Annotated in this window: 52 protein-coding genes and 2 pseudogenes; 17 read left to right on the top strand and 37 right to left on the bottom strand. The window is 63.5% G+C overall.

Going from position 1 to position 54,009, the window contains the following annotated elements:
- The first annotated feature begins 564 nt into the window (after positions 1-564).
- Positions 565-2,190, top strand: a complete 1,626-nt coding sequence (locus AWB65_RS26740; protein ID WP_087670031.1) for an NAD(P)/FAD-dependent oxidoreductase — start codon at positions 565-567, stop codon at positions 2,188-2,190.
- Positions 2,191-2,313: 123 nt separating this feature from the next.
- On the opposite strand, the gene AWB65_RS26735 is transcribed toward AWB65_RS26740, so the two are convergent.
- The 3 genes from AWB65_RS26735 to AWB65_RS26725 all read right to left on the bottom strand — a co-directional run bounded on the left by AWB65_RS26735 (position 2,314) and on the right by AWB65_RS26725 (position 6,393).
- On the bottom strand, positions 2,314-3,855 hold the full coding sequence (locus AWB65_RS26735; RefSeq protein WP_087670030.1) for a D-arabinonate dehydratase: 1,542 nt from the start codon (positions 3,853-3,855) through the stop codon (positions 2,314-2,316).
- Between the two features lie 5 nt (positions 3,856-3,860).
- The gene (locus tag AWB65_RS26730; RefSeq protein ID WP_087670028.1) at positions 3,861-5,150 is read right to left on the bottom strand and encodes an MFS transporter; all 1,290 of its coding nucleotides are present in this window, start codon (positions 5,148-5,150) and stop codon (positions 3,861-3,863) included.
- A 124-nt stretch (positions 5,151-5,274) separates the two neighbouring features.
- Positions 5,275-6,393 carry a mannitol dehydrogenase family protein gene (locus AWB65_RS26725; RefSeq protein WP_087670027.1) on the bottom strand — a complete coding sequence of 373 codons (1,119 nt, stop codon included), beginning with the start codon at positions 6,391-6,393 and terminating at the stop codon, positions 5,275-5,277.
- A 192-nt stretch (positions 6,394-6,585) separates the two neighbouring features.
- Here AWB65_RS26725 and AWB65_RS26720 point away from each other — a divergent pair, with 192 nt between their 5' ends.
- On the top strand, positions 6,586-7,287 hold the full coding sequence (locus AWB65_RS26720; protein WP_087670026.1) for a FadR/GntR family transcriptional regulator: 702 nt from the start codon (positions 6,586-6,588) through the stop codon (positions 7,285-7,287).
- A gap of 86 nt (positions 7,288-7,373) precedes the next feature.
- Here AWB65_RS26720 and AWB65_RS26715 read toward each other — a convergent pair whose 3' ends face one another.
- Both AWB65_RS26715 and AWB65_RS36435 read right to left on the bottom strand, forming a co-directional pair.
- A complete protein-coding gene (locus AWB65_RS26715) occupies positions 7,374-7,694 on the bottom strand; it encodes a hypothetical protein (RefSeq protein ID WP_008344375.1) in 321 nt (106 codons plus the stop codon).
- A gap of 53 nt (positions 7,695-7,747) precedes the next feature.
- On the bottom strand, positions 7,748-7,924 hold the full coding sequence (locus AWB65_RS36435) for a hypothetical protein (RefSeq protein WP_159907794.1): 177 nt from the start codon (positions 7,922-7,924) through the stop codon (positions 7,748-7,750).
- A gap of 169 nt (positions 7,925-8,093) precedes the next feature.
- Between AWB65_RS36435 and AWB65_RS26710 the strand changes: the two genes are divergently transcribed.
- Positions 8,094-8,963, top strand: a complete 870-nt coding sequence (locus AWB65_RS26710; protein WP_087670025.1) for a class I SAM-dependent methyltransferase — start codon at positions 8,094-8,096, stop codon at positions 8,961-8,963.
- 8 nt (positions 8,964-8,971) lie between these two features.
- Here the strand turns inward: AWB65_RS26710 and AWB65_RS26705 are convergent, their stop codons facing one another.
- On the bottom strand, positions 8,972-9,526 hold the full coding sequence (locus tag AWB65_RS26705; protein ID WP_087670024.1) for a DUF1415 domain-containing protein: 555 nt from the start codon (positions 9,524-9,526) through the stop codon (positions 8,972-8,974).
- Complete coding sequence (locus tag AWB65_RS26700) at positions 9,523-10,188, bottom strand: TetR/AcrR family transcriptional regulator (RefSeq protein WP_087670023.1); 666 nt, start codon at positions 10,186-10,188, stop codon at positions 9,523-9,525. Before AWB65_RS26700 ends, AWB65_RS26705 begins: the two co-directional genes overlap by 4 nt.
- Positions 10,189-10,311: 123 nt before the next feature.
- Here AWB65_RS26700 and AWB65_RS26695 point away from each other — a divergent pair, with 123 nt between their 5' ends.
- Both AWB65_RS26695 and AWB65_RS26690 read left to right on the top strand, forming a co-directional pair.
- On the top strand, positions 10,312-11,595 hold the full coding sequence (locus AWB65_RS26695; RefSeq protein WP_087670022.1) for an MFS transporter: 1,284 nt from the start codon (positions 10,312-10,314) through the stop codon (positions 11,593-11,595).
- 127 nt (positions 11,596-11,722) lie between these two features.
- Positions 11,723-12,319: a nitroreductase family protein gene (locus AWB65_RS26690; RefSeq protein WP_087670021.1), complete on the top strand. Its 597-nt coding sequence runs from the start codon at positions 11,723-11,725 to the stop codon at positions 12,317-12,319.
- An 85-nt stretch (positions 12,320-12,404) separates the two neighbouring features.
- Here the strand turns inward: AWB65_RS26690 and AWB65_RS26685 are convergent, their stop codons facing one another.
- Positions 12,405-13,877, bottom strand: coding sequence for an MFS transporter (locus AWB65_RS26685; protein ID WP_087670020.1), 1,473 nt, complete (start codon positions 13,875-13,877; stop codon positions 12,405-12,407).
- A gap of 211 nt (positions 13,878-14,088) precedes the next feature.
- On the opposite strand from AWB65_RS26685, the gene AWB65_RS26680 reads away from it, so the two are divergent.
- Positions 14,089-15,339, top strand: a complete 1,251-nt coding sequence (locus AWB65_RS26680) for an Hsp70 family protein (protein ID WP_087670019.1) — start codon at positions 14,089-14,091, stop codon at positions 15,337-15,339.
- Between the two features lie 67 nt (positions 15,340-15,406).
- On the opposite strand, the gene AWB65_RS26675 is transcribed toward AWB65_RS26680, so the two are convergent.
- Positions 15,407-15,610: a cold-shock protein gene (locus AWB65_RS26675; RefSeq protein ID WP_035936159.1), complete on the bottom strand. Its 204-nt coding sequence runs from the start codon at positions 15,608-15,610 to the stop codon at positions 15,407-15,409.
- A 468-nt stretch (positions 15,611-16,078) separates the two neighbouring features.
- On the opposite strand from AWB65_RS26675, the pseudogene AWB65_RS26670 reads away from it, so the two are divergent.
- Positions 16,079-16,396 (top strand): annotated as a pseudogene (locus AWB65_RS26670) (amino acid:proton symporter); the annotation flags it as partial.
- 150 nt (positions 16,397-16,546) lie between these two features.
- On the opposite strand, the gene AWB65_RS26665 reads toward AWB65_RS26670, so the two are convergent.
- The 7 genes from AWB65_RS26665 to AWB65_RS26635 all read right to left on the bottom strand — a co-directional run bounded on the left by AWB65_RS26665 (position 16,547) and on the right by AWB65_RS26635 (position 22,609).
- Positions 16,547-17,326, bottom strand: coding sequence for a DODA-type extradiol aromatic ring-opening family dioxygenase (locus tag AWB65_RS26665; RefSeq protein WP_087670018.1), 780 nt, complete (start codon positions 17,324-17,326; stop codon positions 16,547-16,549).
- 94 nt (positions 17,327-17,420) lie between these two features.
- Complete coding sequence (locus tag AWB65_RS26660) at positions 17,421-18,020, bottom strand: UbiX family flavin prenyltransferase (RefSeq protein ID WP_087670017.1); 600 nt, start codon at positions 18,018-18,020, stop codon at positions 17,421-17,423.
- Positions 18,021-18,033: 13 nt separating this feature from the next.
- On the bottom strand, positions 18,034-18,348 hold the full coding sequence (grxD, locus tag AWB65_RS26655; RefSeq protein ID WP_087658836.1) for a Grx4 family monothiol glutaredoxin: 315 nt from the start codon (positions 18,346-18,348) through the stop codon (positions 18,034-18,036).
- Between the two features lie 109 nt (positions 18,349-18,457).
- Complete coding sequence (gene prmC, locus AWB65_RS26650; RefSeq protein ID WP_087670016.1) at positions 18,458-19,294, bottom strand: peptide chain release factor N(5)-glutamine methyltransferase; 837 nt, start codon at positions 19,292-19,294, stop codon at positions 18,458-18,460.
- Positions 19,291-20,373, bottom strand: coding sequence for a peptide chain release factor 1 (prfA, locus tag AWB65_RS26645; protein WP_087670015.1), 1,083 nt, complete (start codon positions 20,371-20,373; stop codon positions 19,291-19,293). Before prfA ends, prmC begins: the two co-directional genes overlap by 4 nt.
- A gap of 98 nt (positions 20,374-20,471) precedes the next feature.
- Entirely contained in the window at positions 20,472-21,785 is a 1,314-nt protein-coding gene (hemA, locus tag AWB65_RS26640; protein WP_087670014.1) for a glutamyl-tRNA reductase, read from the bottom strand.
- A gap of 62 nt (positions 21,786-21,847) precedes the next feature.
- The gene (locus tag AWB65_RS26635; protein ID WP_087670013.1) at positions 21,848-22,609 is read right to left on the bottom strand and encodes a response regulator transcription factor; all 762 of its coding nucleotides are present in this window, start codon (positions 22,607-22,609) and stop codon (positions 21,848-21,850) included.
- A gap of 204 nt (positions 22,610-22,813) precedes the next feature.
- On the opposite strand from AWB65_RS26635, the gene AWB65_RS26630 reads away from it, so the two are divergent.
- The 3 genes from AWB65_RS26630 to AWB65_RS26620 all read left to right on the top strand — a co-directional run bounded on the left by AWB65_RS26630 (position 22,814) and on the right by AWB65_RS26620 (position 25,609).
- Complete coding sequence (locus tag AWB65_RS26630) at positions 22,814-23,071, top strand: hypothetical protein (RefSeq protein ID WP_087670012.1); 258 nt, start codon at positions 22,814-22,816, stop codon at positions 23,069-23,071.
- A 78-nt stretch (positions 23,072-23,149) separates the two neighbouring features.
- Complete coding sequence (locus AWB65_RS26625; protein WP_087670011.1) at positions 23,150-24,970, top strand: aminopeptidase P family protein; 1,821 nt, start codon at positions 23,150-23,152, stop codon at positions 24,968-24,970.
- A gap of 15 nt (positions 24,971-24,985) precedes the next feature.
- A complete protein-coding gene (locus tag AWB65_RS26620; protein ID WP_087670010.1) occupies positions 24,986-25,609 on the top strand; it encodes an HAD family hydrolase in 624 nt (207 codons plus the stop codon).
- Between the two features lie 9 nt (positions 25,610-25,618).
- Here the strand turns inward: AWB65_RS26620 and AWB65_RS26615 are convergent, their stop codons facing one another.
- The 9 genes and pseudogenes from AWB65_RS26615 to ychF all read right to left on the bottom strand — a co-directional run bounded on the left by AWB65_RS26615 (position 25,619) and on the right by ychF (position 34,264).
- A complete protein-coding gene (locus AWB65_RS26615; protein ID WP_087670009.1) occupies positions 25,619-26,416 on the bottom strand; it encodes an IclR family transcriptional regulator in 798 nt (265 codons plus the stop codon).
- 54 nt (positions 26,417-26,470) lie between these two features.
- Positions 26,471-27,199: an SDR family NAD(P)-dependent oxidoreductase gene (locus tag AWB65_RS26610; protein WP_087670008.1), complete on the bottom strand. Its 729-nt coding sequence runs from the start codon at positions 27,197-27,199 to the stop codon at positions 26,471-26,473.
- Between the two features lie 16 nt (positions 27,200-27,215).
- A complete protein-coding gene (locus AWB65_RS26605; RefSeq protein WP_087670007.1) occupies positions 27,216-28,517 on the bottom strand; it encodes an MFS transporter in 1,302 nt (433 codons plus the stop codon).
- A 31-nt stretch (positions 28,518-28,548) separates the two neighbouring features.
- Positions 28,549-29,076, bottom strand: a complete 528-nt coding sequence (locus tag AWB65_RS26600; RefSeq protein WP_087670006.1) for a 2,4'-dihydroxyacetophenone dioxygenase family protein — start codon at positions 29,074-29,076, stop codon at positions 28,549-28,551.
- A 100-nt stretch (positions 29,077-29,176) separates the two neighbouring features.
- A complete protein-coding gene (locus tag AWB65_RS26595; protein WP_087670005.1) occupies positions 29,177-30,304 on the bottom strand; it encodes a DUF748 domain-containing protein in 1,128 nt (375 codons plus the stop codon).
- A 141-nt stretch (positions 30,305-30,445) separates the two neighbouring features.
- Positions 30,446-32,113 carry an energy-dependent translational throttle protein EttA gene (ettA, locus tag AWB65_RS26590; RefSeq protein WP_087670004.1) on the bottom strand — a complete coding sequence of 556 codons (1,668 nt, stop codon included), beginning with the start codon at positions 32,111-32,113 and terminating at the stop codon, positions 30,446-30,448.
- Positions 32,114-32,358: 245 nt separating this feature from the next.
- Positions 32,359-32,445 (bottom strand): annotated as a pseudogene (locus AWB65_RS37085) (DUF3761 domain-containing protein); the annotation flags it as partial.
- Between the two features lie 33 nt (positions 32,446-32,478).
- Positions 32,479-32,958 carry a YkgB family protein gene (locus AWB65_RS26580; RefSeq protein ID WP_087670003.1) on the bottom strand — a complete coding sequence of 160 codons (480 nt, stop codon included), beginning with the start codon at positions 32,956-32,958 and terminating at the stop codon, positions 32,479-32,481.
- A 211-nt stretch (positions 32,959-33,169) separates the two neighbouring features.
- On the bottom strand, positions 33,170-34,264 hold the full coding sequence (gene ychF, locus AWB65_RS26575; RefSeq protein WP_087670002.1) for a redox-regulated ATPase YchF: 1,095 nt from the start codon (positions 34,262-34,264) through the stop codon (positions 33,170-33,172).
- Positions 34,265-34,462: 198 nt separating this feature from the next.
- Between ychF and AWB65_RS26570 the strand changes: the two genes are divergently transcribed.
- The 4 genes from AWB65_RS26570 to AWB65_RS26555 all read left to right on the top strand — a co-directional run bounded on the left by AWB65_RS26570 (position 34,463) and on the right by AWB65_RS26555 (position 39,085).
- Complete coding sequence (locus AWB65_RS26570) at positions 34,463-35,635, top strand: UbiH/UbiF family hydroxylase (protein WP_087670001.1); 1,173 nt, start codon at positions 34,463-34,465, stop codon at positions 35,633-35,635.
- A gap of 59 nt (positions 35,636-35,694) precedes the next feature.
- On the top strand, positions 35,695-36,423 hold the full coding sequence (locus tag AWB65_RS26565; protein ID WP_087659445.1) for a DsbC family protein: 729 nt from the start codon (positions 35,695-35,697) through the stop codon (positions 36,421-36,423).
- 122 nt (positions 36,424-36,545) lie between these two features.
- Positions 36,546-38,345, top strand: coding sequence for a M61 family metallopeptidase (locus AWB65_RS26560; RefSeq protein WP_087670000.1), 1,800 nt, complete (start codon positions 36,546-36,548; stop codon positions 38,343-38,345).
- Between the two features lie 143 nt (positions 38,346-38,488).
- Positions 38,489-39,085 (top strand): FMN-dependent NADH-azoreductase, encoded by a 597-nt coding sequence (locus AWB65_RS26555; protein WP_087669999.1) that lies wholly within the window; start codon positions 38,489-38,491, stop codon positions 39,083-39,085.
- A gap of 65 nt (positions 39,086-39,150) precedes the next feature.
- On the opposite strand, the gene AWB65_RS26550 is transcribed toward AWB65_RS26555, so the two are convergent.
- From AWB65_RS26550 to rpe, 8 genes are all read right to left on the bottom strand, one after another.
- On the bottom strand, positions 39,151-39,912 hold the full coding sequence (locus AWB65_RS26550; protein ID WP_087669998.1) for a uracil-DNA glycosylase: 762 nt from the start codon (positions 39,910-39,912) through the stop codon (positions 39,151-39,153).
- Positions 39,909-40,553, bottom strand: coding sequence for a CYTH domain-containing protein (locus AWB65_RS26545; protein WP_087669997.1), 645 nt, complete (start codon positions 40,551-40,553; stop codon positions 39,909-39,911). The genes AWB65_RS26550 and AWB65_RS26545 overlap by 4 nt, the downstream gene beginning before the upstream one ends.
- Positions 40,554-40,571: 18 nt before the next feature.
- Complete coding sequence (gene trpC / locus AWB65_RS26540) at positions 40,572-41,357, bottom strand: indole-3-glycerol phosphate synthase TrpC (protein ID WP_087669996.1); 786 nt, start codon at positions 41,355-41,357, stop codon at positions 40,572-40,574.
- Positions 41,358-41,370: 13 nt separating this feature from the next.
- The gene (gene trpD / locus AWB65_RS26535) at positions 41,371-42,402 is read right to left on the bottom strand and encodes an anthranilate phosphoribosyltransferase (protein WP_087670029.1); all 1,032 of its coding nucleotides are present in this window, start codon (positions 42,400-42,402) and stop codon (positions 41,371-41,373) included.
- A 26-nt stretch (positions 42,403-42,428) separates the two neighbouring features.
- Entirely contained in the window at positions 42,429-43,013 is a 585-nt protein-coding gene (locus AWB65_RS26530; protein ID WP_087669995.1) for an aminodeoxychorismate/anthranilate synthase component II, read from the bottom strand.
- Positions 43,014-43,026: 13 nt separating this feature from the next.
- Positions 43,027-44,523, bottom strand: a complete 1,497-nt coding sequence (gene trpE / locus AWB65_RS26525) for an anthranilate synthase component I (protein ID WP_087669994.1) — start codon at positions 44,521-44,523, stop codon at positions 43,027-43,029.
- Between the two features lie 408 nt (positions 44,524-44,931).
- Positions 44,932-45,669, bottom strand: a complete 738-nt coding sequence (locus AWB65_RS26520; protein ID WP_087669993.1) for a phosphoglycolate phosphatase — start codon at positions 45,667-45,669, stop codon at positions 44,932-44,934.
- Positions 45,666-46,355: a ribulose-phosphate 3-epimerase gene (gene rpe, locus AWB65_RS26515; RefSeq protein WP_087659454.1), complete on the bottom strand. Its 690-nt coding sequence runs from the start codon at positions 46,353-46,355 to the stop codon at positions 45,666-45,668. The genes AWB65_RS26520 and rpe overlap by 4 nt, the downstream gene beginning before the upstream one ends.
- Before the next feature lie 217 nt (positions 46,356-46,572).
- Between rpe and apaG the strand changes: the two genes are divergently transcribed.
- Both apaG and mltA read left to right on the top strand, forming a co-directional pair.
- On the top strand, positions 46,573-46,947 hold the full coding sequence (gene apaG, locus AWB65_RS26510) for a Co2+/Mg2+ efflux facilitator ApaG/CorD (protein WP_087669992.1): 375 nt from the start codon (positions 46,573-46,575) through the stop codon (positions 46,945-46,947).
- 70 nt (positions 46,948-47,017) lie between these two features.
- Complete coding sequence (gene mltA / locus AWB65_RS26505; RefSeq protein ID WP_200821805.1) at positions 47,018-48,265, top strand: murein transglycosylase A; 1,248 nt, start codon at positions 47,018-47,020, stop codon at positions 48,263-48,265.
- A 58-nt stretch (positions 48,266-48,323) separates the two neighbouring features.
- Here the strand turns inward: mltA and paaK are convergent, their stop codons facing one another.
- From paaK to paaN, 4 genes are all read right to left on the bottom strand, one after another.
- Positions 48,324-49,625 (bottom strand): phenylacetate--CoA ligase PaaK, encoded by a 1,302-nt coding sequence (gene paaK / locus AWB65_RS26500; RefSeq protein WP_087669990.1) that lies wholly within the window; start codon positions 49,623-49,625, stop codon positions 48,324-48,326.
- Positions 49,626-49,697: 72 nt separating this feature from the next.
- Positions 49,698-50,084, bottom strand: a complete 387-nt coding sequence (gene paaI, locus AWB65_RS26495; RefSeq protein WP_125474208.1) for a hydroxyphenylacetyl-CoA thioesterase PaaI — start codon at positions 50,082-50,084, stop codon at positions 49,698-49,700.
- Positions 50,085-50,140: 56 nt separating this feature from the next.
- Positions 50,141-50,932 (bottom strand): 2-(1,2-epoxy-1,2-dihydrophenyl)acetyl-CoA isomerase PaaG, encoded by a 792-nt coding sequence (paaG, locus tag AWB65_RS26490; RefSeq protein ID WP_087669989.1) that lies wholly within the window; start codon positions 50,930-50,932, stop codon positions 50,141-50,143.
- Between the two features lie 114 nt (positions 50,933-51,046).
- Entirely contained in the window at positions 51,047-52,756 is a 1,710-nt protein-coding gene (paaN, locus tag AWB65_RS26485; protein WP_087669988.1) for a phenylacetic acid degradation protein PaaN, read from the bottom strand.
- A 140-nt stretch (positions 52,757-52,896) separates the two neighbouring features.
- On the opposite strand from paaN, the gene AWB65_RS26480 reads away from it, so the two are divergent.
- Positions 52,897-53,673 carry an enoyl-CoA hydratase gene (locus AWB65_RS26480; RefSeq protein WP_087669987.1) on the top strand — a complete coding sequence of 259 codons (777 nt, stop codon included), beginning with the start codon at positions 52,897-52,899 and terminating at the stop codon, positions 53,671-53,673.
- Positions 53,674-54,009: the final 336 nt, after the last annotated feature.

Here is a 54,009-nt window from a genome sequence, read left to right as displayed (position 1 = left end):
CCGTGTGAAAGTAGGTAATCGTCAGGCTCCTCATGCCTCAAACAAAAACCCCACCCCAAAAGTGGGGTTTTTGCGTTGCGGCGTACGTCTAAGTCGTGGCTTGGTGCGTCAAGTCGCGCAAGCTCAACTCCGGTCTATCTGCTAAGGCCTGCGATTGGCAGCTATGACGTGGTGTAGCGTCGTGTTACAGGGATGAGCTCTGAGCGACCACGGTCGGCTGTCTAGCGGTCAAGGGATCGTTTGGCAAGCGATCAAACGCGATGACGATGACGCAATCCAGCGCCAACCAGGTGCTCGCCCGAGCACGGAGCCATGGCGGCAGCGCTGCCGTTGACTTGATGACAATGAGACGACAACATCATCTTATTGCAGATGCTTGTCGAGCTTGGCCTGCATCTGCGCGAATGCGGCGGACGCACAACCTCCGAATCTGCTTCGACGGATAATCACGTTTCATTCATTGCGCGGTCACTCGTTCGTCGATCGGATGATTCGCCTTGCGCGAACTCAAACGCATTAAAATCGCAAGCAGGCCTGCCCGACGGCCGCCGCATACAGGTTCTCATGCTACGTCTAAGCGAAGTCAAACTCCCCCTCGATCACGCCGACGCAGACCTCGAGGTCGCCATTCGCGCGCGCCTCGAAAGTCTCGACGTCCCATCAGGTGACCTCATCCGATACACCGTGTTTCGTCGCGCTCACGATGCGCGCAAGCGCTCGGACATCAAACTCACGTACATCGTCGACGTCGAAGTGAAAGACGAAGCATCCGCGATCAAGCGTCTCGACGCCGTTCCGCACTGCAGCGTCACGCCTGACATGGCGTATCACTTCGTCGCGAGGGCGCCTGAGAAATCGGAAATGTCGCGACCGGTCGTGATCGGAATGGGGCCGTGCGGGCTGTTCGCCGGGTTGATTCTCGCGCAGATGGGTTTTCGCCCGATCATCCTCGAACGAGGCAAGGCTGTGCGCGAACGGACCAAGGACACCTGGGGCCTGTGGCGCAAGAACGTGCTGAATCCGGAATCGAATGTGCAATTCGGCGAGGGCGGTGCCGGCACGTTTTCCGACGGCAAGCTCTACAGCCAGATCAAGGATCCGAAGCACTATGGTCGCAAAGTGCTCGACGAATTCGTCAAGGCCGGCGCGCCGGAGGACATTCTCTATCTGAGCCGGCCACACATCGGGACGTTCCGACTGGTGAGCATGGTCGAAAAGATGCGCGCTACCATTCACCAGCTCGGCGGCGAAGTGCGGTTCGAAAGCCGCGTCGAGGATATCGAGATCGACGGCGGCAAAGTGCGCGGGCTCAAGCTCGCGAACGGCGAGACGCTGCGCTGCGAACACGTCGTACTGGCGGTGGGCCATAGTGCGCGCGATACCTTCGAGATGCTGCACGAGCGTGGTGTCTATATGGAAGCGAAGCCGTTTTCGCTCGGATTTCGGATCGAGCATCCGCAAGGCGTGATCGACCGGAGCCGTTTCGGAAAATTCGCCGGGCATAAGCTGCTTGGCGCCGCCGACTACAAGGTCGTCCATCATTGCAGCAACGGGCGCGCCGTCTACAGTTTCTGCATGTGCCCCGGTGGGACCGTCGTCGCGGCGACATCGGAGCCCGGCCGCGTCGTGACCAACGGCATGAGCCAGTACTCGCGCAACGAGCGCAATGCGAACGCGGGGATTGTCGTCGGCATCACCCCTGGGGATTTTCCCGGCGGTCCACTCGCGGGCATCGCGTTCCAGCGCAAGTGGGAAGAGCGAGCGTTCGAACTCGGTGGCGGCGACTATTGCGCTCCCGGACAACTCGTCGGAGATTTCATCGCGGGGCGGGCGTCGACGTCGCTCGGTTCGGTCGAGCCGTCGTACAAACCGGGCGTGCGACCGACCGATCTCAGTACCGCGCTGCCGGAATATGTGATCGAGGCGATCCGTGAAGCGCTGCCTCAACTCGATAAAAAAATTCCGGGGTTTGCGATGCACGATGCGGTGCTGACTGGCGTCGAGACGCGCACGTCGTCGCCGATTCGGGTGCGGCGCAAGGAGGACTATCAGAGCGTCAACGTCGAAGGGCTTTATCCGGCGGGCGAGGGCGCGGGGTACGCCGGCGGGATTTATTCGGCGGCGATCGATGGGATCGAGGTCGCCGAAGCGGTGGCGCTCAAGATGATGGAAACGCACGCGCTGGCTTAAGGCGCGGCGTGCGGACGTCGAGACGCGCACGCCACCGTTCAACCTCGCCGGCACTGAGTAAAAGCGGCGTCCCTCAAAAGGCCGAGCGCCGGCTATTCACCGGCACGCGCGAAATGCAAACACTCACGTCACCACCCCCACCTGCCAGGGTACGAACTCATTCTGTCCGTATCCGTGCAACTCGCTCTTCGACGCCACGCCTGACGCGCAATCCAGCATAATCTGAAAAATCGCTTCTCCGAGCTGATCGATCGAAGCGGTCCCATCGATCACCCCGCCGCAGTTGATGTCGATATCGTCTTCCTGCCTGTCCCAGAGCGCCGTATTCGTCGCGAGTTTCAACGACGGCGACGGTGCGCATCCATAAGCCGACCCGCGCCCCGTCGTAAAACAGATCAAATTCGCGCCGGACGCGACCTGCCCCGTCGCGGACATCGGATCGTAGCCGGGCGAATCCATGAACACGAAGCCCTTCGCATCGATCCGCTGCGCATACTCATACACCTCGACAAGATTCGTCGTCCCGCCTTTCGCGACCGCGCCAAGCGATTTTTCAAGAATCGTCGTGAGTCCGCCGACCTTGTTGCCTGCCGACGGATTGTTGTCCATTGCCGCGCCGTTGCGCGCGCAATAGCCTTCCCACCAAGCGATGCGTGCCAGCAACTTCTCGCCGACTTCACGACTCACCGCGCGTCGCGTCAGCAAATGCTCGGCGCCGTAGACCTCAGGCGTCTCGGAAAGTATTGCCGTGCCGCCATGCCGCACGAGCCGATCGACCGCCGCGCCCAGCGCCGGATTCGCGGAAATGCCGGAATAGCCATCCGAGCCGCCGCATTGCAACCCGACGACGATATGCGACGCCGGCACCGGCTCGCGCTTCACGCGGTTCGCGTCGGCGAGCATTTCCTTCACCAGCGCGATGCCGTGCTCGACCGTCTTCCTCGATCCGCCGCTGTCCTGAATCGTGAAGCTCTTCAGCCGCTCGCCTTCCTTCAGTCCGCTCGATTCGAGCACGCCAGCGATCTGGTTCGTCTCGCAGCCGAGCCCGACGAACAGCACCGAGTGGAAATTCGGATGCACCGCGTAACCGGCCAGCGTGCGCCGCAGGATCGCGAGGCCCTCGCCCTGCATGTCGATGCCGCAGCCGAGCCCGTGCGTCAGGGCAATCACGCCGTCGACGTTCGGATAATCCGCGAGCACTTCCGGATGCACGTCGCGGCGGAAGTAGTCGGCGATGGCGCGCGCGACCGTCGCCGAGCAGTTGACGCTCGTCAACACGCCGATGAAGTTGCGCGTCGCGACACGTCCGTCGTCGCGGCGGATGCCCATGAAGGTCGCGGGCGTCTCCACGAAGTCGGTCGGGTGACGATCAACGCCGAACTCGTGCTCACGTGCGAATTCGGCCATGCCGAGGTTCTGCGTGTGCACATGCTGGCCGCGCGCAATCGCCTCGCGCGCCACGCCGATGATCTGGTTGTAGCGCTTGACCGGCTCGCCCTTCGCGATATCGCGCGTGGCGATCTTGTGGCCGGGCGGAATCAGCCCGGTCACGACGAGATCCTCCGACGCGATGCGCGCGCCGGACATCAGTTGGCGCGTCGCGATCACGACGTCGTCGTTGGGATGCAGCCGAATGACTGCATGATCGGTAGGGAGTGTGGACATGATGTTCATACCGGGGTGGCAGCGCGGCGGTCGGAGGCCGCGGTGGAATCGTCGTCGTCGCGGGTGAGCGGCTCGATCTTGCCGACGATGACAAGATAGCTGAACGCGCCAAGGAAACAGAAGCCGCCCGCGACGCACAGCGGAATCGTGAACGAGCCCTTCGTCATTTCGACCATGAAGCCGGTGAACGTCGTGATGACGATGCCCGCGAGGTTCGATGCGAAATTCTGGATGCCGCCGATCGATGCGACGTGATCGGGCGTCGGCGCGACGTCGCCGGGCAGCGACCAGATGCTGGCCGCCGCGAACGCGAGGCTGCCGTACGCGATGCCGAAGAACGCGAGCATCAGGTGGATGTCGGTCGTGAACGCCGAGAGCGTGATGATCGACGAGAGCAGCATGCCGCCGACCATGCAGGTCTTGCGCGCCGCCGTGAGGCTCCAGCCGCGCTTGTAGAGCGAATCAGATACGACGCCGCCGAGCCAGCCGCCGGGAATCGACATCAGCGCCGGAATCATGCCGAGCGTGCCGAGCGATTTCAGCGAAAAGCCGTGCGTCTGCACGAGGTAGCTCGGGAACCAGGTGATAAAGAAGTAGATCACGAAGTTCAGGCAGAAGAAGCCGAGCATCATGCCCCACAGCGTGCGGTACTTGAAAAGCGAGCCCCACGTGACCTTGGTCTTCGGCGCGGCCCGGACGACCGGCGGTGCGTCGATGGCGCCCGTCAGATCGCCGCGCGACGGATTGCGATAGATCAGGAACCAGCCGAGGATCCAGACGGCGCCCAGCGCGCCGGTGATGATGAACGACGCTTCCCAGCCGAACGAGCTGATGATCAGCGCGACGACCGGAATCGAGAGCGCCGAGCCGACGCGCGAGCCGCTGTCGAAGATGCTGGTCGCGAAGGCGCGCTGCTCCGGCTTGAACCATTGCGCGACGAGTTTCGCGCACGACGGATACGCGCCCGCCTCGCCGATGCCGAGCATCAGGCGGCAGCCGAACATGCCCGCGACACTGGTCGCGGCGGCGGTGAGCGCGGTGAAGAGCGACCACCAGCCGACGGCGAGCGGCAACGCGATCCGCGCGCCGACGCGATCGACGAACCATCCAAACGGCATCTGCATGAGCGCGTAGGTCCAGAAGAAGCCGCTCATCACGAGTCCCATTTCAGCGGGTCCGATCCCCAGCGCCTTTTCGATCTGCGGCGCGGCGACCGCGAGATTCGCGCGGTCAATGTAGTTCACGGCGATTGCCAGAAAGCATAGAAAAATCACCACCCAACGCATCTTGCGCATCGTTTGTCTCCTCCAGAAGCGGCCATGTCTGTCATGTCATGTAATGGACCGGTACCGTGGCACCGGTTCGTCTTTGCTGCCGCGCTCGGCCCGCTTCTGTGGCGGGCCTGTGCGCTTTACTGCGTCAAGCGAGGGCCGCCAGGAGGCGCGGCTGATCGACGCGCACATTCAACTGCTGCGCGAGATCGATCACCGGCCGGAAGCGCCTTTCCTTCTTCTCTTCGTGATTGCGCGCGATGTCGGCGAGACGATGCACGAGGAACGGATTTTCGAAGCGATCGCGTACGTCGGCGAGATAGGCGCGCGCGGTATCGTGCTGGCCGAGCGCATCGAAAACGGGCAACACTTCGTCCTGCCACACGGCTTCTAGCGCATCGCGATAGGACGCGCCGCGCATTGCATCGAGGACGATCATGTCGGGCGCGCCGTTCTGCTTGAGCCACGATTCGACGAGCATCGTGTGGCCCAGGTTGAGCAGCAGCAGCTTGAGGCGCTCGAAGTGGGCGAGATCGTCGGTGACGACGATGTCTTCGTGTTCGCACGGCAGCGTCATGCCCGCGCGGCGCTCGATCGCCCAGAGCGCATACGGCTCGGCGATCGCGCCGACCGGCTGGATCGCCTCGGACACGATGCGATCCACCAGCGAATTGACCCATACGCAGCGCTGCGTGAGATAGTCGATGAATGCGTCGTCGGCGTTCCAGCCGCGTGCCACTTGCGTGACCAGATCGCGCAGCGTGTCGCCGTTATTCGAGATGAGCTCGCACGGCAAGAGCGTGATCGGCGCACCGCCCGCGCGATGGCGCTCGTGCAGCAGCACCGCGAGCTTCGCCGCGAAGCCGCGCGGCGTGCGACGGCCTTCGAGGAGATCGGCGGTATCGTCATCGAAAAGGGCGTAGCCGGTGTCGGCGGTGTTGGAGACGATGGTCTGCACGTCATGCGCGACGCGTTCGCGCAGGAGCGTCCAGTCGTCGTCGGCGTGCAGCGCCTCGGTGATCGCGTCGCACTCGACGGTCCTGTCGATCGTCTCGCCGTGACGGCGTCCGCGAATGCGCACCGGATAGCGGCCGGTCGCCCGCAGTGCGTCGAGGCGCGCGCGGCTTTCGGCGCTCGCCGTCGTCTGCACGACGGTGATCTTGCCGAGCGCCTTCGACGGCTCGCACCGCGCAGTCTCTGCGACGAAGAAGTCGACATGCGCCTGCAGGAAGCGGCTCGTGCCGAATTGCAAGATCGGATTGCTCATCGTGTTGGAGTGATTCGTATCGTTGAGGATCGTTGTTTTGGCCTTACCAGATTGCATGTTAGTGTCTATAAAACTAACTGGTCAAGCCACTTGTAAATGGTCGGCGAAGTACGCGAGCGCGCTTTACCGCCTGTCAACGCTTGCGCTGATTACAATCCACGTTTTCCCCGAGCTTTTGAGAGGAGCCGCGAAGTGAGCGTGAAACCTGTCGAGACGCGCCGTCTCTATCTTCAGATAGCGGACAAGCTGCGCGACCTGATCCAGCAGCAGGGATTCGCGCCGAATGGCCGTCTACCGTCGGAGCGCGAACTGGCGCAGACGCTCGGCGTGTCGCGGCCGTCGGTGCGGGAAGCGTTGGTTGCGCTGGAACTGGAAGGGCGCGTGGAGATCCGCATGGGCTCGGGCGTGTACATCAGCGCGACGCCGGCGGCTGCGGCCGCACCGCAGTCGACAGCGGAACTCGGCGAGAGTCCGCAGGAAATCATGACCGCGCGCCTCGTGATAGAGGGCGCGATCGCGGCGAGCGTGGCGCCATTCGCGAAGCCGAAGGCGCTCAAGGCGCTGCGTACGCTATATGAAACGATGGCACGCGAAGTGGCGAACGGGCAGGTGCCGATGGCCGCCGATCGCGCGTTTCACCTGGCGATCGCGCAACTGTCCGACAACGACGTGTTGGTGAGAACGGTCGCGAATCTCTTCGACGAACGGCATAGTCCGCTGTCGTCGAAACTTCGGGGGCACTTCGAAGGGGAAGATACGTGGGCGGCGGCGCTCGCCGAGCACAGGGAAATTCTTGAAGCGCTGGAAGATCACGACGCCATTCAGGCGCAAGCCGCGATGCAGCGGCACATGAAAGCCTCCTGCGCGCGACTGATGACGCGTCGCAAAGGGTAAAACGGCCCGCTTTTTGCGAAGCGGGCCGCCGGATGCTGTCGCCGTTTCAGCCTGACCGGGCTAGCCAGCCCGGTCAGCGTGCGTGATCAGCCGGGATAGGCCTCGTCGACCTTCAGGCCCGCGAGCTTGAAGATCACACGCAGCGTCTGCGGCGCGATTTCCCGCCGCGAGGCCAGCGTGGTCAATACGAAGTCCATCACCTTGGCGTACTTGAGCATCGTCAGGCACGTCTCGATATCAGTGCTGCCGTCGCGCATCGATTCTGCGAGGCGCAACATTTCCACCGATATTTCGCGGGCCATCTCCAGCTCGAGCTGCTGCTTCTCACTCCACGCGGGCATTGCGGTCAATGCCGCGAGCATTTCCTGAAACTGCTTCTCGGCTTTCTTGTCCGGGATCGCGTCCATCGCCGTCCTCTCATGTTCATGGCGTCGTACGAGTCGCATCGTCGCGCTATGCGTTAGGTGTTACGTAGCAAAAGCCAGTCGCGGGTGACGACATCGACATCGTCGAGCGGCGCGGGCTCGCCACCAGCTTGTCTTTCCTGATCGGTCGTCGGCACGTTGCTGCGTGTGCCGGCGTAGCATCGTCGTTCCCACTGGCCTTGGTCTGTCTGACGATGCACAAAATGTTCCATACTCATTGCCATGCCGTGTCACGGGCTTCGGGAACGAGAGCGTCTGTGCGCTTTTGGGTAAACTTCCCGTTTTGCAACTGAAAGACCAGCGGTTAGCGCACATTCGCGCGAACAAGCTCCGCTTTTTTACGCTTTCATCCTGCGTTCTACCGGTAAGGCACCCAACACGATGGCCAAGAAGTCTTCCGCGTCCCCGGCCGGCAACGCCGACGCTTCCACCAAACACGAAATCCGCCCCGGCCAGTCGATCGAACTGCTGAAGGAACTGCACATCCTGACTCGCGACGGCAAGATGAATCAGGACAGTCGTCGCAAGTTGAAGCAGGTGTACCACCTGTTTCATTTCATCGAGCCGCTCCTCGCGGACGTCCATGCACGCGAAGGTTCGGTGTCACTTGCCGATCACGGAGCAGGCAAGTCTTATCTTGGGTTCATTCTCTACGATTTGTTCTTCAAGACTCTGCGGGATCGGTCACACATCTACGGCATTGAGTTCCGTGAAGAGCTTGTGACAAAATCGAAAGAATTGGCTACTCGACTGGGATTTGACGGAATGTCTTTCCTGAATCTGTCGGTGGCCGAATCGATTACGTCTGATCAGTTGCCCGATTCGATCGATATCGTCACCGCGCTTCACGCCTGCAACACCGCCACCGACGACGCAATCCAGTTCGCCCTGCAGAAGAAAGCGAAGTACATCGTGGTCGTGCCGTGCTGTCAGGCGGAGGTCGCAAGCGTGCTGCGCAAGAACAAAAGCCACTCGCTATCGAAAAATGTGCTCACCGAAATGTGGCGCCATCCGCTGCATACGCGTGAGTTCGGCAGCCAGATCACGAACGTGCTGCGCTGCCTGCAGCTCGAATCGCATGGGTATCAGGTGAGTGTGACGGAGCTCGTCGGCTGGGAGCATTCGATGAAGAATGAACTGATCATCGCCCAGTTCAAGGACCTGCCGCGCGGCAAGCCTGCCGAGCGTCTCTCCGATGTGCTCGAAACGCTCGGTCTCGACGAACTGCGCGAACGTTTCTTCACACACTAAGTGGCCGATCAGGGCTTGGACATCCAGTCATTCCAGCCGTCGTGGCCGAGGCGGCGCAGTGTTTCCATGTTGCGTTCGTAGATGTCGGCGGCGTCGGGGAACGCATCGACGGCGCGCTCGATGCTCGACTCGCGCAGCACGTGGAAGATCGGATAGGGCGCACGATTCGTGTAGTTTTCGATGTCGTCCGGTTCGGTGCCTTCGAACTGGTAAGCCGGATGAAAGCTCGCGATCTGCAATTCGCCCGCGAAACCCATCTGCTTCACGAGTCGCTCGGCGAAGAAGAGGGCGTCGTTGTAGTCGGTGAAGTCGGCGAGGGCGTCGGGCACGATCAATAGCGTCGTATCGATTTGCTCCGGCGATGCGTCCGCGAGCGCCGTGAGTTCTTTCGACAAATCGACGACCACGTCCTCGATCGTCCGCGCCTCGCTCACCACGTAGCGAATCTGATTTTTCACATGTACGCTCTTCGCGAACGGACACAGGTTCAGCCCGATCACCGCGCGCGTCAGCCAGCGCTGGGTCGCTGCGATGATGGCTTCGCGGGTGCTGCGCTCCATCATGGTGCTTCCCTTTCTTTTTGCTCAGCGACGGATGGCGGGCACGCATCGGCGACGAGCAAGGCCGCGACGCGCGACGCCGCGCGCATCGGGCCTGAACCGGGGCCATAGGTCTGACTCGTCGCATAGATGCCATCGACCAAGAGCGCGAGCGCATCGGCGAGTTCGGCGGGGTTCGCGGCGCCCGCCGCCGTCGCGATCTCGACGAGCCGTCGCATCAGATACTGCTTGTTGCGCGCCACCGACTGCCGCGCTGGATGCGCCGGATCGGAAAACTCGCACGCGACGTTCACGAACGGACAGCCGCGATACTCGGGCGCCGACGCGCGCCTGACGAGATCGTCGATGCCCTGTACGAGCTGCTTCGCGGGATCGTCGGGATGCAGCGCGAAACTCGCCTCCACGCGTCGCCGGAACCGCTCGTCCATCCGGTTCAGATAAGCGACGACCAACTCCTCCTTCGACGAAAACTGCCGGTACAGGCTCATTTTATTGACGCCCGCGCGCTCGACGACCGCATCCACGCCGATCGCGCGAATCCCCTCGCGATAGAAGAGATCCTGCGCGGCGTCGAGCAGTTGTTCCTGCGCGGTGGCGCCGTCCGTGCGAACGGTCTTCTTGCCGGCGGTCTTGCCCGCTTCACCCGGTGCGCGTGCCAAAGTCATGTCCTTGAATTTCGAGAGGCGATACTTGACATGTTACCGATCGGTAACTAAGCTCGCAACCTATTGTTACTGTTCAGTAACGTTACATAGTGTCGCAGGGCGACATCCAAAACTGGAGCAGCGATGAATTGGGTAGCGAGACGGTTTCAGGGCCGATTGCATTACGGATGGATCGTGGTCGGCGTCGTGTTCTTCGTGCTGCTCGCGGCGGCCGGCACGCGCGCGACGCCGAGCGTGATGATGCTGCCGCTCGAAAAGCAGTTCGGCTGGAGCCGCGGCACGATCTCGCTCGCGATTTCGGTCAATCTCGCGTTGTACGGATTGGCCGGCCCGTTCGCGGCGGCGGCGATGCAGCGCTTCGGCGTGCGCCCGACGCTGCTTACAGCGCTCGCGACGCTGGCGGCGGGCGTCGGCGTGTCGTCGATGATGACGGCTCCGTGGCAGATGGTGCTCGTGTGGGGCGTGCTGGTCGGCGGGGCGACGGGCGTTGCGGCGCTGACCCTGTCGGCGACGATCGTAAATCGCTGGTTCACGACGCATCGCGGCCTCGCGATGGGCATTCTCACTGCGAGTTCGGCCACGGGCCAGCTCGTGTTTTTGCCGATTCTGGCGGCGATTTCGGAGCGCGTCGGCTGGCAGCCCGTCGTGCTGATCGTGGCCTGCGCGGCTGCGCTCGTGATTCCGCTGGTCGCGTGGCTGTTGCCTGAGCGGCCGGCGAATCTGGCGCTGCGTCCGATCGGCGAGACGGCCGAGCAACCGCCGGCATCGACGCTTCCTCAGCAGAATCCGATCAAGGTGGCGTTCAGCACGCTCAGCATGGCGAGCAAGACGCGCGACTTCTGGCTGCTGTTCTTCAGCTTTTTCATCTGCGGCGCGAGCACGAACGGCTACGTCGGCACGCACCTGATCGCGATGTGCGCCGACTACGGCATGACGCAGGTGCAGGGCGCGTCGCTGCTCGCGGCGATGGGCATCTTCGATCTCTTCGGCACGACGCTCTCGGGCTGGCTGTCGGACCGTTTCAACGCGCGCTACTTGCTCTTCTGGTACTACGGGCTGCGCGGGTTGTCGCTGATCTACCTGCCGTATGCGTTCGGTATCGATTTCTTCGGCTTGCCGCTCTTTGCCGTGTTCTACGGCCTCGACTGGATCGCGACCGTCCCGCCGACCGTGCGCCTCGCCACCGACGTGTACGGCAAGGACTCGGCGCCGATCGTGTTCGGCTGGGTCGTGGCGGGGCATCAACTGGGCGCGGCGTTCGCGGCGCTCGGCGGCGGCATGCTGCGTTCGAGCCTCGGCACCTACACCGTCGCGACGATGATTTCTGGCGGCCTGTGCCTCGTCGCCTCGATTCTCGTGCTGCGGATCAATCGTCCGGCGCAGCGCGTGGGCGTCGCGACGACCTGACCGGTGCTCGGGCAGACGTGGCGCGACGGGCTTCGGCGCGCGGCCGCGACCTTGGTTATCCTTGTCATTTTGCGGCGCTGATCGGCCTTCCGATTGGCGCCGTTTTTCAACGAACAGGGAATCATCCATGACCGAGAAGAAAGCGCCGACTGAAATCGATATCCACGATCTGATCGCCGGCCGATGGAGTCCGCGCGCGTATTCCAACGAGCCCGTGACGCGCGAGCAACTGCATCAGGTGCTGGAAGCGGCGCGCTGGGCGCCGTCGTCGAGTAATTTGCAACCTTGGCGCTTCGTCGCCTTCGACCGGCATCGCCACGAAGCCGAGTTCAAGACCGCATTCGATACGCTCGTGCCGTTCAATCAGGGCTGGAACGCGAACGTGCCCGTGCTGATTTGCGCGACTGCGCAGACGATTGGCCCCAAGGGCGACGTGAACCGCAGCGCGTTGTACGACACGGGCGCGGCGGCGATGGCGCTGGTTTTGCAGGCGCATGCGCTGGGTCTCGCGGCGCACCAGATGGGCGGATTCGATGCTGGTGCGTTCCGCGAAAAGTTCGCGGTGCCGGAAGACGTGCAGGTCATCGCGATGATCGCGCTCGGCCATTACGGCGATGCGAACGCGCTCGAAGACAAGTTGCGGGAGCGGGAAGCGGCGCCGCGCTCGCGGGTCCCGTTGAGCGAGATCGCGTTCGATGGGGCTTGGGGGAAAGGGTTCGAGTGAGAGCGCGCGTCCAGAGACGTCTGCGTCTCTGGACGACCCTCGACGAATCGTTACCCACCTGCACATTTCCGAGACAGAACCCGCCTCATTCCTCCGCCACTGCCGAAAGCGGCCGCGCGACCTCCTCCAGCGACTTGCGCTCGGCCGCGACGCCCCAGATCCCCGCGACAACCGCCGCCGCGATCATCAGCACCGATCCGATCATATAGCCCACGAACACCGCGCTGCGCTCGTGCGTATCGATCAGATGGCCGAAGAGCGTCGGTCCGATGATTCCGCCGAGTGCCGTCCCGAACGCATAGAACACGGCAATCGCGAGCGCGCGGATTTCGAGCGGAAACGTCTCGCTGACGGTCAGATAAGCCGAACTCGCCGCCGCCGACGCAAAGAAGAAAATCACCATCCACGAGAGGGTTTGCGTCGTGACGGTGAGCATTCCGTGCGCGAAGAGATAACCGGAAACGGTCAGCAGCACACCCGAAATCGCATAGGTAAAAGCGATCATGCGGCGCCGGCCGAGCACGTCGAAGAGCTTGCCGAGCACGATCGGACCGAGGAAATTGCCCGCGGCGAACGGAAGCACGTACCAGCCGATGTGATCGCCCGGCACGCCGTAGAAGTCGGTCAGCACGAGCGCATAGGTGAAAAAAATCGCGTTGTAGAAGAAGGCTTGCGCTGTCATCAACGTGAGGCCGACGAGTGAACGCCGCCGATGCGCGTGAAAGAGCGTATGTACGACTTCGCCGAGCTTCGTGTGCTCGCGCGCGTGCAGACGCAGGGGCTTGACGGGCGTATCGGGAATCGTGACGCCGTGCGCGTGGAACTGCGCCTCGATGCCCTCGACGATTTCCCGCGCCTCGTCTGCACGATTGTGCGTGATCAGCCAGCGCGGGCTTTCGGGGACCCACATGCGCATCAGTAGAATCGCGAGCCCGAGCACCGCGCCGATCAGGAAACACGCGCGCCAGCCCCAGTCGGGGGGCAAGAACGAGGGGTGGAGCAACACGATCGATCCCGCCGCACCGATGCCCGCGCCGACCCAGAACGTGCCGTTGATCGCGAGATCGGTCCAGCCGCGCACGCGGGCGGGCGTGAATTCCTGGATCGTCGAGTTGATCGCCGTATATTCCCCGCCGATGCCCGCGCCAGTCAGGAAGCGAAACAGCACGAAGCTCGCGAGATTCCACGAGAACGCGGTCGCCGCCGTCGCCGCGACGTACAGAAAGAGCGTGATGAAGAACAGCTTGCGGCGCCCGAGCCGGTCGGTCAGCCAGCCGAAACCCAGCGCGCCGAGCACCGCGCCCGCGATATACGCGCTGCCCGCGATCCCGACATCGGCGTTGGAAAATCGCAGCACGTGACTCGTTTTGAGTGCGCTCGCCACGGCGCCCGCGAGCGTTACCTCGAGCCCGTCGAGCAACCAGGTGATCCCGAGCGCCAGCACGATCAGCGTGTGAAAGCGGCCCCACGGCAGGCGATCGAGCCGGCCGGGCAGGTCGGTTTCGATGATCGTGGATGGGTCGTGGCTCGAATGATGCTCCGTCGTCGTTTGCGTCATTTGCGTGGGTATCTGGGTATCGCCGCGTATTCTTTCAGGTGAAGATACGGAACCGGCCAGAGGGCCGGCAAGCACAAATTACCGGCGTTCCGAGCAAGTTCTGTTCCGTCATGCAGGAATGCTGCGTGCCGGTTGATGCCTTCCCCGGAACGTGATAAAAACGCGCTCCACTTTTGCTCGCGACCCGGCTTTGGCCGGAGCCGCCACGTCCATGACCTATTGCGCGATCGATTTCGGCACGTCGAATTCCGCCGTCGCACTGCCCGCAGGCGAATCGATCCGGCTGGCGCCGGTCGAAGGCGAGGCGCTGACGCTGCCCACGGCCGTCTTCTTCAACACCGACGAGGATAACCAGTCCTACGGACGCGCGGCGCTGGAGGCGTACATCGACGGCTTCGACGGCCGCCTGATGCGTTCAATGAAGAGCATCCTCGGTTCGCCGCTCGCCGACCAGAGCACCGATCTCGGCGACGGCTCCGCGATCAAGTACACCGACGTCATCACGCTGTTCCTGCAGCATCTGAAACAGAAGGCGCAGGCGCTCGCTCCCGAGCCGATTACGCGCGCGGTGCTCGGCCGCCCGGTCTTCTTCGTCGACGACGACCCGCGCGCCGACAACCTCGCGCAAAAGCAACTCGAAGCGTGCGCGCACGCGATCGGACTGCGGGAGATCCACTTCCAGTACGAGCCGATCGCCGCCGCGTTCGACTACGAAGCGCGGCTGACGCAGGAAGGGCTCGTGCTCGTCGCCGACATCGGCGGCGGTACGTCGGATTTTTCGCTCGTGCGCGTGGGGCCGGAGCGCGCAATGCAGCTCGATCGCAAAAGCGACGTGCTGGCACACTACGGCGTGCACGTCGCGGGGACGGATTTCGACCGTCGCGTCGAACTCGCGACGGTGCTGCGCGAACTCGGCTACCAGTCGATCGACACGGAAGGGCGCGAGGTGCCGAACCGCGTCTACTTCGATCTCGCGACGTGGCACCTGATCAACACGGTGTATGCGCCGAAGCGCACGGGCGAATTGCAACTGATGCGGCATCTGTACACGGATGTGCGGCATCACGAGCGGCTGATGCGCGTCGTCGACCGGCGGCTCGGGCACGCGCTCACTGCGCACGCGGAAGAGGCGAAGATCGACGTGGCCGCTGGCGGCACGACCGAAATCGACATGGAAGAGGTGGAGGAAGCGCTGCGGATTGCGTTCGACGAATCGCAACTGATCGACGCGGGCCGCGACGAGATGCGCCGGATCGTGGAAGCGGCGGGGGAAACGGTGCGCCGCGCGGGCGTCAAAGCGGGCGATGTGGGCGCCGTCTATTTCACGGGCGGATCGACGGGGCTCAAGTTCCTGTCGGACGGGCTGGCGGCGGCGTTTCCGGACGCCCAGGCCGTGTTCGGTGACCGGCTTGCCAGCGTCGCGACAGGCCTTGGAATTTACGCGCGCCGCATGTTTTCGTAACCGAAGCAGATTCAGATAACAAAAAACCCCGCCGAGGCGGGGTTTTTCGTGTGTGAACCCAAGAGGCTTAGGCCGGCTTGATGTTCGCAGCTTGCTTGCCCTTCGGGCCGGTCTTCACTTCGAAGGTAACCTTTTGGTTTTCCTGAAGCGTCTTGAAGCCTTCCACGCGAATTTCCGAGAAATGGGCGAACAGATCTTCGCCGCCGCCGTCCGGCGTGATAAAGCCAAAGCCCTTTGCGTCATTGAACCACTTGACGGTACCGGTTTCCATGTTACTTGTTCCTGAAGAAGTTGAATAAGGCCGAAGCCCGGGTGTGCATGAAAATCAAGGAAGGGGCAATGGGACCAACCGGAGTACCGTGATGGGCGAACTACGAAAGACCAATTCACTCGCCACTTGAAATCCTGCAAGAAGCTTTATACGGCGAAACAATCGGAAGGTCAATAAATCCGACAACTCCGAAGGGACATTTTTGAGATTCGCCAACGCCCGTTCCTCCGAAGCTTGCATTTTTGGTTGCATTCCGCTAGCAACGGTGAATTTTTCGCTGTTTTCTGCCTCCTCACTCCTGCATTCGACGGGTGCAACCGCTAAACTACGCGGCTTTTAGCCGGTTGCACCAAGTGTGTCTGTGTTCGCCGGATGCCCGGCCCGCAAGGCTTCACAGCGATCCGCGCCGCTGCCGGTTTTGGCTTTCGAGATGAAGGGAAGTGAGTGACGAGGTCATTTTGACGGAACATCGGACTAACGGCGCTGCTGCTGCGGGCTTGGTTCGATCATCGGATCGGCGTGGCTTTTCGGCGCATGGCGGGGCGGGGAATTGCCGGGCCTGCGTCGATCGTCGCTAGGGTGATTCGCGCTCATCTACACCGAACTTGGCGCAATCTTTCCGGAATCGGCGGGATGGTGCGTTATGCACGCTATTCGCACGGTGCGCTGGTCGGTTTCATCCGCGCGTGAGCGAACTGAATCGCCATCGTGTCCTTCATTCCGATCGAAGCCGAACGTTCGATTCAGTACATGAGCACGTGGCCGTATCCGTGGGTGCAGGCGCTCATTTTCTACTACTGGGGGGTGCACACCGGGTATCGCCGCGAGCATCTCGACGAACGCGAAAGCCGCGACGATAGTCTGCACAAAGTCGGCGCGTGAGTTTTTTAGACGGTAATAGAGCCCGCCTGAGTGATCGAGGCGGGCTTTTTGTGCCTAGCTGAACACGTAATTCGTCATTGCGAGCGTTTTCTGGAACGTGCCGAGCGACTGGATGCCGAGCGTGAAATCGTCGCTTGCTGCGCCTAGAGCGCTGAAAACCGGCAGCAGATGCTCGTCCGTCGGATGCATCAGCACGGCGTGCGGCGCACGGCGGCGATAGTCGAGCAAAGCGTCGATATCGCGCTCGGCGAGGCGTGCCTCGAACCAGTCTGTGAATTCGGTCACGCGCGGGTCGGCGTCTTCCGGACGCGCGCCGAAATCGGCGGCGCGCAGGTTGTGCGTGATCTGCCCCGATCCGACGATCATCACGCCTTCGTCGCGCAACGCCCGCAGCGCGCGGCCCACGCGATAGTGATGCGCGGCGTCGAGCCGCGGCTGGATCGACAACTGCGCGACCGGCACGTCGGCTTGCGGGAACATCAGAAGCAGCGGCACCCAGGCGCCGTGATCGAGCCCGTGATCGGCCGTCGCGGCAGGAACGCCTTGCTCGGCGAGCAGCTCGGCGGCGCGCTTGCCCAATTCGGGCGCGCCCGGTGCCGGATAACGCAGTTCATAGAGCGCGGGCGGGAAGCCGTAAAAGTCGTGGATCGTTTCAGGCTGCGTAGCGATGCTCGCGACCGGCTGCGCCGTGCCCCAATGCGCCGACAGCATCAGGATGGCACGCGGACGCGGCAATTGATCGGCCAAAGAGGCGAATTCGGCGGACGGCATCGACGGGTCGATGGGCAGCGTCGGGGCGCCGTGGGAGATGAAAACGCTCGGAAGTCGGGACATTGCAGCAAGCCTCAAAGGGGATTGCTCTCACTATAGGCGCGGCCGTTCGGTTAATAAACGGCAGGACGAGCAACGAATTGTGTCGCGGGCGTTGTTAATCGGTCTCGCCGCGCATGCCGCGCCATTCGGCGGCGACGGGCGCGCGAACGCCGAACATGTCGATCACGCGCTCGACCGTGTGATCGACCATCTCGTCGATCGACGCGGGGCGATGATAAAACGCCGGCATCGGCGGAAAAATGATGCCGCCCATTTCGGTGACGGCGGTCATGTTGCGCAGATGCGCCAGGTTGAACGGTGTCTCGCGCACGAGCAGCACCAGCCGGCGGCGTTCTTTCAGCACGACATCGGCGGCGCGCGTGATGAGGTTGTCCGAGAGCCCGTGCGCGATGCTCGCGAGCGTCTTCATCGAACAGGGCGCGACGATCATGCCGTCGGTCGCGAACGAGCCCGACGCGATGCTCGCGCCCACGTCGCGCACGCTGTGGACGACGTCGGCGAGCGCCTGGACGTCGGCTTTGTCGAATTGAAGTTCGTGCTGGATGTTGAGCCAGCCGGCTGTCGAGACGAGCAAATGTGTCTCGACGCCCGGAAGACGGCGAAGCGTCTCGAGCAGACGCACGCCGTAGATGGCGCCCGTTGCCCCGGTGATGGCGACGATCAGCCGTCGCGGCACGGCAGCGGGCGCGTTCACGTCAGTCTGAAAATCAGGCGGCTGCGGCGAACAGTTGCTGCAATTCGCCCGACTGGTACATCTCCATCATGATGTCCGAGCCGCCGATGAACTCGCCGTTCACGTAGAGCTGCGGAATGGTCGGCCAGTTCGAGAATTCCTTGATGCCCTGGCGGACGCCTTCGTCTTCGAGCACGTTGACGGTCGTGATGTTGTCGACGCCGCATGCCTTCAGCACCTGGATTGCACGGCCCGAAAAGCCGCACATCGGGAACTGCGCCGTGCCTTTCATGAAAAGGACGACCTGGTTTTGATCGACGATTTGCTTGATGCGTTCTTGGGTGTCCATGACGTTCCTGCGGGGCGGTTTTGTACTGGGATTGAACGGAATTAGAGTGAAATGATAGCGGATTTCGCTCAAACGAGTTGAAGGCGCAGCGGGGCTTCCGGCGCGCGCTTCAGGCGGTGAAAACGCCGCCGCTGATGCGTTCGATGCCGGCGAGATCGGTCGCCGTGCGTACTTCGGTGAATCCGCGAGCGGTGAGCAGCGCGCGTACTTCGGCGGCCTGGTCGTAGCCGTGTTCGAGCCACAGTGCGCCAGCGGGCACGAGCAGAAACGGCGCGCTCTGGACGATCGCGCGAATGGCCGATAGGCCGTCCGCGGCATCGGTGAGGGCGGCGCGCGGTTCGAAGCGCAAGTCGCCTTGCGTCAGGTGCGGATCGTCGTCGGCGATGTAGGGCGGGTTGCTGACGATGACATCGAAACGTAGCGACTGATCGACGGCCTGCGTCCAGTCGCTTTGCACGAAGGTGAGTGGACCGCCGGAGCGCGCCGGGTGGAGGAGGTTCGCTGCGTTGCGCCCGGCGACTTCCAGCGCCGCTTCTGATCGATCCACCGCCCAGACTTGCGCGTCGTCGCGCGCGTGAGCGATAGCGACCGCAATCGCGCCGCTGCCCGTGCCGAGATCGAGCACGCGAGGGTTTTCGCGACCGTCGAGCGCCCCGAGCGCCGTTTCGACCAGCAGTTCGGTTTCGGGCCGCGGAATCAGCACATCGGGCGTCACGTCGAAATCGAGCCCGAAAAACTCGCGCGATCCGACGATCTGCGCAATCGGAACGCCAGCCGCGCGACGGGCCTCAAGTGCCTGATATCGCTCGACAAAATCCGCATCGAGCGCTTCCTGATCGCGCGTGATCAGCTCCGTGCGCCGCCAGCCGAGCACGTGCGTGAGCAGAATCCGCGTTTCGAGCGCGGGCAGCGGCGACGCGCGTAGCAACTCGGCGACCGTCGTCACTCCGCGTCACCGAGTGCCGCGAGCAATTCCGCCTGATGCTCGCTGACGAGCGCGCCGATCAGCTCGTCGAGATCACCGTCCATGATGGCTTCGAGCTTGTAGAGCGTCAGATTGATCCGATGATCGGACATGCGCCCCTGCGGAAAGTTATAGGTGCGAATCCGCTCCGACCGGTCGCCCGAGCCGATCAAACTCTTGCGCGTCGCGGCTTCCTTCGCGTGCTGCTCGTGCGCCTGCTTGTCCTTGATGCGCGCGGCGAGCACCTTCAGCGCGCGATCCTTGTTCTTGTGCTGCGAGCGGTCGTCCTGGCACTCCACGACGATTCCCGTCGGCAAGTGCGTCACGCGCACGGCGGAATCGGTCTTGTTGATGTGCTGCCCGCCCGCGCCCGATGCGCGAAACGTGTCGATGCGCAGATCAGCCGGATTGATCACGATTTCGCTGAGTTCGTCGGCCTCCGGCATCACCGCGACCGTGCACGCCGAGGTGTGGATGCGCCCCTGCGTTTCGGTTGCCGGGACGCGCTGCACGCGATGCCCGCCCGATTCGAACTTGAGCCGCGAGTACGCGCCCTGGCCGGCGATCCGCACGATCACTTCCTTGTAGCCGCCAAGATCGGACGCGCTTTCCGACATCGTCTCGACCGACCAGCGGTTGCGCTCCGCGTACCTCAGATACATGCGCAGCAGGTCACCGGCGAACAGCGCGGATTCGTCGCCGCCCGTGCCCGCGCGGATTTCGATGAAGATATTGCGCTCGTCGTTGGGGTCTTTCGGCAGCAGCATCGTCTGCAAGTCGCTTTCGATCTTCGCCATGCGCGTGCGCGCCTCGCCGATTTCATCCTCGGCGAAATCGCGCATCGACGGTTCGGTGAGCAGATCCTGCGCGGTGGCTTCGTCGGTGAGCGCCTGACGCCACAGCCCATACTGCTCGACGACCGGACCGATTTCCGCGTGTTCGCGCGAAAGCTTCCGGTATTGATCCATATCGGAGGTCGCGCCTTCGTGGCTCAACAGGCCATTGAGATCGGCCAGCCGTCTTGCAAGCTGGTCGAGCTTGCTTTGCATGCTCGTTTTCATCGGGCGGGTGTGGAGCGGGGCTCCGCAGAATGGTGCTAAAAAAGGAAGCGTCCGCGTTTTCTAATTGCGGAGCAATGGGAAAAGCAAGGAACAGGCCGCTAACGGTCTGAAGAACCTGAGTCGGACGGGTCGGGCAGCGTGCTGCCGTGCTTGTAGAAGCCGCCCATCAGGTCGATGAGCTGGTCGCGATTTTCACGGCTCGCGCGGTTGAGCGCGTGCGTCGGGCCATGAATCAGCTTGTTCGTGAGCGATTGCGAGAGCGCTTCGAGCACCGCCGCCGGGTCGTCGCCGCGCGCGAGCAGCTTGCGCGCGCGTTCGACTTCGGCGCGGCGCAGCGCGTCGGCCTGCGTGTGCATGTGGCGGATCACCGGGACGATGCTGCGCGCGTCGAGCCACTGCATGAAGTTCTGCACGCGCGTCTCGATGATCGCTTCGGCCTGCGCGACCGCCGCCTGACGCGACGCGTTGCCTTCTCGCACGATCGCGCCGAGGTCGTCGACGGTGTAGAGGAACACGTCGTTCAGCTTGCCGACTTCGGGTTCGATGTCGCGCGGCACGGCCAGATCGACCATGAAAATCGGTCGATGGCGACGCGCCCGAACCGCACGCTCGACCGCGCCCAGACCGATGATCGGCAGCGTCGATGCCGTGCACGACACGATGATGTCGAATTCGTGCATGCGCGCGGGCAGTTCGGAGAGCGGGATCGCGCGGCCGTTGAAGCGGCCCGCGAGCTTTTCGCCGCGCTCGGCGGTGCGATTCGCGACGACCAGCTCACGCGGACTTTGCGCGGCGAAGTGCGTGGCGCAGAGTTCGATCATCTCGCCCGCGCCGATGAACAGCACGCGCTGGCCCGATATATTTTCGAAGATGCGCTGCGCGAGGCGCACGGCGGCGGCGGCCATCGAAACGGATTGCGCCCCGATTTCGGTCGTCGTGCGGACTTCCTTCGCGACGGCGAAGGTGCGCTGGAACAACTGGTTGAGATAGGTGCCGAGCGCGCCGGCCTCGGACGCCGTACGCACGGCATCCTTCATTTGTCCGACGATTTGCGTTTCGCCGAGCACCATTGAGTCGAGCCCGGACGCCACGCGAAACGCATGCCGCACGGCTTCCGACTGCGGCAGCGAATACACATGCGGCGCGAGTTCTGAAACCGGGAGATTGTGGTACTTCGAAAGCCAGTGGACGGCGGCCTCGCGGGCGGCCTGGTCGTCGGTGGCGCAGTAGAGCTCCGTGCGATTGCAGGTGGAAAGAATCGCCGCTTCCGGCGAAACCTTCGCGAGCGGCCCCAGCCAAACGTCCTTCAGGGCGCCAAGTGCAGGTTTGATCTGTTCGAGCGGAAACGCCACCCGTTCGCGCAAGGCGACGGGCGCAGTGTGGTGATTGATTCCGATCGTGAGGAGCTGCATGTATTGGGCCTGATCTGATGGCCTTGTAGATAGCCGAATATTATAGCGTTTCCCGGTTTCCTTCATTTATAGACGGCATAAGGCATGAGCGGGGTGGACGGCGCCACGGCCAAAAGCGGTTCGACGGAAGCAAACGCTTCGCTCATCGGCTCGACTCGGTCAAGCTGGTAGCCGTAGGCGTAGAGCGGCGTCAGGCGGTAGCCGTGCTCCGCGCGCAGCCGCAGTTTCGTGCGCAGGCGGCACGCGTGGGTATCAAGCGTGCGCGACTGTATGTCGCTGCCGCGTGTCCAGACGATCTCCAGAATGTGCCCGCGCGAGATCGGCCGGGACAGGTTCGAGAACAGCAGATGCGCGAAGCGGTATTCCTTCGGTGTGAGCATCACGCGTTCGCCGCCGAAACTCACGCTCAGTTCCGATACGTTGAACAGATACTCGCCGAAGCGCTCCGGCACGCTCGGCCGCGCGGTGTGGCGGCGCGTGAGCGCGTCGATGCGGGCGATCAGCTCGGCGCAGCGCACCGGCTTCGTGACGCAGTCGTCGGCGCCGGCGCGCAGGCAATCGACGATATCCGCCTCGCCCGGCTTCGTCGCCATCAGCACGACCGGCATGTGCGGCACCGCCGAGCGCACCCGTGCGACGATATCCGCGTCGCTCAGCTCGCGCAGGCCGGCCGATGAAATCAGCAGGTCGTAGGTTTCGCGTTTCAGCAGCGTCAGGAACGAAAGCGGGGCGCGGAAGAAATGGCAATGGTGACCACCGGCCGACAACGCCGCGCCGATGAAGGCCGCGTGGTGTTCGTCCGGGTCGATAATGGCGATTCGCATGAGTTGGACGCCGCCGCGGGGCTGAGTGGCCGGGAGTCTGGCGCGCCTGTGGCGGCGCGCTTGCCATCACCAACCTGGCCCCCTAAACTCAACCGCTGCGCTTCGAGCGCGTTGCTACCTATAGTTGACGAGAGCGAAAATGCTAGTTGAACGACCTGTGCCAACCCATACGGTTTCTCTGAATTCGGCTGGGACGCGTCGCTGATGGGTTGGGCCGGTCTCGTCGTGCTGGGCGCGGTGATCGGGCTCGCGGGATGGTGGCTGCATCCGCTGCGGCGCTCGCGACATGCCGGACACCTCTTGCTGGCGCTCGGCGCGGGCGTCCTTGCCACCATCGTCGCGCATATGGCCGGCAACGTCGCCGGGCTGTATCACGATGGCGATACGCTCGAATGGCTCTCGTGCTCCCTGTTCGCGCTCGCCGTCGTGGCCGTGACGGTCGGTGTGGCGGCGCGGCGCTGAAATTTCCCCGTCGATGCGCGGTCACGAGCGGCGCATCGAAGCTTTCAAGCCTGAACGGCTCCTACAAGGGTGACCTCCATGAACGATCGACTCGACTCCCCCGGCGCAGCCACTTTCTCCGAACGCATCGCCTTGCTGCGCGGTGCGATGGCGCGCGAAAACCTCGCCGCCGTGCTGATTCCCTCGGCCGACCCGCATCTGTCCGAATATCTGCCGGAGCGCTGGCAGGGGCGGCAGTGGCTGTCGGGCTTCACCGGCTCGGTCGGCACGCTCGTCGTGACGGCGGATTTCGCGGGCGTCTGGGTCGATAGCCGCTACTGGACGCAGGCCGAAGCGCAACTCGCCGGCACCGGCATCGAATTGATGAAGATGATGGGCGGCCAGCAGAGCGCGCCGCACGTCGACTGGCTTGCGCAGAACGTGCCGTCGGGCGCGACAGTGGCCGTCGACGGCACTGTGCTCGGCGTCGCATCGGCGCGTGCGCTCGCCGACGCGCTGACCGCGCGTGGCATCGTCCTGCGCACGGATCTGGATCTGCTCGATGCCGTCTGGCCCGCGCGGCCCGGCTTGCCGGAAGGCGGCGTCTACGAGCACGCGGCGCCGCACGCGAGCGTCGCGCGCGGCGAAAAGCTGGCCGACGTGCGCCGCGCGATGCAGGAAAAGGGCGCGCAATGGCACTTCGTCTCGACGCTGGATGACCTCGCGTGGCTCTTCAACCTGCGCGGCGCCGACGTCAGCTATAACCCGGTGTTCGTCGCGCACGCGCTGATCGGCCTGGACGACGCCGCGCTCTTCGTCGCCGACGGAAAGGTGCCGAACGCGCTCGCCGGCTCACTCGCGCGAGAGAACGTGCGCGTCGAACCGTACGCCCGCGCGGGCGAAGCGCTCGCCGCGCTGCCCGCCGGCTCCGCGCTTTTGATCGACCCGCGCCGCATCACGTTCGGCACGCTGGAAAAAGTACCGTCGTCGGTAAAAATCGTCGAAGCCGTGAATCCGTCGACGTTCGCGAAATCGCGCAAGACCGCGGCGGAAGCGGAGCACATCCGCGCGACGATGGAGCAGGACGGCGCCGCGCTCGCTGAATTTTTCGCGTGGTTCGAGGACGCGCTCGGCCGCGAGCGCATCACGGAACTCACCATCGACGAAAAGCTCACGGCGGCGCGCGCACGCCGGCCGGGCTTCGTAACGCTGAGTTTCGCGACGATCGCCGGCTTCAACGCGAACGGCGCGATGCCGCATTACCGCGCGACCGACGCGTCGCATTCGGTGATCGAAGGCGACGGCCTGCTGCTGATCGACTCAGGCGGCCAGTACCTGAGCGGCACGACCGACATCACGCGCGTCGTACCCATCGGCACGATCACGGCCGAGCACAAGCGCGATTTCACCATCGTGCTGAAGGGCACGATGGCGCTCTCGCGTGCGAAATTCCCGCGCGGCGTCCGCTCGCCGATGCTCGATTCGATCGCGCGCGCCCCGATCTGGGAAGCGGGCGCGGATTACGGCCACGGCACGGGCCACGGCGTCGGCTATTTCCTGAACGTGCACGAAGGCCCGCAGGTGATCTCGCACTACGCGCCCGCCGAGCCGTGGACGGCGATGGAAGAGGGCATGATCACGTCGATCGAGCCGGGCATTTACCGGCCGGGCAAGTGGGGCATCCGCATCGAGAATCTGGTGCTGAACCAGCCGGCCGGAAAGACCGAGTTTGGCGATTTCCTCGAATTCGAGACGCTCACGCTTTGTCCGATCGATACGCGCTGCATCGACCTCGCGCTTCTGCGCGACGACGAACGCGCGTGGCTGAACGCCTATCACGCGACGGTGCGCGAGCGCGTGTCGCCGCATGTGTCGGGCGCGGCAAAGGCGTGGCTTGAAACGCGCACTCAACCCATCTGAACGGAGCGGCGACGCATGGCGATCAAGGCAGTGGTGTTCGATTTCGGCGGTGTGCTGATCGACTGGAAGCGCGAGTACGTCTACAGCCGCCTGATTCCCGATGAAACCGAGCGCCGCTGGTTTCTCGACAATGTCTGCAAGATGGAGTGGGTCGTGCAGCAGGACGGCGGCCAGACGATCGCCGATGGCACCACCGAGCTGATCGCGACGTTTCCCGAGCACGAGGCGCTGATCCGCGCGTTTTATGAGCGCTGGCACGAGATGCTCGGCGGCGTGCTGGCGGATGGCCTCGCGCTCGTCGATGCGCTCGACGGCGTGCACATGCCGCTCTTCGGCCTGACGAACTGGTCGGCGGAGACGTTCCCGTATGCGTGGGAGCGCTATCCGGTGCTGCAGCGGTTTCGGGAGGTGATCGTGTCGGGGCGGGTGGGCGTCGTGAAGCCTGATCCGGCGATTTTTGCGCTGATGCGTGCTGAGATCGAGCGGCATCTACCGGGCATCCAGCCTCACGAACTCGTCTTTATCGACGACAACCTGCACAACGCCGAAGCCGCGACGGCGCTCGGCTGGCACGGCGTGCATCACACGGACGCGGCGCACACCGAAGCGCAACTGCGCGCGCTCGGGGTGCCGATCTGACGCGTTGTTTCAGCGCGCGGCCGCCGGTCCCATCCGCTCGCCGATCACGCGGCACGCTTCGCGCAACGGCGCGACGTAGGTGTCGAACGGCGTCGCGCTCTTCCTGAAGAGCGGAATGCTGATGCTCACGCACGCGAGCGGCCGGCCGTTCGCATCGCGGATCGCGCAGCCGTAGCAAAAAATCTGCGCTTCATTTTCCTCGCGGTCTTCCGCGTAGCCGCGCTCGGCGGTGGCGTCGAGTTCGGCGTCCAGCGCGGCGCGATCGGTGATCGTGTTCGGTGTAAAGCGTTCCAGCGTGACGTTTTGCAACAGCGCGGCGCGTTCGTCGCCTGAGAGCGTCGAGAGATACGCCTTGCCGACAGAACTCGAATACAGCGTCACGCGCGTGCCGATCCGTGATGCCATCCGCACCGCGTGCGGACTCTCCAGCTTCTCGATGTACACCATGTCCGGTCCGCTTTTCACCGCGAGATGCACGGTTTCCTGCGTCGCGTCGCGCAGTTCGTGGAGCGCATCGGCGGCGGCGACGCGTAAATCGGAGCGCTCCCAGCTTCGGCTCGCGAGCGTCAGCAAGCGCGGCCCAAGCGAAAACGTATTGCCGCGCGCCGTCTCCACGACGAGCCCTTCCGCGATCAGCGCGCCGACGATCCGATACACCGTCGGACGCGGATAGCCGCACGCGGCGGCGAGTTGCGGGATGGACTGCGGCTCGGCGACATCGGCGATCAATTGCAACACCGCCATGAATTTCGAGAACGCGGCGGTGCCGGTGGCTTTGGCGGAATCGGGATCGGCGGCGGGCGGCATGGCATAAGGTGTGAGCGAAGGGAGCGGCGACGATTATATCGACGCCCTCCCGCGCTACGCCGTCAGATACCCGCCATCGACCGGCACGATCGCCCCCGTCATGAATGCCGCCGCCGGCGACGCCAGAAACGCCACCACCTGCGCGACGTCCTCCGGCGTCCCCCAGCGCTTCATCGGCGTGCGATCGAGGATCGGCTGCGAGCGCGCTTCGTCTTCCTGGAGTGCCTGAGTCAGCGGCGTCACGATCCAGCCGGGCGCGACGGCGTTCACGCGGATGCCGTCGGCGGCGTAGGCGATCGCGAGCGATTTCGTCAGTTGCGCAACGCCGCCCTTGCTCGCGCTGTACGCGGGCACGAGGCCGCCGCCAAAAAAGCTCAGCATCGACGCCGTGTTGACGATCGAGCCGCGCGTCGCCTTCAGCCGCTCGCGCGTGGCGGCGCACAGGCGCATCGTGCCGCTCAGGTTCACGGCGATCACGCGTTCGAACACGTCGATGGCGTGCTCGTCGCCGCGCCGGATCATGCCCGCGCAGTTCACGAGCACGTCGAGCGACGGGACGTTTTCGAGCAGCGCGGCGACGCTTGCGTCGTCGCTGACGTCGAGCGGTGCGACTTCGATGCGTGGGCCGAGCGCCTCGCGCTGCGCATCGGTCGGGGCGATGCCTGCGGCGATCACGCGTGCGCCGAGCGCCGCGAACTGCTCTGCGATGCCCGCGCCGATGCCTTGCGTGCCGCCCGTCACGAGAACGGTCTTGCCTTCGAACAGATCCTTTTGGAAAGTCATGTTGGGCAGTGCATTTTCAAATGGCCGGAACCGTCGCCACGCTCGCTTCCGAATCCTGTATCGGCGAGCGCACGACGAACATGTAGACGAGCGCCGCCGCGAATGCGACGGCCGCGCTGATCAGGAACGCATTGACGAACGAATGCGTCCGGTCGACGACGAGCCCCGTGACGAACGGCGCAAACGACCCGCCGAAGTAGCCGCCGAAGTTCTGGATGCTGCCGAGCGACGCCACCATGTGACGCGGCGCGGCCACGCTGACGAGCGCCCAGGCGGCGCCACTCGCCATGTTCACGAAGAACATCGCCGCCGAGAGGTACGTAATCGCGAGCGCCAAGTTCGGCGTGAACGCGGCCGGCACGGTGAAAAGCGCGGCGCCGAGGAGGCCCGTGCAGATCGGCCACTTGCGGCTGCGGATCGGCGCGACGCCGCGCTTCATCAGGCCGTCTGCGATAAAGCCGCTCGACAGCATGCCGAGCGTGCCGAACAGATACGGAATCGACACGATCCAGCCGGTTTTCGCGATGGTGAGGTGGCGTTCGTGTTCGAGATACGCAGGCAGCCACGTCAGGTACAGCCACACCATGTAGATCACGCCCATGAAGCCGAAAATCATGCCCCAGGTGGTGGCTTTGCCGAACAGGCCGCGCCATTCCGCGAACGTCATGCGGCGCTCGGCGCGCTGCTGCGGCTCGTCCTCGGTCAGATGCAGGACTTCCGCGGGTTCCAGCGCGATATCCGCGCGATTCCGGTAGACGATGTACCAGCCGATCGCCACCGCGATCCCGAGCACGCCCATGATCACGAACATGTCGCGCCAGCCGAAGTTGAGCAGCAGCACGGTGAGGATCGGCGGCGCGAGGGCCGGGCCGATCGTCGACGAGGTCACGAAGATGCCGGTTGGCTTGCCGCGTTCGCGCAGAGCGAACCATTCGCTGACCACTTTCGCGCCCGCCGGAAACTGCGGCGCCTCGCCGATACCGAGCGCGATCCGCGCGAACAGGAACTGGTGCAGGGTCGTGACAAGCCCGCCGCACAACTGCGCGACCGACCACACGAACATGCCGAGGCCGAGCATGATGCGCGCGCCGAAGCGGTCGAGCATCACGCCGATCGGCAATTGCGAGAACGCATAGGCGAACGAAAACGCCGACAGCAACAGACCCATCTGCGACGCCGACAGCCCCAGTTCCTGGCTAACCGAATGATTCGCGATGGACAGCGTGCTGCGGTCGAGGTAATTCACGATGCCCGCGAGCGTGAGAAAGGTGAGGGCGATCCACTGAATGCGCTTCAAGCGCGGTGATTTGGCTTGCACGGGTGTCTCCTCCGGTGCTCTTTTGAGTTTTTTAGCGGATGAACTGGTCGACGTAGTCCGCGCCCAGCCCGACCGCCTCGAAATGCTTGCGGCACATGTCGACTTTCGTGAACACGTCTTCGTAGCCGGTGTAGTTGCCTTGGGGATCGCAATAGAACATCACGCCGTTGACCTGGAAATACGTGATCATTTCCTCCACGTCTTCCGGCACGTACAGCGTGTGCGTCTCGCCGGGCGGCTCGAAGACGTAGCTGCCCTCGGTCGCGATCCAGTCGTGCTCCAGATAACGCCAGCGGCCCTTGAGCACCATGCCGTGCACCGCCTGCGGATGACGATGACGGCTCAACACGCCCGACTTGCGCACCCGCAGCAGGTTCATCCAGTAACCGGTGGACACGTTCAGGCAAAGCGGCCGGAACCAGACGTTCTCGGCTTGCGGAACCCACAGGCGCTCGTCCTTCGGGATCGCCGATTCGACGACGATCTCCTTGAGCGCCTCGGCGGGTTGGGGAAGTTGGTACGGCGTCATTGCGTCCGCCGCAGCTTGTGGGGCTGCCATCGCGTCTCCTTGTCCATAATGTGGATCGATGAATCAAATTATGGACACATGCTCCGCCTCGAAGGCGGGCAGTGTCAAGACACGATCGTTGTGCAGCGCATCATTTTTTGAGCAGGTTCATCAGCGCGTTGCCAATGCCTTTGACAGTGTCTCCCGCTCCCTTCGCGACGCCTTCCGCGCTGACGCCGAGCGCCTTCGCGAATCCCGCCGCGAGTTTTTTCGAGAGACTTTCGTTGAGCGAGAACTTCGGATCGCGGAGGTCGCCATCGAGGACGAAATCGAGCTTGATCTGCTCCTTGCGATCCTTCAGCGCCGCGATCGCGGCCTTGATCGGAATCGACATGAAGGTGTCGAGCGCGTTGCCGCCTTCGCTCAGTTGCAGGTGATTCAGCACCACCGTGCCGGGCGCGTGGATGCGGGAGTCGCGCACGGCGGCATCGAGCGTGAGGTCGATCGTGCCGCCTGTGACCGTCGCCTTCGCGCCGGATTTTTTCAGCAGATAGGGATCGAGCGTCGAGATGTCGACGTTGCGCAACGTGGTGCGCGTCTGCGAGTCTTTCGTTGCGATCACCATCCAGCCGCCGAACGTCACCGCGCCCGTGTGCGACGGACCCTTGATCGAGCCCGTCATCGAGAGGGACGTGCGTTCGGTGAGCGCGGGGAGATGAACGTGATCGACGGTCGCGCGCGCGTCGCTGATCAGCACGCGATAGGGCTGCTGTTGCTGCACGGAGCCGTCGAAGAACTCCATCGATCCGCGCTCGAACGAGACGTGATCGATCAGCTTTTCCTCGTTCGCGCGCTTGATGGCTTCGTCGTTGGCCCTGGCGTCCGCTTTTTGCGCGGCTTCCTTCAGGTCGGGCAGGAGGCGCACGCGGCCGTCGGGCGAGCGGTAGATCGAGAGGTAATAGTTGTCGACGGTAACGTTGCGCAGATGCACGCGATTGCGCAGCGCGTCGCGCAAGTCGAGTTCGAGGACGATGCGCTCGGCGCGCATGGCATCGGCGGTCGGCCAGCCTTCGGGGCCGCGCAGGCGCACGCGCGAGAGCGTGATCTGCGGGAAGCCGACGTCGATTTCCTCCACTGAGCCGAGCGGCCCGAGCGTCTCGACGATGCGCTGCTTCATCTCGTGGACGAGGAAGAACCATCCGCCGACCGCGATCACCAGCAACGCGACGACGATGCCGACTGCCCACGTTCCCACCCGCCGCGCTTTCGCTGCCGCCATTGCGCAAGTCTCCTTGTTGGCGCCGCGCTTCAAGGCGGCGTATTGCGCTGTACGGTCGCTATTTTTATGCCTGTTGTCGGTGCGCGCGCCCGCATTGGGCGCGCGGTTTTGTTAATACAAATCAGCGGGTTAGCGCGATCATCAGCGTGTAATAGGCTTGTAGCGCAGGCGCTTCGGTTTTGCCGCTTCCTCGCCGAGGCGGTTGCGCTTGTCGGCCTCGTATTCCTGATAGTTGCCGTTGAAAAACGTCACTTGCGAATCGCCTTCGAACGCGATGATGTGCGTCGCGATCCGGTCGAGGAACCAGCGATCGTGCGAAATCACCATCACGGAGCCGGCGAATTCGAGCAGCGCGTCTTCGAGCGCGCGCAGCGTTTCGACGTCGAGGTCGTTCGACGGCTCGTCGAGCAGCAGCACGTTGCCGCCCGCGATCAGCGTCTTCGCAAGATGCAGACGCCCGCGCTCCCCGCCGGACAGGCTGCCGACGTTCTTCTGCTGGTCGCCGCCCTTGAAGTTGAAGCGTCCGATATACGCCCGCGACGGCGTTTCGTACTTGCCGACCGTGAGTACGTCAGCGCCGCCGGAGATTTCCTCGAAGACGGTCTTGGTGCTATTGAGCGCGTCGCGGCTCTGGTCGACATAGGCGAGCTTGACGGTCGGACCGGTGACGATTTCGCCCGAATCCGGCGTTTCCTTGCCGGTGAGCATGCGGAACAGCGTCGATTTACCGGCGCCGTTCGGCCCGATGATCCCGACGATCGCGCCCGCCGGAATCTTCATGCTGAGGTTGTCGATCAGCAGGCGATCGCCGTAGGCCTTGGTGACGTTCTTGAACTCGATGACTTCGTTGCCCAGCCGGTCGCCGACGGGGATGAAGATTTCCTGCGTTTCATTGCGCTTCTGGTATTCCTGGCTGTTCAGCTCCTCGAAACGCGCGATCCGTGCCTTCGATTTCGCCTGACGGCCCTTCGGGTTCTGGCGCACCCATTCCAGTTCCTTCTTGAGCGCCTTCTGCCGCGCGGATTCCGTTGATTCTTCCTGCTTCAGGCGGTCCTGTTTCTGGTCAAGCCAGCTGCTGTAGTTACCCTTCCACGGGATGCCGTGGCCGCGGTCGAGTTCCAGAATCCATTCGGCGGCGTTATCGAGGAAGTAGCGATCGTGCGTCACCGCGACGACGGTGCCCGGATAGCGCGTCAGGAACTGTTCGAGCCAGTCGACGGATTCGGCGTCCAGGTGGTTGGTCGGTTCGTCGAGGAGCAGCATGTCGGGCTTTTGCAGCAACAGCTTGCAGAGCGCGACGCGGCGTTTCTCGCCACCCGACAGGTGTTCGATTTTCGCGTCCCACGCGGGCAGGCGCAGCGCGTCGGCGGCGACTTCGAGTTGCTGCTCGGGCGAGCCGCCGTCGCTCGTCGCGAGAATCGCTTCGTATTTGGCTTGCTCGGCGGCGAGGGCGTCGAAGTCGGCGTCCGGTTCGGCGTAGGCCGCGTAGATTTCGTCGAGCTTTTTCTGCGCGCTGAAGACGTCGCCGAGGCCGGATTCGACCGCTTCGCGCACGGTTTGCTGCGGGTCGAGTTGCGGTTCCTGCGGGAGATAGCCGATGTTGAGGTTCGGCATCGGCGTGGCTTCGCCTTCGATGTCTTTATCGACGCCCGCCATGATGCGGATCAGCGTGGATTTGCCGGAACCGTTCAGGCCGAGCAGACCGATCTTCGCGCCGGGGAAGAAGGAAAGGGAGATGTCTTTCAGGATCTGGCGCTTCGGCGGGACGATTTTGCCGACGCGGTTCATGGTGAAGACGTATTGGGCCATGTGTGTGCGGTAGGTGTTGGGTTGTCGGGGAGAGGGCCCGGATTGCGCGCGCTGGCAACGGATGCGCGAGCCCGGCGGATGCGATGCGTCGTCTGCTTCGCGCGTTGCGCCGATGCCAGCGGGCGGCGCGCGTTCCCGGAGTCGCGCGAACGGCGCCTGCGGGAGAGGAGTCATTGTACTTCGCGAGGACGGGCGGGGTGCGCCGAGGCTGCTGCGGATTCGAGCGCGGCGCTATTGCCACGCCGCCACGCCGCCACGCAGCCATGCCGCGAGCAGGTGCCGGAGCGATGGCGGCTGAAGCTGTCGGTGCCGTCGCGGCGTCGGGCAGAGGCGCGTCATCCACGACGACTCACGGTCTTAGCGGCTCATTCCCGCCGCTGAACCCGCTTCAACCCCGCCTTCAGCAACACGAGCGATGCGCCGAACAGCACGATGTCCTTGAGGAGGAAGCCGGTTGCGCCGCCCATCGCCGGGAAGCCGCCGGCCGATGCCTCCCATGCACCCGGCGTCGAGAAAATCAGCGTGGTGGTCGTCGCGAACGTCGCGAGCGAGCCCAGTGCGCCGGCAACCGCCAGACGCGGGAACCAGATCCCCAGAATCATCAGCGTGCAGATGGTCCATTCGGCGACGCCCAGCGCATGACTCGCGCCAAGCTTCCCAAAAGCGCCGAGCGTCCATGAAAGAATCGGGCTGTGGCTCAGCAGCGGAAAAAGCCCTTCGGCTTCATAAGGAAACCACTTCGAGTAGCCGAAGAAGAAAAAGATGACGATCATCGCGCCGCGAAGATACGAAATGTCCCACGTCGATTGCGAAAAGCGGTTCAAGGTCTGTTTGATTGACGACATCAGTGGCTATCCTAAGGATTAACGGTTATTAATTTGCTGCATTTATTTTTCCGCTTCCTCGTGATTCAGCATTTCTTCCGGTTTGGGGATCGGCAGATCAGGAATGCCGGCGCTTCATCCGTTATGCGAATGAAACGGGCAAAAAAAAGCGGAGCCCCTTTATCGGGGACTCCGCTTTCTTTGACAAGCGCTTTACAACAGTTCTTGACGCTTACACGTTAAAAAGGAAGTTCATCACATCACCGTCATGGACCACATACTCCTTCCCTTCCGCCCGCATCTTCCCAGCTTCTTTCGCGCCTTGCTCGCCCTTGAAACCAATAAAATCATTAAACGCGATAGTCTGTGCGCGAATAAACCCACGCTCAAAGTCAGTATGAATCGCGCCCGCCGCCTGAGGCGCGGTATCACCAATATGAATCGTCCACGCGCGCACTTCTTTCACACCGGCCGTAAAGTAAGTCTGCAATCCAAGCAGTTTATAACCCGCCCGAATAACCCGGTTCAACCCCGGCTCTTCCATACCGATATCCGCGAGAAACTCCTGTTTATCGGCATCATCCAGATCGGCGATTTCCGCTTCGATCGCCGCGCACACCGCGACCACCGGCGCATTCTCCGTCTCAGCGTGCTTGCGCACCGCATCCAGATAAGGATTGTTCTCGAACCCGTTCTCCTTCACGTTGGCGACGTACATCGTCGGCTTCGACGTGATCAGGCAAAACGGTTTGATCAGCAGACGCTCGTCGTCGGAGAAATCGAGCGCGCGGACCGGCTTCGCCTGATCCAACTGCGCGCGAACTCGTTCCAGCACCGCGACCAGCTTTCCCGCTTCCTTGTCATTACCCGACTTCGCCGCCTTCGAATAACGCGTGAGCGCCTTTTCGACCGTTGCCAGATCGGCGAGCGCGAGTTCGGTGTTGATTACTTCGATATCAGCGAGCGGGTCGATCTTGTTCGCGACGTGAATCACGTTCTCGTCCTCGAAACAGCGCACGACGTGCGTGATCGCATCGGTTTCGCGGATGTTCGCGAGGAACTGGTTGCCCAGGCCCTCGCCCTTGCTCGCTCCCGCGACCAGCCCGGCGATATCGACGAATTCGACCACCGCCGGCAGGATGCGCTCCGGCTTGACGATGTCGGCGAGCTTCTGCAGCCGCGCGTCCGGCACCTCGACCACGCCGACATTCGGCTCGATCGTGCAGAACGGATAGTTTTCGGCGGCAATCCCCGCCTTGGTCAGTGCATTGAAAAGAGTGGACTTGCCGACGTTAGGCAAGCCGACGATGCCGCATTGGAGGCTCATGGAATCCTTCGAACTGGTGAAACGGCGCGGGCCGCGTGAGTTTCGCTGATCGCGCGTGCGGACCCGGGGCAAAAAGCCGCAGCGGACCGCGCGCAACGGGTGGCCACGTCGAGCGGCCGGGCAAAGCGCTATTGTAACGCCGCGTCACGCCGGCAATCCGGCCCCGATCGCGCCAAACCCCGCAGCTATAATGCCCAGATGACTTCCCATCCCCAGACTTTCCACGCGGTGGTCGTCGGCGGCGGGCTCGTCGGCAAGACGGCGGCGCTCGCGCTGACCCAGTCCGGCCTGCGCACGGCGCTCGTCGCCGCGCCCGCCGCGGTGCTGCCGGCGGGCGCGGCGTTCGATTCGCGCATCTATGCGCTGTCATCGAGTTCGCAGGCGCTGCTGGAACGGCTGCGCGTCTGGCAGGCGCTCGATCGCTCGCGCCTGGGCCCTGTCTTCGACATGCGCGTTTTCGGCGATACCCACGCTGAACTGCACTTCTCCGCGTTCCAGGCGTCGGTGCCGCAACTGGCGTGGATCGTGGAATCGTCGCTGATCGAAAGCTCGCTCGATACCGCGCTGCGCTTCCAGCCGAACCTCTCGTGGTTCGACTCGCGCGCGCAAGGCATGACCGTCGAGGACGCCGCCGCGCACGTCACGCTCGCGAGCGGCGAGACGCTGGAGGCGGATCTGGTTGTCGGCGCGGATGGTGCGCATTCCTGGGTCCGCGCGCAAATCGGTTCGAAGGCAACGCGGCGCGATTACCGGCAGACGGGCGTCGTCGCGAATTTCAAGGCCGAGAAGCCGCACGGCGAGACGGCGTACCAGTGGTTCCGCGACACCGAAATCATCGCTTTGCTGCCGTTGCCGGGCGATCACGTGTCGCTCGTCTGGTCCGCACGCACCGATCACGCCGACGCGCTCCTCGCCCTCGATCCGGCGCAGCTCGCGGCTGAAGTCGAAACGGCGACGCAGAACATGCTCGGCGCGCTTGAATGCGTGACACCGGCGCAGGGTTTTCCGCTCGCGCTGCAAACGGTCGACCGGCTGATCGCGCCGCGCGTGGCGCTCGTCGGCGATGCGGCGCATCTGATCCATCCGCTCGCGGGACAAGGCATGAACCTCGGCCTGCGCGACGTCGCCGCGCTCGCCGACGTTCTCGCGAACAAGGAAGCGTTCCGCGACCTCGGCGATCCCGTGCTGTTGCGACGCTACGAACGGGCGCGTCGCGAGGATATTCAAAAGCTCGTCGTCGCAACCGACGGCCTGCAAAAACTCTTTTCCGTGCCGGGCACGTTCGCGCGAGCGGTGCGCAACACGGGCATGGCGCTCGTCGGCGCGCAACCGCTCGTCAAGCGCTGGCTGGTCTCGGCGGCGCTCGGTTAATCACGCGGCGCGCCTTGGCTCAAAAAGCGGCGCGCCTTTCAGGAATCACAGGAATTCGCATGAAAAATACTCTTCGTTCAGCCGTTGTCGCCGCTGCCATGCTCGGCGCGATCTTCGGCATCGGTTGCTCGGCGCAAGCCGACCAGACCACCGACAAACTCAAGTCGACGCTGCAATCGCGCATGGGCGACGCGACCATCAAGAGCGTCGAGAAGTCGCCGATTCCGGGGCTTTATGAGATCAACCTCGGGACACAGATCGTCTACAGCGACGCGACCGGCAACTACGTGCTGCTCGGCGACCTCGTCGACACGCGCACGCGCAGCAATCTGACGGAAGCGCGGCTCGCGGAAACCAACAAGATCGACTTCGCGAAGCTGCCGTTCGAGAACGCGGTGAAGGTGGTGAAGGGCAATGGCAGCCGCAAGATCGCGGTGTTCTCCGACCCGAACTGCCCGTACTGCAAACAACTCGAAACGACGTTGAAATCCGTCGACAACGTGACCGTCTACACGTTCCTGTATCCGGTGCTCTCGCCGGATTCGACGACGAAATCGAAGTCGATCTGGTGCGCGAAGGACCGCGCGATGGCTTGGGAAGGCTGGATGCTCGACCACAAGACACCGGCGCTCGCGAGCTGCGACACCACCGCGATCGACAAGAACATGCAGCTCGGCAAGTCGATGAACGTGACCGGCACGCCGACCGTCTTCCTCGCCGATGGCCGCCGCCTGCCGGGCGCCGTGCCGGCCGACCGGCTGGAAAAGGAACTGTCGGCGGTTCGCTGAGTTCCTGAATCATCCCGACGAGAGGCGCGCAACGCGCCTCTTCTGATTTCTGGCCGCCGATTCCGGCCTGCCGTCGAAGCGAGCCGCAGCACGTGAGCCGCAATATAAAAAGGACAAGCACGATGAATCCGATCCAGTACACCATCGTTCCGAAGAATCCCGCCGCGCATCTGTTCGAAGTGACGCTGACCGTCGCCGAGCCCGATCCGGCCGGGCAGCGCTTCATGCTCCCCGTGTGGATTCCCGGCAGCTACATGATCCGCGAGTTCGCGCGCAACATCGTGACGCTGCAGGCGTTCAACGCGGCGGGCCGCCGGATTGGGATCGAGAAAATCGACAAGCACGCGTGGCAAGTGGCGCCGCACGACGGCCCGATCACGCTGCGCTATGAGGTCTACGGCTGGGACATGTCGGTGCGCGCCGCGCATCTCGACGACACCGTCGGCTTCTTCAATGGCACGAGCGTGTTCCTCGCGGTAGAGGGACAGGCTGATGCGCCATGCTCCGTCGATATCCAGGCGCCGCAGGGCGCGGCGTATCGCAACTGGCGCGTCGCGACGGCGCTCCCGGAGGCGCGCGGCACGAAGCGCTACGGCTTCGGCACGTATCAGGCGCAGAACTACGACGAACTCGCCGATCACCCGGTGACGCTCGGCGAATTCGCGCTCGGCAGCTTCAGCGCGCACGGCGTGAAGCACGACATCGTGATCTCGGGCCGCGTGACCAATCTCGATATGAACCGGCTTGCGGCGGACCTGAAGCGCGTCTGCGAGGCGCAGATCGCGCTGTTCGAGCCGCGCACGAAAAAGGCGCCGGTCGATCGCTATGTGTTCATGACGGTCGCCGTCGCGGATGGTTATGGCGGGCTGGAGCATCGCGCGTCGACGGCGCTGATCTGCAATCGCGGCGATCTGCCGGTGCAGGGCCGCGCCGAGATGACCGACGGCTATCGCACGTATCTCGGCCTGTGCAGCCACGAGTATTTCCATACGTGGAACGTGAAGCGCATCAAGCCGGCGGCGTTCGCGCCGTACGATCTGTCGCAGGAGAATTACACGTCGCTGTTGTGGCTGTTCGAGGGCTTCACGTCCTATTACGACGATCTGATGCTCGTGCGTAGCGGCCTGATCAACGCGGGCGACTATTTCACGCTCGTCGGCAAGACGATCGCCGGTGTGCAGCGCGGCAGCGGCCGGCTGAAGCAGACCGTCGCGGAAAGCTCGTTTGACGCGTGGGTCAAGTATTACCGCGCCGACGAAAACTCGCCGAACGCAATCGTCAGCTATTACCAGAAAGGCTCGCTGATCGCGCTCGCCTTCGATTTGTCGATTCGCGCGCAAACCGCCAACCGCAAGTCGCTCGACGACGTGATGCGCTTGCTCTGGCAACGCTACGGCCGTGATTTCTACAACGGCAAGGCGCGCGGCATCGCGGAATCGGAAGTCGAAGCGCTGTTCGCCGAAGCCACCGGCGCCGATCTGCGGAAGCTCTTTCGCGATGGCGTCCACGGCACGCGTGACCTGCCGCTCGACGCGCTCTTCGAGCCGTTCGGCGTCACGCTCGCAACCGATCTCGCGACGAACGGCACCGCCGGCAAGCCGTCGCTCGGCGCGCGCACGCGCGGCGGCGCGGATTGCACGCTCGCGGTCGTCCACGACGGCGGGGCGGCGCAGAAGGCGGGTTTGTCGGCGGGCGACGTGCTGGTGGCGATCGACGGGCTGCGCGTCACCGGGTCGAATCTCGACGGGCTGCTTTCGCGCTATCTGCCGGGCGCGAAGGTGGAAGTGCACGCGTTCCGACGCGACGAGTTGCGCCGCACGGAGCTGAAACTCGACGCGCCGGAAGTCACGCGCTACACGCTTTCGCCCGTCGACGGACGCGGCCCGGCGAAACAATGGCGCGAGCGCTGGCTGAAGGGATAAAACACGCTAAAGTGGCGGATTGTTCTACCCATGCAACAATCCGTCGCGAGTGCACAGCTTGTTCCGGTCGTCGGAAAAACGAAGAATGCATCCTGTCCCGAGCGCAAACGGCGCCCGAAACCAAACGAAGCACAGGAGCCATCATGACGACCATTCTGCAAATCAATTCCGCTGCACGTTCGCAAGGCGCCCAATCGACGCTGCTCGCCGACGAACTCACCGCAAAACTGCAACAAGCGAATCCCGGCGCGACGACCGTCGTCCGCAACCTGCTCGCCGACAACCTGCCGCACCTCGACGACGCTACGCTCGGCGCCTTCTTCACGCCGGCCGACCAGCGCACCGCCGAGCAAGCCGCGATCAACGCGAAGAGCGAAGCGCTAATCGCAGAACTGCAAGCCGCCGATGTCATCGTGATCGCAGCGCCGCTGTACAACTTCGGCATTTCGTCGCAACTGAAGACGTATTTCGACTGGATCGCCCGCGCCGGGATCACGTTCCAGTACACGGCGAACGGTCCGGAAGGTCTGGTCAAGGGCAAGAAGGTGTACGTGGTGTCGGCGCGCGGCGGCAAGTACGCTGGCACGCCGCACGATTCGCAGACGCCGTACCTCAAGTCGTTCCTCGGCTTCCTTGGCATGACCGACGTGAGCTTCATCTACGCCGAAGGCCTGGCGATGGGTCCGGACGTGGCCGGCGCCGCACTCGCCAGCGCACGTGAAGCGATTGCCGCGGTCTAAGTTGCCGCAGTAGCCGGCCGTAAAAAACCCGCCGGGACTTCGGACCGCGGCGGGTTTTTGCATTTTCAGGCGAGCAGTTGCGGATCGTCGGGGAGCCGCCAGTCGATCGGCGGGCGGCCTTGTTTTTGCAGAAAATCGTTCGCCATCGCGAAGTGGCCGCAGCCGAGAAACCCGCGATGCGCCGACAACGGCGACGGATGGGGCGCCTCCAGCACGCAATGCGCTTTGCCTGTGTCCGCGATCAGCGCGCGTTTCGCCTGCGCGTGCGTGCCCCACAGCATGAAGACGAGGCCGTCGTGGCGCGTTGCGAGTTCGTGGATCAGCGTGTCGGTGCATTGCTCCCAGCCGCGCTTCGCATGGCTACCGGCCTTGTCGCGCTCCACCGTCAGCGAGGTGTTCAGCAGCAGCACGCCTTGCTTCGCCCACGCATCGAGGCAGCCGTGCTTCGGCGGCTCGAAACCGAGACTCGCGTTGATTTCCTTGAAGATATTGCGCAGCGACGGCGGCGGCCGCACCGGCGACGGCACCGAAAACGCCAGTCCGTGAGCCTGCGGCGCGCCGCGATCCTCGCCGTGATACGGGTCCTGACCGAGGATGACGACTTTCACGTCGTCCGGACTCGTCAGACGCAGTGCGCGGAAAACATCGGCGGGATAGACGGTTTTGCCCACCGCGCGCTCCGCATCGACGAAAGCGCACAGCGCCGCGTAGTGCTTGCTCTCGATGAAAGGCTGCAAGTGCTTGCGCCAGGCGGACGGCAGCGCGTCGAACTGGCTTTCCAGCGTGGCCGTGGCCTGGGGAACGTCGAAAAGTGTCGCCTGGTTCATTTCGACGCGTCCGGTTTCCGCTCGCGCAAGCGATATCCGCGCTGCGCCTTGCTTACGTCGTCCGGTTGCAGGTCGGGAAACGCGCCGCGCAATTCGGCGGACAGCGTCGACAACGCGTTCTCGTCGCCGGATTTTAGTTCCAGCTCGACCTCGCTGATCGGAGATTTGCGGGTTTCGCCATCAATTTCGGCGCTCACTTCGCCAAGATCGAGCGCGGCTTCGATCGTGGCGCCTTCGTGCTCGATGGTCCAGTAACGGCGCTCGAAATCCGTGCGGAAGAGGGCGGTCAGCTCGGACGCGGCCTCTTTCAGGGCGCCGCAGGCGTCGTCTTCGCTGCAGGCGGCGAGGATCGCTTCGATTTCGAGCTTTTCACCCGCCACCGGCATTTCCCACTCGTGCCGGCTGTGCAAACCCGCCTTCGATTGCCCGATCGTCTTGTACGTCTGCAGCCACTGATCCGGCGTGCGGCGCAGGCGCAGCGCGCTTTTCGCTTTCGCGAGTCGCAGGTCGGGCGTGTCGAAATAAATGTTCGCGAGCACGATCGTCGTGCCCTGTTCGCCGGTGCGCTCGGTGAAGAAGCGCGCGACGTCGTCGTGCTGCAGCGCCGGCAGCGCCAGCTTGATCTCGCGTTCGATGCTCAAAATGACGGTCCGGAAGCGTTAGAAGAACATGCGGGCGAGTTCGGTGCCCGGATCGTCGGCGCGCATGAACGCTTCGCCGACGAGGAACGTGTGCACGTCCATCGCGCGCAGCCGGTCCACGTCGACGCGGCTCATGATCCCCGATTCGGTCACGACGATGCGGTCGTCCGGAATCGCTTCGAGCATGCCAATGGTTGTCTCGATCGACGTCTCGAACGTGCGCAGGTTGCGATTGTTGATGCCGATGAGCGGCGTCTTCAGCGTGAGCGACTGGTGCAATTCCTCGGCATCATGTACTTCGACGAGCACCGCGAGCCCGAGCGAATGCGCGTAGGCTTCGAGGTCCTGCATCTGCGACAGTTCGAGTGCCGCGGCGATCAGCAGGATGCAGTCGGCGCCCATCGCGCGCGCTTCGAGGATCTGGTACGGATCGATGATGAAGTCCTTGCGCAGCACCGGCACGCTGCACGCGGCACGCGCTTCTTCGAGATACGCCACGCTGCCCTTGAAGAACTGCACGTCCGTCAGCACCGAAAGACACGCGGCGCCGCCTTTTTCATACGAGCGGGCAATGTCGGCGGGGACGAAGTTTTCACGCAGAACACCCTTCGACGGGCTCGCCTTCTTCACTTCCGCGATGATCGCGGGCTTGCCCTCGGCGTGCTTCGCGCGCAACGCGCCGACGAAGTCGCGATGATCGCGCGTGCTCGCTTCCAGCCGCAGCTCTTCCAGCGGCGCGCTCTGCTCGGCGGTGCGGATTTCCTCGCGTTTGACCGCGATGATGCGGTCGAGAATGTCGCTCATGGTCTGAATCCGGTTACTTTGAGAATTGCTGCGTGAAGCGTACGAGTTCGTCGACTTTTTCGCGTGCCGCGCCGCTCGCGATCGCTTCGCGCGCCACCTGCATGCCGTCCGCGATCGATTCGACGATATTCGCCGCATAAAGCGCCGTGCCCGCGTTCAACGTGACGATCTCCCGCGCGACGCCCTGCTTGTTGTTCAGCGCGCCGAGCAACATCGCCTTCGATTCCTGCGCGTCTTCCACCTTCAACGTGCGATTCGACACCATTTGCAGGCCGAAGTCCTCCGGATGAATCTCGTATTCACGGACTTCGCCGTTCACCAGTTCGCCGACTTTCGTCGCCGCGCCGAGCGACACCTCATCCATGCCGTCCTTGCCGTAGACGACGAGCACGTGCTTTGCGCCCAGACGCTGCATCACGCGCACCTGAATGCCGACCAGATCCTCGTGGAACACGCCCTGCAACTGGTTCGGCGCGCCCGCCGGATTGGTCAGCGGGCCGAGAATGTTGAAAATCGTCCGTACCCCCAGTTCGCGGCGCACCGGCGCGATGTTCTTCATCGCCGGATGATGGTTCGGCGCGAACATGAAGCCCATGCCGGTTTCGGCAATCGATGCCGCCACTTGTTCCGGGCTCAGGTCGATATTGACGCCGAGCGCTTCGAGCACGTCCGCGCTGCCCGACTTGCTCGACACGCCGCGGTTGCCGTGCTTCGCGACCTTCGCGCCGGCTGCCGCGCTGACGAACATCGTCGCGGTGGAGATGTTGAAGGTGTGCGAGCCGTCGCCGCCCGTGCCGACGATATCGACGAAATTCGAGTTGTCCTCGACTTCGACGTGGTTCGCGAACTCGCGCATCACGGTCGCGGCGGCGGCGATCTCGCCGATGGTTTCCTTCTTGACGCGCAAGCCGGTGATGATCGCGGCGGCCATGACAGGCGACATCTCGCCGCGCATGATCATGCGCATCAGGTGCAGCATTTCGTCGTGAAAAATCTCGCGATGCTCGATCGTGCGCTGCAACGCTTCTTGCGGAGTGATGGTCATGGTGGATTCGCTCTTCGGGTCGATCTTCACGCGCGTTTGCCTTGCGCCGGGCTTTTCACGAAGTTCTCGAGCAGCGCATGGCCGTGCTCGGACAGGATCGATTCGGGGTGGAATTGCACGCCTTCGACTGCCAGTTCCCTGTGCCGCACGCCCATGATTTCGCCGTCGGGCGTCCACGCGGAAATTTCGAGACAGTCGGGCAGCGACTCGCGCTCGATCGCGAGCGAGTGATAGCGCGTCACCTTGAAATGCTTCGGCAGGTCGGCGAACACGCCCTTGCAGTCGGTTTCGATCTCGCTCACCTTGCCGTGCATGATGGTCTGCGCGCGCACGACGCGTCCTCCGAACGCCTCGCCGATCGCCTGATGGCCCAGGCAGACGCCGAGAATCGGCAGCTTGCCGGAAAATTCGCGCAGCACGTCGAGCGTGATGCCGGCGTGCTGCGGGTTGCTCGGCCCGGGCGAGAGACAAATGCGCTCCGGATTGAGCTTCGCGATGCCGTCGAGGGTGATTTCGTCGTTGCGGTACGTCTGGACGTCTTCGCCGAGTTCGCCGAAGTACTGGACCAGGTTATAGGTGAACGAGTCGTAGTTGTCGATCATCAGCAGCATGGTCTGTCTCCGGTCAGAAATCGCTATCGAGGCCGTCTTGCACTTGCTCGGCGGCGCGCAGCACGGCGCGCGCCTTGTTCTCGGTCTCTTGCCATTCGGATTCGGGGACCGAATCCGCGACGACGCCCGCCGCCGCCTGCACATACAGATTGCCCTTGTGGATGAGGCCGGTGCGAATTGCGATCGCGAGATCCATTTCGCCCGTGAACGACAGATACCCGACGGCGCCGCCGTACAAGCCGCGCTTCACGGGTTCGAGTTCGTCGATGAGTTCCATCGCGCGCACTTTCGGCGCGCCCGAGAGCGTGCCGGCGGGGAAGGTCGCGCGCAGCACGTCGTAGTTTGTCACGCCGGGCTTCAGCTTGCCCTCGACCGAACTCACGATGTGCTGAACGTGCGAATACTTCTCGATGATCATTTTGTCGGTGACGGCGACCGACCCCGTCACCGCGATCCGGCCGACATCGTTGCGCGCCAGATCGATCAGCATTACGTGCTCGGCGATTTCCTTCGGGTCGTTCAGCAGTTCGGTGGCGAGTTCGGCGTCGCGCTCGGGCGTATTGCCGCGCGGCCGCGTGCCGGCGAGCGGGCGAATCGTCACGATGTGATCGTCGGCGCGCTGTTCCTGGCGCACGAGAATCTCCGGCGACGCCCCGACGACATGAAACTCGCCGCCGAAGTTGTAGTAATACATATAGGGCGACGGATTCAGCGACCGCAGCGCGCGATACAGCGAGAGCGGATTGTCGCGGAACGGCTTGATGAGCCGCTGGCCGACTTGCACCTGCATCAGTTCGCCGGCCGCGATGTATTCCTTCGCGCGGCGCACGGCGTTCAGATAATCCTCTTTCTTGAACTCGCGGAAAGTTTCGGTGCGCACGCTCGGCGAGGTGACCGGCGGCTGGACCGTCGCTCGCAACCGCGCGCGCAGTTCGCGCAGACGCTGCTTCGCCTTCGCGTAGGCCTCGGGCGCGGCGGGATCGGCGTAGACGATCAGGTAGAGCTTGCCCGCCAGATTGTCGATGACCGCGACTTCTTCCGTCAGCAGCAACTGGATGTCGGGCAGGCCGAGATCGTCGGTCGGCGCGGAATTCGCGAGTTTCTTCTCGATATAACGCACCGCGTCGTAGCCGAAGTAGCCCGCGAGGCCGCCGCAAAAACGCGGCAGGCCGGGGCGCTGCGCCACTTTGAAGCGTTTCTGGAATTGCTCGATGAACGCGAGCGGATCGCCTTCGTCCGTCTCGACCACCTGGCCGTCCCGCACCACTTCCGACACGCCGTTCTGCGCGCGGACCATCGTGCGCGCGGGCAGCCCGATGAACGAGTAACGCCCGAAGCGCTCCCCGCCGACCACCGATTCCAGCAGGAAAGAGTTGGCGCCGTTGCGTTCGGTCTGAGCGAGCTTGAGATAGAGCGAGAGCGGCGTTTCAAGGTCGGCGAGCGCTTCGGCGATGAGCGGAATGCGATTGAAACCTTCGTTCGCCAGCGATTGGAATTCGAGTTCGGTCATGTTTCGATCCTTTACGTGTCGCGCGTGTTCGATTTATACGCGGCATCGGGCAAAAACTGGGGCGCTGCGGGAGGCTTTTTCCGCACGACGGCGATCTCGCGAGTGGCCGCATTCAGCCGATTGCGTCGTGGCGCAACGCGTTATCGGAAGACGCGCGATGCGACACAAACGCCAGACGCAGCGAATGATGCGGCTCGGGCAACCATCGAGCGAAACTCGACGACGGCCAAGCAAAACAAGCAAATCAGCGGGATCGGCGCGCGGATGCGCAGCGAAACAAAAAACGGTGCTGAAGCGCAGGGCTTCAGCGTACCTCAGGCGAGGTTAGCGCGACCAGCGACGCCAGGGCCAGGCTCCCCGGTCGATGCTGCTCAGACTCCGTTTTTTGTTCAGAAACATGAGGGTGGACTATTCAGTCGGTTCAGGTGTGGGCGGCGCCAGCGTAGCGGCGATCGCCTGTGCTGCGGCGTGCAGCGTGGAAACTATACCATCGGATTTCACTGATTGCACAGCTTTGCCGTGGTTGTAGCCGTAGGGCACGGTGAGCGTCGCCATGCCCGCCGCGCGGCCCGCGAGCGCGTCGTTTTCCGAATCGCCGACCGCGACCGTTTCACGCGGAAGCACGTCGAGCCGCTCGCAAGCGGTCAGCATCGGCAGCGGATCGGGCTTCTTTTGCGCGAGCGAATCGCCGCCGAGCACGACCTTGAAATAGCCGACGAGGCCGAAGTGCGTCAGCAATTCCACCGCGAACCGGTGCGGCTTGTTCGTCACGCAGGCGAGCGAGATGCCGAGATCGCGCATCGCTTCAAGCCCTTCTTTCACTTGCGGAAAGAGCGTGGAGTGCCGGCCGTTGATTTTCGCGTATTCGCTCTGGTAGATGGCGAGCGCGTCGTCGAATTGCGCGGTCGCCTGCGACGGCGAGAAGCGCACGGCGAGCACGCTGCGGATCAGGTTCTCCGACCCCTTGCCCACGTAGCCGACCACTTCTTCGCGCACGGTCGGCGTCGAGCCGATGCGCGCGAGCATCGCATTGAGGGCCGCGACGAAGTCGTCGGCGGTATCGACCATCGTGCCGTCGAGATCGATGATCGCCGCGCGAATCGGCTTGTTTGAAAACGAGGGCAACGCCTCCGCGACTTCGCTCATTGTTTTGCTCCTTCCTTCGCCAGTTCCGCCCGCATTTCGTCGATCACCTTGCGGTAATCGCCTTTGCCGAAAATCGCCGAGCCCGCGACGAAGGTATCGGCGCCGGCCGCCGCGATTTCCGCGATGTTGTCGACTTTCACGCCGCCGTCGATTTCCAGATGGATCTCGCGGCCGGTTCGCTCGCGGTAAGCATCAATCCGCGCGCGCGCCTCGCGCAGCTTGTTGAGCGCCTCGGGAATGAACGACTGCCCGCCGAAGCCCGGATTCACCGACATGATCAGCACCAGATCGACGCGATCCATCACGTGATCGAGATAGTTGAGCGACGTGGCCGGGTTGAACACGAGCCCGGCCTTGCAGCCGTGGTCGCGGATCAGCGAGAGCGACCGGTCGATATGATCCGAACCTTCCGGGTGGAAACTGATCACATTGGCGCCGGCCTTCGCGAAGTCCGGAATGATCCGGTCGACCGGGCGCACCATCAGGTGCACGTCGATCGGCACGTCGACATGTGGGCGGATCGCCTCGCACACCATCGGCCCGATGGTCAGGTTCGGCACGTAATGGTTGTCCATCACGTCGAAGTGGATCCAGTCGGCGCCCGCCGCGACGACGTTGCGGACTTCCTCGCCGAGCTTGGCGAAGTCGGCGGACAGGATGCTGGGAGCGATGCGAAATTGCGTCATGGCGTGGGCCGGTTGCATGCGGGAGGCGTCATTTTAACGCGCTGCGGCGTTTCGGGCGCCTGGCCGAATGGCCGGGTCGGCGCCGAAATCGGCTGCGCCATTGTGTTGCGGCTGCTGGCTGCATCAAGCAGAATGCGTCACCAAGCGGCGCGAGCAGGCAAAACGGCTCGCGTCTGAGCGCCGGCACGAATTGTTGAACTGTTGAATTGGAAAGACGATGAGCCAGTATGAATTCAGCGTATCGGTGCAGACGCGCTACCTGCCCGAACAGTCCGATCCGGATAGCCGCCAGTACGCGTTCGCCTACACGCTGACGATCCGCAACACGGGCGAGGTGGCCGCGCAGTTGATTTCGCGTCACTGGATCATCACCGATAGCGACAACCACGTGCAGGAAGTGAAAGGTCTCGGCGTCGTCGGGCATCAGCCGCTTTTGCCGCCCGGCGAGCAGTTCGAGTACACGAGCTGGGCCGTGATCGCGACGCCGGTCGGCACGATGCGCGGTGAGTATTTCTGCGTCGCGGAGGACGGGGAGCGCTTCGAGGCGCCCGTCGCGGAATTTGCGCTGCACATGCCGCGCACGCTGCACTAAATTTAATCAGCGACGTTTTGCCGAGTCGTTCGCCCGGTTCTTCTTCTTGCCCGACGCGGTCCACGCGACGATAAAGACCAGCAGGAACAGCGCTGCGAGCGACTCGAGCGCAAAAATAAGCATTGGATATTCGTCGAACAGATCTGACATGGCGGTTCTCATCAAGAGCGAACATTGTATGCGTTTCAAGCGGCCGGCCACAGGAGTGGCGGTCTGGGTGGCTTCCCTCGCGACCGCCGTGCTGCTGGCTTCGTGCGGCGGTGGCGGGGCGCTGAAGCCGGGCAGCGGAGCGGCGCCGACGGGCGCGCCTTCCCTGGCCGGGCAGCGTGCGGCGAATCGCCTCACGGCGGTGAGCTGGCAGCAAGTGCCGGGCTGGCAGGACGATTCGCTGATCGGCGCGACGGCCGCGCTGCGTCAGAACTGCAGCCGCGTCGCGCAGCAGCCGACCTGGCGCCGCGCCTGCGCGGCGGCCCAGCGTCTTGACGATCTTGATATGACCGCGGCCCGCGATTTCTTCGAGACCTATTTCACTCCGTTCCAGCTCGCGAATACCGATGGCACGCTCGACGGCCTAGTGACCGGTTACTACGAGCCGCTCTTGCGGGGTGCGCGCACGCGTCACGGGGTTTATCAGTACGCGCTGTATCGCTGGCCGTATCGGTTCAAGCAGGGCGCGGCACTGCCGGTGCGCGCGCAGCTTGAGAACTCGGGCGTGCTGAACGGCAACGAACTCGTCTGGGTCGACGATCCAATCGAAGCGTTCTTCCTGCAGGTGCAAGGCTCGGGACGTGTAGTGATGGAGGACGGCAGCGTGATGCGCGTCGGCTTCGGAGGGACGAACAACCAGCCGTACAAGTCGATCGGCCGTGAATTGCTGGATCGCCGGGAACTGACGCCCGCGCAGGCGACGATGCAGGGTATCAAGGCGTGGGCGAAGGCGAACCCGGCGCGCGTCGATGCATTGCTCGACGTGAATCCGCGCTTCGTGTTTTTCCGCGAGATGCCATCGACGGACATGATGGCCGCAGCCGGAACTGGCGATGGCCCGGTCGGCGCGCTCGGCGTGCCGCTGACGCCCGAACGTTCGATCGCCGTCGATCCGGCGGCGATCCCGCTAGGCACGCCGGTGTTCTTGCAGACGACGCGCCCGCTCAGCAACTCGCCGATGAATCGTCTCGTGTTCGCACAGGACACGGGCAGCGCGATCAAGGGCGGTGTGCGCGCCGACTACTTCTGGGGCCTCGGCGACGATGCCGGAGACCTCGCGGGCCGGATGAAGCAGGGCGGCCGGATGTGGCTGTTGCTGCCGAATTCGTAATTGCGACGAGCTGCGATTCGCGAAATGCATTGCGAATCGCAGCAGCAGCGAACACTCGCTACGCCAGATTCCGGCGATCCACCACCCGCCGCGCTTTCCCCACCGAACGCTCGATCCCGTTCACACCGAGCACGTTCACTATGGCGCTCACGCCGATCAGCGCCTTGATGTCATACGCGAGCGCGCCTTTAGCGCTTTCGAGCGCGGCCTGATCCGGCGCCGATTCCGGGCACGGCTCGACATTGAGCGTCATCACGTCGAGCGGCCCTTCCTTCGTCAGCACGATCTGATAGTGCGGCGCGAGTACGTGGCGCTTGAGCAGCAGTTCCTCGATCTGCGTCGGGAAAACGTTCACGCCGCGGATGATCATCATGTCGTCCGAACGTCCGGTGATCTTTTCCATGCGGCGCATCGTGCGCGCGGTGCCGGGCAGAAGCCGCGTGAGATCGCGCGTGCGATACCGGATGATCGGGAGCGCCTCTTTCGTCAACGATGTAAACACGAGTTCGCCGAATTCGCCGTCCGCGACGGGTTCGCCCGTAATCGGATCGATGATTTCAGGATAGAAGTGGTCTTCCCAGATCGTCGGGCCGTCCTTGGTTTCCGCGCATTCCGACGCCACGCCCGGGCCGATCACTTCCGACAAACCATAAATATCGACGGCATCGATGCCCATGCGCTTTTCGATCGCCGAGCGCATGTCGTTGGTCCACGGCTCCGCGCCGAAGATGCCGATGCGCAGCGACGTGCTCGCCGGGTCGATGCCCTGGCGCTCCAGTTCGTCGGCGATCGACAGCATATAGCTCGGCGTGACCATGATGATGTCGGGCCGGAAATCCTGGATGAGCTGGACCTGCTTTTCAGTCTGCCCGCCCCCGAACGGAATCACGGTCAGTCCGGCCCGCTCCGCGCCGTAATGTGCGCCAAGGCCGCCGGTGAAGAGCCCGTAGCCGTAGCTGATGTGTACTTTGTCGCCGCGCCGGGCGCCCGCTGCGCGAATCGACCGGGCGACGAGATTCGCCCACGTATCGATGTCCTTCGCCGTATAGCCGACGACGGTCGGCTTCCCCGTCGTCCCGGACGAAGCGTGAATCCGCGAAATCTGGTCCTGCGGCACGGCGAACATGCCGAACGGATAGTTGTCGCGCAGGTCCTTCTTGGTCGTGAACGGGAAGCGTGCAAGATCGGCGAGCGACTTGACGTCGTCCGGGTGGACGCCGGCCTCGTCGAACTTGCGCCGATACACCGGCGAATTTTGATACGCATGGTTCAGCGACCATTTCAGGCGTTCTAGTTGAAGCGCGGCGAGTTCGTCGCGGCTCGCCTTTTCAATCGGCTCGAGCGGCAGCGGGGTGGTCATGGGGTGTCTCCTTCAGGTCGTTTAATGCACAACTGCTTGCGTGGGCGCTTACAGGCATGCCCAGAATCGGCGTCAGACGGGCAGCAACGTGCCCTTGATCTGCGCCGACTTGCCACGAAACATCGCGACAGTCTCGCCTTCGCGATTCGTCACGCGGATGTCGTAGATACCGGTGCGGCCATTGAGCGTCTGCTCGATGCCTTCCGCCGTCAGGCGGTCGCCGCCTTTGACGGCGCGCAGAAACTCGATCGAACAGCCGGCCGCGACCGTGTTGATGTTGTACGAGTTGCAGGCGAACGCGAATGTCGAATCGGCGAGCGTGAAGATGAGGCCGCCGTGGCAAATGTCGTGGCCGTTCAGGAAATCCGGGCGCACGTTCATGCAGAGGCGCGCGTAGCCCGGGCGCACTTCGAGCAGTTCGATGCCGAGCCCGCGAGTGCAGGCATCGGCTTCGTACATGGTTTTGGCGGTCGCTTCGGCGAGTTGTTGCGGCGTCACAGATGTCCTCCGGTGATTTACAGGCCTTCAAAACGCGGCGCACGCTTTTCCTTGAACGCCGCGACGCCCTCGGCATAGTCGTGCGATGCGCCGAGGTCGCGCTGCCAGTCGCGTTCGAGATCCAGTTGCTGATCGAGCGTGTTGTTGGCGCTCGCGCGAATCGCGTGCTTGATCGCGGCGACCGCGCTGGCCGGGTGCTGCGCCAGTTGCGCGGCGAGCTGCGCTGCCGTTTGCTGCAAATCCTGATCGTCGACCACGCGCCAGACGATGCCCCACGCCTCGGCCCTCTCGGCGCTCAGCTTTTCACCCGTGAGCGCCAGCCCGAGCGCGCGCGCCTCGCCGACGCGTCGCGGCAACAGCCAGGTGCCGCCCGAATCCGGCACGAGCCCGATTTTCACGAACGCCTGGATGAAGCTCGCCGAGCGCCCCGCGACGATCAGATCGCACGCCATCGCCAGATTGGCGCCCGCGCCCGCCGCTGTCCCGTTGACGGCGGCGATCACCGGCAGCGACATCGCCTGCAGTCGCCGCACAAGCGGATTGAAGAATTCGTCGATCAGGTCGCCGAGGTCGGTCATCGAATCCGGCGTGAAATCGAGATCCGCCAGATCCTGCCCTGCGCAAAAGCCGCGTCCCGCACCCGTAATGACGAGCGCGCGCGCGTTGCTCGCTTCGATTTCCGTGAGCGCGTGGCTCAGTTCGCCGTGCATCGCGCGCGTGAAGCTGTTGAGCTTGTCCGGCCGATTGAGCGTGAGCGTCGCGACGCGCGAATCGCCGTCGATGTGAAAAAGGATTGATTTTTCGGACATGGTGTCTCCTCCAGTCTACGAACCCGATGCAAAAGCCAGTGGATCGATACTATCCGCGACCCCTGGCACTTTCCATTCGGCCAGATGGCATAAGCCATCTGGCGTGCATCGGGCCTATGCCTTCTGGCCGACTTCCGCGGGCACGGCCTTCGGCGCAACATGCACCCTGCTCTGAACGACGCGGAAGCGATTCGCGACGAAAGCGGCATCGGCGAGTGCGGCGTTCGCCGCCGGGTTCGCGCCCGTGCCGTGGAAATCCGAGAACGCGGCCGACTGGTTGATGAACACGCCGCCCGTCAGGTTGATCGAGAGCGCGACGCCGCCGCGGATTGCCGCTTCGTGCGCGGCGTCGATCACTGCGTCGTCGGTGCTGTAGACGGAAAGCGTGAGCGCGCCGTGCTCGGCGGCGATCGAGCCGGCGAGTTCGAGCGATTGCGCGGTCGAGTCGGTCGCGATCACAAAGGAAATCGGTCCGAACCATTCTTTCGTGAACTTGGACGAATCCGTGCGAGCGTCGAGTTTCAGCACCAGCGGGGACTGAACGCGGGCGTCGGCGAAGGTGGGATGCGCGAGCGTCTGGCTATCGGCGAGCACTTCACCCAGCTTGCGCGCCTCATCGATGCGTTGGAGCACGCCGTCGTTTTGAATCGCGCCAGTGAGTTCGACGGCACGCGCCGGATCGGACACGAGCTTTTCGACCGCGCCCGCGAGCGTTTTCGCGACGTCGTCGAAGCTGAGTTGGCCTTCGCTCGTGCGAATGCCGTCGCGCGGCACGTAGATGTTTTGCGGCGCCGTGCACATTTGGCCGGAGTACAGCGCGAGCGAAAACGCGATATTGCGGGCGGCTGCTTTGAGATCATCGACGGAATCGATGACGATCTGGTTCACGCCGGCCTTCTCTGTATACACCTGCGCCTGATGCGCATTGCGCTCGAGCCAGGTGCCGTTCTGCGTGCTGCCGGTGAAGTCGATCAGCTTGATTTCCGGGCGCAGCGCGAGGTCCTGAACAAGCGGTCCATCGTTCGGCTCGGTTGCGAGCAAGGTCACGACGTTCGGATCGAAGCCGGCTTCGCGCAAGACGTCGCGGGCGATGCGCACCGTGATCGCGAGCGGCAGGATCGCGCCGGGATGCGGCTTGACGATGACCGCGTTGCCGGTCGCGAGATCGGCGAAGAGGCCGGGATAGCCGTTCCACGTCGGGAAAGTGCAGCAGCCGAGCACGAGGCCTGTGCCGCGCGGGACGACGGTGAAGCGCTTTTGCATCGCGAGCGGCGGGTTCTTGCCCTGCGGCTTTTCCCAGTGCGCTTCGGCCGGAATGCGGCGGAGTTGGTCCCACGCGTAGACGACAGCTTCCAGCGCGCGGTCCTGCGCGTGCGGACCGCCCGCCTGGAACGCCATCATGAACGCCTGACCGGTGGTGTGCATCACGCTGTACCCGATCTCGAAGCTCGCACGATTGATACGCGACAGAATTTCGAGACTGACGCCGACCCAGGCCTGCGGGCCGGCCGCGCGCCACTCCTTTTGCGCTGCGCCGGAAGCGGCGAGGAGCGCGTCGAGATCGGCCTTCGGATAGCGGATGTCGAGCGGGATGCCGAACGGCGACTTCTCGCTGCCGACCCACTCGCCGGTCGACGGCTGGTCGAGTTCGAACGTGCGGTTGAGGTGGCTTTTGAACGCTGCTTCGCCGTCTGCGTTCGCGGTTTCCCCGTACACTTTGGGGCTCGGCATTTCGGCAAACGGGCTCCAATAGCCGCGCGTTTCGATGGCTGTGAGCGCTTTGTCGAGCGTCGCTTCGTGCTTCGTGAATAGCGGATGTGTCATCGTCGGAATGGAAAGGTGAGAGGCGGGCCGGCCCATTAATTAACCGACCGGTTGGTTTGGCAATGTTAGCATTATCGAGACGGGCGCGAAAAGCGCTTTTTTCGATATGAATCCACGACGGACTTACATAGGAGGAATGGATGGCTTATGAGAATCTCTTGACCGAAGTGCGTGGCCGCGTTGGCGTGATCACTTTGAACCGGCCGAAGGCGCTTAACGCGCTGAATGACGCGTTGATGGACGAACTTGGCACCGCGCTTAAACACTTCGATGCCGACGACGACATCGGCGCGATCGTCCTGACAGGTAGCGAGAAGGCGTTCGCGGCGGGCGCGGACATCGGGATGATGGCGGGCTACTCCTATATGGATGTCTACAAGGGCGACTACATCACGCGCAACTGGGAGACCATCCGCTCGATCCGCAAGCCGATCATTGCGGCGGTCGCCGGCTTCGCGCTCGGTGGCGGCTGCGAGTTGGCGATGATGTGCGACATCGTCATCGCCGCCGACACCGCGAAGTTCGGGCAACCCGAGATCAAGCTCGGCGTTATTCCGGGCGCAGGTGGCACGCAGCGGCTGCCGCGGGCCGTATCGAAGGCGAAGGCGATGGACCTGTGCCTGACCGCCCGCTTCATGAACGCTGACGAAGCGGAGCGCGCGGGCCTGGTGTCGCGCGTCGTCCCCGCCGAACGCTTCCTGGAAGAAGCCATCGACGCCGCGACGATCATCGCTGGGTTTTCGCTGCCTGCCGTGATGATGGCGAAAGAGGCCGTGAATCGCGCCTATGAAACCACGCTGTCCGAGGGCGTTCACTTCGAACGCCGACTATTTCATTCGCTCTTCGCAACCGAAGATCAAAAAGAAGGAATGGCTGCGTTCGTAGAGAAACGGAAGCCGGACTTCAAGCATCGTTAATTTCTTTGAAAAACCGCTTGCGAAACGCGTAGGCGGGCACTAGAATTCCGTTCCTTCGCAGCTCACTGGGCGGCGAAGGGAGCGGGAAGGAGGGGTGGGTGCTTAAGTCGGAGAGCCTTGCTGGATGGGTGCTACGACGCGCTCGACAGGTTGGGTGGTTAAAAAAACCGGTTGACGAGTCACAAAACGTTCTTCATAATCTCGTTTCTCTGCTGCTGATGCAGCGACGCAGAACGAAGCGCTGAAGGTTGGGTGCGGGTTCTCGCGAATGTTCTTTAAAAACTAACAGCCGATAAGTGTGGGCGCTTGATGGCGACGCGGCTTCCAGGTTTTCGG

Source organism: Caballeronia humi (assembly GCF_001544475.1).
Classification (GTDB): Bacteria; Pseudomonadota; Gammaproteobacteria; order Burkholderiales; family Burkholderiaceae; genus Caballeronia; species Caballeronia humi.
This window is presented reverse-complemented; position numbering and strand designations above follow the sequence as displayed.

Coding starts and splice junctions, on each gene's coding strand:
- trpE (WP_087669994.1), bottom strand. CDS start 44,523: ATGACCGAACTCGAATTCCAATCGCTGGCGAACGAAGGTTTCAATCGC.
- paaI (WP_125474208.1), bottom strand. CDS start 50,084: ATGTACGAAGCCGATGCCTGCACTCGCGGGCTCGGCATCGAACTGCTC.
- ychF (WP_087670002.1), bottom strand. CDS start 34,264: ATGAGCCTCCAATGCGGCATCGTCGGCTTGCCTAACGTCGGCAAGTCC.
- AWB65_RS26480 (WP_087669987.1), top strand. CDS start 52,897: ATGGCTTATGAGAATCTCTTGACCGAAGTGCGTGGCCGCGTTGGCGTG.
- prfA (WP_087670015.1), bottom strand. CDS start 20,373: ATGAAAACGAGCATGCAAAGCAAGCTCGACCAGCTTGCAAGACGGCTG.
- ettA (WP_087670004.1), bottom strand. CDS start 32,113: ATGGCCCAATACGTCTTCACCATGAACCGCGTCGGCAAAATCGTCCCG.
- AWB65_RS26715 (WP_008344375.1), bottom strand. CDS start 7,694: ATGGACGCGATCCCGGACAAGAAAGCCGAGAAGCAGTTTCAGGAAATG.
- AWB65_RS26555 (WP_087669999.1), top strand. CDS start 38,489: ATGACGACCATTCTGCAAATCAATTCCGCTGCACGTTCGCAAGGCGCC.
- AWB65_RS26630 (WP_087670012.1), top strand. CDS start 22,814: ATGGGTTGGGCCGGTCTCGTCGTGCTGGGCGCGGTGATCGGGCTCGCG.
- AWB65_RS26625 (WP_087670011.1), top strand. CDS start 23,150: ATGAACGATCGACTCGACTCCCCCGGCGCAGCCACTTTCTCCGAACGC.
- AWB65_RS26610 (WP_087670008.1), bottom strand. CDS start 27,199: ATGACTTTCCAAAAGGATCTGTTCGAAGGCAAGACCGTTCTCGTGACG.
- AWB65_RS26705 (WP_087670024.1), bottom strand. CDS start 9,526: ATGATGGAGCGCAGCACCCGCGAAGCCATCATCGCAGCGACCCAGCGC.
- hemA (WP_087670014.1), bottom strand. CDS start 21,785: ATGCAGCTCCTCACGATCGGAATCAATCACCACACTGCGCCCGTCGCC.
- AWB65_RS26565 (WP_087659445.1), top strand. CDS start 35,695: ATGAAAAATACTCTTCGTTCAGCCGTTGTCGCCGCTGCCATGCTCGGC.
- AWB65_RS26600 (WP_087670006.1), bottom strand. CDS start 29,076: ATGGCAGCCCCACAAGCTGCGGCGGACGCAATGACGCCGTACCAACTT.
- paaK (WP_087669990.1), bottom strand. CDS start 49,625: ATGACCACCCCGCTGCCGCTCGAGCCGATTGAAAAGGCGAGCCGCGAC.
- apaG (WP_087669992.1), top strand. CDS start 46,573: ATGAGCCAGTATGAATTCAGCGTATCGGTGCAGACGCGCTACCTGCCC.
- grxD (WP_087658836.1), bottom strand. CDS start 18,348: ATGGACACCCAAGAACGCATCAAGCAAATCGTCGATCAAAACCAGGTC.
- AWB65_RS26550 (WP_087669998.1), bottom strand. CDS start 39,912: ATGAACCAGGCGACACTTTTCGACGTTCCCCAGGCCACGGCCACGCTG.
- AWB65_RS26695 (WP_087670022.1), top strand. CDS start 10,312: ATGAATTGGGTAGCGAGACGGTTTCAGGGCCGATTGCATTACGGATGG.
- AWB65_RS26595 (WP_087670005.1), bottom strand. CDS start 30,304: ATGGCGGCAGCGAAAGCGCGGCGGGTGGGAACGTGGGCAGTCGGCATC.
- trpD (WP_087670029.1), bottom strand. CDS start 42,402: ATGACCATCACTCCGCAAGAAGCGTTGCAGCGCACGATCGAGCATCGC.
- AWB65_RS36435 (WP_159907794.1), bottom strand. CDS start 7,924: ATGGAACATTTTGTGCATCGTCAGACAGACCAAGGCCAGTGGGAACGA.
- AWB65_RS26685 (WP_087670020.1), bottom strand. CDS start 13,877: ATGACGCAAACGACGACGGAGCATCATTCGAGCCACGACCCATCCACG.
- AWB65_RS26725 (WP_087670027.1), bottom strand. CDS start 6,393: ATGAGCAATCCGATCTTGCAATTCGGCACGAGCCGCTTCCTGCAGGCG.
- AWB65_RS26665 (WP_087670018.1), bottom strand. CDS start 17,326: ATGTCCCGACTTCCGAGCGTTTTCATCTCCCACGGCGCCCCGACGCTG.
- paaN (WP_087669988.1), bottom strand. CDS start 52,756: ATGACACATCCGCTATTCACGAAGCACGAAGCGACGCTCGACAAAGCG.
- AWB65_RS26735 (WP_087670030.1), bottom strand. CDS start 3,855: ATGTCCACACTCCCTACCGATCATGCAGTCATTCGGCTGCATCCCAAC.
- AWB65_RS26620 (WP_087670010.1), top strand. CDS start 24,986: ATGGCGATCAAGGCAGTGGTGTTCGATTTCGGCGGTGTGCTGATCGAC.
- AWB65_RS26675 (WP_035936159.1), bottom strand. CDS start 15,610: ATGGAAACCGGTACCGTCAAGTGGTTCAATGACGCAAAGGGCTTTGGC.
- AWB65_RS26530 (WP_087669995.1), bottom strand. CDS start 43,013: ATGCTGCTGATGATCGACAACTACGACTCGTTCACCTATAACCTGGTC.
- AWB65_RS26740 (WP_087670031.1), top strand. CDS start 565: ATGCTACGTCTAAGCGAAGTCAAACTCCCCCTCGATCACGCCGACGCA.
- AWB65_RS26580 (WP_087670003.1), bottom strand. CDS start 32,958: ATGTCGTCAATCAAACAGACCTTGAACCGCTTTTCGCAATCGACGTGG.
- AWB65_RS26615 (WP_087670009.1), bottom strand. CDS start 26,416: ATGCCGCCCGCCGCCGATCCCGATTCCGCCAAAGCCACCGGCACCGCC.
- paaG (WP_087669989.1), bottom strand. CDS start 50,932: ATGTCCGAAAAATCAATCCTTTTTCACATCGACGGCGATTCGCGCGTC.
- AWB65_RS26700 (WP_087670023.1), bottom strand. CDS start 10,188: ATGACTTTGGCACGCGCACCGGGTGAAGCGGGCAAGACCGCCGGCAAG.
- AWB65_RS26680 (WP_087670019.1), top strand. CDS start 14,089: ATGACCTATTGCGCGATCGATTTCGGCACGTCGAATTCCGCCGTCGCA.
- AWB65_RS26730 (WP_087670028.1), bottom strand. CDS start 5,150: ATGCGCAAGATGCGTTGGGTGGTGATTTTTCTATGCTTTCTGGCAATC.
- AWB65_RS26710 (WP_087670025.1), top strand. CDS start 8,094: ATGGCCAAGAAGTCTTCCGCGTCCCCGGCCGGCAACGCCGACGCTTCC.
- AWB65_RS26520 (WP_087669993.1), bottom strand. CDS start 45,669: ATGAGCGAAGTCGCGGAGGCGTTGCCCTCGTTTTCAAACAAGCCGATT.
- AWB65_RS26635 (WP_087670013.1), bottom strand. CDS start 22,609: ATGCGAATCGCCATTATCGACCCGGACGAACACCACGCGGCCTTCATC.
- AWB65_RS26570 (WP_087670001.1), top strand. CDS start 34,463: ATGACTTCCCATCCCCAGACTTTCCACGCGGTGGTCGTCGGCGGCGGG.
- trpC (WP_087669996.1), bottom strand. CDS start 41,357: ATGAGCGACATTCTCGACCGCATCATCGCGGTCAAACGCGAGGAAATC.
- AWB65_RS26560 (WP_087670000.1), top strand. CDS start 36,546: ATGAATCCGATCCAGTACACCATCGTTCCGAAGAATCCCGCCGCGCAT.
- rpe (WP_087659454.1), bottom strand. CDS start 46,355: ATGACGCAATTTCGCATCGCTCCCAGCATCCTGTCCGCCGACTTCGCC.
- AWB65_RS26690 (WP_087670021.1), top strand. CDS start 11,723: ATGACCGAGAAGAAAGCGCCGACTGAAATCGATATCCACGATCTGATC.